Annotated in this window: 51 protein-coding genes (1 of these 51 only partly in view); 18 read left to right on the top strand and 33 right to left on the bottom strand. The window is 69.9% G+C overall.

The window, feature by feature from the left end; genetic code table 11:
• Positions 1-934: the 5' portion of an alpha/beta fold hydrolase gene (locus UA74_RS07910; RefSeq protein ID WP_198042962.1), read on the bottom strand. 776 nt of this gene lie to the left of the window's left edge; only the first 934 of its 1,710 coding nucleotides appear in the window; the start codon lies at positions 932-934; its stop codon lies beyond the left edge, outside the window.
• Between the two features lie 162 nt (positions 935-1,096).
• On the opposite strand from UA74_RS07910, the gene UA74_RS07905 reads away from it, so the two are divergent.
• The 7 genes from UA74_RS07905 to UA74_RS07875 all read left to right on the top strand — a co-directional run bounded on the left by UA74_RS07905 (position 1,097) and on the right by UA74_RS07875 (position 10,382).
• Complete coding sequence (locus UA74_RS07905; RefSeq protein ID WP_075739689.1) at positions 1,097-1,765, top strand: response regulator transcription factor; 669 nt, start codon at positions 1,097-1,099, stop codon at positions 1,763-1,765.
• Positions 1,759-2,961, top strand: coding sequence for a sensor histidine kinase (locus UA74_RS07900; RefSeq protein ID WP_075739688.1), 1,203 nt, complete (start codon positions 1,759-1,761; stop codon positions 2,959-2,961). The genes UA74_RS07905 and UA74_RS07900 overlap by 7 nt, the downstream gene beginning before the upstream one ends.
• A 587-nt stretch (positions 2,962-3,548) precedes the next feature.
• A complete protein-coding gene (locus UA74_RS07895; protein WP_157434054.1) occupies positions 3,549-3,755 on the top strand; it encodes a hypothetical protein in 207 nt (68 codons plus the stop codon).
• Positions 3,755-5,404, top strand: coding sequence for a DNA-3-methyladenine glycosylase 2 family protein (locus UA74_RS07890; protein WP_318533294.1), 1,650 nt, complete (start codon positions 3,755-3,757; stop codon positions 5,402-5,404). Before UA74_RS07895 ends, UA74_RS07890 begins: the two co-directional genes overlap by 1 nt.
• A gap of 88 nt (positions 5,405-5,492) precedes the next feature.
• On the top strand, positions 5,493-9,035 hold the full coding sequence (locus UA74_RS07885) for a DUF4132 domain-containing protein (protein ID WP_075739686.1): 3,543 nt from the start codon (positions 5,493-5,495) through the stop codon (positions 9,033-9,035).
• Between the two features lie 301 nt (positions 9,036-9,336).
• The gene (locus UA74_RS07880) at positions 9,337-9,777 is read left to right on the top strand and encodes a hypothetical protein (protein WP_075739685.1); all 441 of its coding nucleotides are present in this window, start codon (positions 9,337-9,339) and stop codon (positions 9,775-9,777) included.
• The gene (locus tag UA74_RS07875; protein WP_075739684.1) at positions 9,774-10,382 is read left to right on the top strand and encodes a flavodoxin family protein; all 609 of its coding nucleotides are present in this window, start codon (positions 9,774-9,776) and stop codon (positions 10,380-10,382) included. The genes UA74_RS07880 and UA74_RS07875 overlap by 4 nt, the downstream gene beginning before the upstream one ends.
• An 89-nt stretch (positions 10,383-10,471) precedes the next feature.
• Here the strand turns inward: UA74_RS07875 and UA74_RS07870 are convergent, their stop codons facing one another.
• Positions 10,472-11,332, bottom strand: a complete 861-nt coding sequence (locus tag UA74_RS07870) for an SDR family oxidoreductase (protein ID WP_075764139.1) — start codon at positions 11,330-11,332, stop codon at positions 10,472-10,474.
• Positions 11,333-11,712: 380 nt separating this feature from the next.
• Here UA74_RS07870 and UA74_RS07865 point away from each other — a divergent pair, with 380 nt between their 5' ends.
• The 3 genes from UA74_RS07865 to UA74_RS07855 are packed head-to-tail and all read left to right on the top strand — an operon-like array spanning position 11,713 to position 14,845.
• A complete protein-coding gene (locus UA74_RS07865; protein WP_232237669.1) occupies positions 11,713-12,762 on the top strand; it encodes an acyl-CoA dehydrogenase family protein in 1,050 nt (349 codons plus the stop codon).
• Positions 12,759-14,051 carry a bifunctional PIG-L family deacetylase/class I SAM-dependent methyltransferase gene (locus UA74_RS07860; RefSeq protein WP_075764137.1) on the top strand — a complete coding sequence of 431 codons (1,293 nt, stop codon included), beginning with the start codon at positions 12,759-12,761 and terminating at the stop codon, positions 14,049-14,051. The genes UA74_RS07865 and UA74_RS07860 overlap by 4 nt, the downstream gene beginning before the upstream one ends.
• A complete protein-coding gene (locus UA74_RS07855; RefSeq protein ID WP_075764135.1) occupies positions 14,048-14,845 on the top strand; it encodes a glycosyltransferase in 798 nt (265 codons plus the stop codon). The genes UA74_RS07860 and UA74_RS07855 overlap by 4 nt, the downstream gene beginning before the upstream one ends.
• Here UA74_RS07855 and UA74_RS07850 read toward each other — a convergent pair.
• Positions 14,778-15,242, bottom strand: a complete 465-nt coding sequence (locus tag UA74_RS07850) for an SRPBCC family protein (protein WP_075766039.1) — start codon at positions 15,240-15,242, stop codon at positions 14,778-14,780. The two genes, UA74_RS07855 and UA74_RS07850, sit on opposite strands and share 68 nt — an antisense overlap.
• A gap of 249 nt (positions 15,243-15,491) precedes the next feature.
• Here UA74_RS07850 and UA74_RS07845 point away from each other — a divergent pair, with 249 nt between their 5' ends.
• On the top strand, positions 15,492-16,286 hold the full coding sequence (locus UA74_RS07845; RefSeq protein ID WP_075766037.1) for a hypothetical protein: 795 nt from the start codon (positions 15,492-15,494) through the stop codon (positions 16,284-16,286).
• 62 nt (positions 16,287-16,348) lie between these two features.
• On the opposite strand, the gene UA74_RS07840 is transcribed toward UA74_RS07845, so the two are convergent.
• Positions 16,349-17,122, bottom strand: a complete 774-nt coding sequence (locus tag UA74_RS07840; RefSeq protein ID WP_232237668.1) for an AfsR/SARP family transcriptional regulator — start codon at positions 17,120-17,122, stop codon at positions 16,349-16,351.
• A 592-nt stretch (positions 17,123-17,714) separates the two neighbouring features.
• On the opposite strand from UA74_RS07840, the gene UA74_RS07830 reads away from it, so the two are divergent.
• Positions 17,715-18,737: an LLM class flavin-dependent oxidoreductase gene (locus UA74_RS07830; RefSeq protein ID WP_075739678.1), complete on the top strand. Its 1,023-nt coding sequence runs from the start codon at positions 17,715-17,717 to the stop codon at positions 18,735-18,737.
• 522 nt (positions 18,738-19,259) lie between these two features.
• On the opposite strand, the gene UA74_RS07820 is transcribed toward UA74_RS07830, so the two are convergent.
• From UA74_RS07820 to UA74_RS07760, 12 genes are all read right to left on the bottom strand, one after another.
• Positions 19,260-20,165 carry an ABC transporter permease gene (locus tag UA74_RS07820; RefSeq protein WP_083683011.1) on the bottom strand — a complete coding sequence of 302 codons (906 nt, stop codon included), beginning with the start codon at positions 20,163-20,165 and terminating at the stop codon, positions 19,260-19,262.
• Positions 20,166-20,187: 22 nt separating this feature from the next.
• Positions 20,188-21,141 (bottom strand): ATP-binding cassette domain-containing protein, encoded by a 954-nt coding sequence (locus UA74_RS07815; protein WP_318533293.1) that lies wholly within the window; start codon positions 21,139-21,141, stop codon positions 20,188-20,190.
• On the bottom strand, positions 21,138-21,680 hold the full coding sequence (locus UA74_RS07810; protein WP_075739676.1) for a MauE/DoxX family redox-associated membrane protein: 543 nt from the start codon (positions 21,678-21,680) through the stop codon (positions 21,138-21,140). The genes UA74_RS07815 and UA74_RS07810 overlap by 4 nt, the downstream gene beginning before the upstream one ends.
• Positions 21,681-21,734: 54 nt before the next feature.
• Positions 21,735-22,148 carry a lasso peptide biosynthesis B2 protein gene (locus UA74_RS07805; protein WP_075739675.1) on the bottom strand — a complete coding sequence of 138 codons (414 nt, stop codon included), beginning with the start codon at positions 22,146-22,148 and terminating at the stop codon, positions 21,735-21,737.
• Positions 22,145-22,402, bottom strand: a complete 258-nt coding sequence (locus UA74_RS07800; RefSeq protein WP_075739674.1) for a lasso peptide biosynthesis PqqD family chaperone — start codon at positions 22,400-22,402, stop codon at positions 22,145-22,147. The genes UA74_RS07805 and UA74_RS07800 overlap by 4 nt, the downstream gene beginning before the upstream one ends.
• Entirely contained in the window at positions 22,399-24,225 is a 1,827-nt protein-coding gene (locus UA74_RS07795) for an asparagine synthase-related protein (RefSeq protein ID WP_075764129.1), read from the bottom strand. Before UA74_RS07795 ends, UA74_RS07800 begins: the two co-directional genes overlap by 4 nt.
• 320 nt (positions 24,226-24,545) lie before the next feature.
• Positions 24,546-24,689 (bottom strand): lasso RiPP family leader peptide-containing protein, encoded by a 144-nt coding sequence (locus UA74_RS07790; protein WP_157434053.1) that lies wholly within the window; start codon positions 24,687-24,689, stop codon positions 24,546-24,548.
• Between the two features lie 87 nt (positions 24,690-24,776).
• Positions 24,777-25,637, bottom strand: coding sequence for an AfsR/SARP family transcriptional regulator (locus UA74_RS07785; protein ID WP_075739671.1), 861 nt, complete (start codon positions 25,635-25,637; stop codon positions 24,777-24,779).
• 448 nt (positions 25,638-26,085) lie between these two features.
• Positions 26,086-27,021, bottom strand: coding sequence for an alpha/beta fold hydrolase (locus UA74_RS07780; protein WP_083683010.1), 936 nt, complete (start codon positions 27,019-27,021; stop codon positions 26,086-26,088).
• A 777-nt stretch (positions 27,022-27,798) separates the two neighbouring features.
• A complete protein-coding gene (locus tag UA74_RS07770) occupies positions 27,799-29,013 on the bottom strand; it encodes an NAD(P)/FAD-dependent oxidoreductase (protein ID WP_075739669.1) in 1,215 nt (404 codons plus the stop codon).
• Positions 29,014-29,104: 91 nt separating this feature from the next.
• On the bottom strand, positions 29,105-29,896 hold the full coding sequence (locus UA74_RS07765) for an ABC transporter permease (protein ID WP_075739668.1): 792 nt from the start codon (positions 29,894-29,896) through the stop codon (positions 29,105-29,107).
• The gene (locus UA74_RS07760; protein WP_083683009.1) at positions 29,893-30,870 is read right to left on the bottom strand and encodes an ABC transporter ATP-binding protein; all 978 of its coding nucleotides are present in this window, start codon (positions 30,868-30,870) and stop codon (positions 29,893-29,895) included. Before UA74_RS07760 ends, UA74_RS07765 begins: the two co-directional genes overlap by 4 nt.
• A gap of 113 nt (positions 30,871-30,983) precedes the next feature.
• Between UA74_RS07760 and UA74_RS07755 the strand changes: the two genes are divergently transcribed.
• Together UA74_RS07755 and UA74_RS07750 are read left to right on the top strand one after the other, a co-directional pair.
• On the top strand, positions 30,984-31,388 hold the full coding sequence (locus UA74_RS07755; protein WP_075739667.1) for a GntR family transcriptional regulator: 405 nt from the start codon (positions 30,984-30,986) through the stop codon (positions 31,386-31,388).
• A complete protein-coding gene (locus UA74_RS07750) occupies positions 31,385-32,533 on the top strand; it encodes a DUF1648 domain-containing protein (protein WP_075739666.1) in 1,149 nt (382 codons plus the stop codon). Before UA74_RS07755 ends, UA74_RS07750 begins: the two co-directional genes overlap by 4 nt.
• A 65-nt stretch (positions 32,534-32,598) precedes the next feature.
• Here the strand turns inward: UA74_RS07750 and UA74_RS07745 are convergent, their stop codons facing one another.
• Complete coding sequence (locus UA74_RS07745; RefSeq protein WP_404799965.1) at positions 32,599-33,627, bottom strand: LysR family transcriptional regulator; 1,029 nt, start codon at positions 33,625-33,627, stop codon at positions 32,599-32,601.
• Positions 33,628-34,267: 640 nt separating this feature from the next.
• On the opposite strand from UA74_RS07745, the gene UA74_RS07740 reads away from it, so the two are divergent.
• Positions 34,268-34,750 carry a hypothetical protein gene (locus UA74_RS07740; protein ID WP_075739664.1) on the top strand — a complete coding sequence of 161 codons (483 nt, stop codon included), beginning with the start codon at positions 34,268-34,270 and terminating at the stop codon, positions 34,748-34,750.
• Positions 34,751-35,015: 265 nt separating this feature from the next.
• Entirely contained in the window at positions 35,016-36,464 is a 1,449-nt protein-coding gene (locus UA74_RS34120) for a protein phosphatase 2C domain-containing protein (RefSeq protein WP_075739663.1), read from the top strand.
• Between the two features lie 68 nt (positions 36,465-36,532).
• Here UA74_RS34120 and UA74_RS07730 read toward each other — a convergent pair whose 3' ends face one another.
• From UA74_RS07730 to UA74_RS07660, 16 genes are all read right to left on the bottom strand, one after another.
• Positions 36,533-36,931, bottom strand: coding sequence for a nucleotide pyrophosphohydrolase (locus UA74_RS07730; protein WP_083683008.1), 399 nt, complete (start codon positions 36,929-36,931; stop codon positions 36,533-36,535).
• Positions 36,932-37,020: 89 nt separating this feature from the next.
• Entirely contained in the window at positions 37,021-38,637 is a 1,617-nt protein-coding gene (locus tag UA74_RS07725; RefSeq protein WP_318533292.1) for a carboxylesterase/lipase family protein, read from the bottom strand.
• A 2-nt stretch (positions 38,638-38,639) separates the two neighbouring features.
• Positions 38,640-39,254 carry a TetR/AcrR family transcriptional regulator gene (locus UA74_RS07720; protein WP_075739661.1) on the bottom strand — a complete coding sequence of 205 codons (615 nt, stop codon included), beginning with the start codon at positions 39,252-39,254 and terminating at the stop codon, positions 38,640-38,642.
• Positions 39,255-39,549: 295 nt separating this feature from the next.
• Positions 39,550-40,764, bottom strand: coding sequence for an IS701 family transposase (locus tag UA74_RS07715; protein WP_075739660.1), 1,215 nt, complete (start codon positions 40,762-40,764; stop codon positions 39,550-39,552).
• Between the two features lie 834 nt (positions 40,765-41,598).
• Positions 41,599-41,922, bottom strand: coding sequence for an STAS domain-containing protein (locus tag UA74_RS07710; protein ID WP_075739659.1), 324 nt, complete (start codon positions 41,920-41,922; stop codon positions 41,599-41,601).
• Complete coding sequence (locus UA74_RS07705) at positions 41,919-44,189, bottom strand: glycogen debranching protein (protein WP_198042960.1); 2,271 nt, start codon at positions 44,187-44,189, stop codon at positions 41,919-41,921. Before UA74_RS07705 ends, UA74_RS07710 begins: the two co-directional genes overlap by 4 nt.
• On the bottom strand, positions 44,186-46,015 hold the full coding sequence (locus tag UA74_RS07700) for an AGE family epimerase/isomerase (RefSeq protein WP_075764125.1): 1,830 nt from the start codon (positions 46,013-46,015) through the stop codon (positions 44,186-44,188). The genes UA74_RS07705 and UA74_RS07700 overlap by 4 nt, the downstream gene beginning before the upstream one ends.
• A 97-nt stretch (positions 46,016-46,112) precedes the next feature.
• Positions 46,113-46,715, bottom strand: coding sequence for a DJ-1/PfpI family protein (locus UA74_RS07695; protein ID WP_075766027.1), 603 nt, complete (start codon positions 46,713-46,715; stop codon positions 46,113-46,115).
• Between the two features lie 272 nt (positions 46,716-46,987).
• Positions 46,988-47,452, bottom strand: coding sequence for a hypothetical protein (locus UA74_RS07690; RefSeq protein WP_075739657.1), 465 nt, complete (start codon positions 47,450-47,452; stop codon positions 46,988-46,990).
• Between the two features lie 52 nt (positions 47,453-47,504).
• Positions 47,505-49,133: a thiamine pyrophosphate-binding protein gene (locus tag UA74_RS07685; RefSeq protein ID WP_232237667.1), complete on the bottom strand. Its 1,629-nt coding sequence runs from the start codon at positions 49,131-49,133 to the stop codon at positions 47,505-47,507.
• A 14-nt stretch (positions 49,134-49,147) separates the two neighbouring features.
• Positions 49,148-49,975 carry a type 1 glutamine amidotransferase domain-containing protein gene (locus UA74_RS07680; RefSeq protein ID WP_075764123.1) on the bottom strand — a complete coding sequence of 276 codons (828 nt, stop codon included), beginning with the start codon at positions 49,973-49,975 and terminating at the stop codon, positions 49,148-49,150.
• 633 nt (positions 49,976-50,608) lie between these two features.
• Positions 50,609-51,304, bottom strand: a complete 696-nt coding sequence (locus UA74_RS07675) for an EthD domain-containing protein (protein ID WP_075739655.1) — start codon at positions 51,302-51,304, stop codon at positions 50,609-50,611.
• Positions 51,301-51,627, bottom strand: a complete 327-nt coding sequence (locus UA74_RS07670; protein WP_075739654.1) for a muconolactone Delta-isomerase family protein — start codon at positions 51,625-51,627, stop codon at positions 51,301-51,303. Before UA74_RS07670 ends, UA74_RS07675 begins: the two co-directional genes overlap by 4 nt.
• Positions 51,628-51,775: 148 nt before the next feature.
• A complete protein-coding gene (locus tag UA74_RS07665; RefSeq protein WP_157434052.1) occupies positions 51,776-52,840 on the bottom strand; it encodes an ankyrin repeat domain-containing protein in 1,065 nt (354 codons plus the stop codon).
• Positions 52,837-53,295 (bottom strand): nuclear transport factor 2 family protein, encoded by a 459-nt coding sequence (locus UA74_RS31615; protein ID WP_157434051.1) that lies wholly within the window; start codon positions 53,293-53,295, stop codon positions 52,837-52,839. Before UA74_RS31615 ends, UA74_RS07665 begins: the two co-directional genes overlap by 4 nt.
• Before the next feature lie 459 nt (positions 53,296-53,754).
• Positions 53,755-54,681, bottom strand: a complete 927-nt coding sequence (locus tag UA74_RS07660) for a LysR family transcriptional regulator (protein ID WP_075739653.1) — start codon at positions 54,679-54,681, stop codon at positions 53,755-53,757.
• 118 nt (positions 54,682-54,799) lie between these two features.
• Here UA74_RS07660 and UA74_RS07655 point away from each other — a divergent pair, with 118 nt between their 5' ends.
• On the top strand, positions 54,800-55,672 hold the full coding sequence (locus UA74_RS07655) for an SDR family NAD(P)-dependent oxidoreductase (protein WP_075764121.1): 873 nt from the start codon (positions 54,800-54,802) through the stop codon (positions 55,670-55,672).
• Positions 55,673-55,742: 70 nt separating this feature from the next.
• On the top strand, positions 55,743-57,221 hold the full coding sequence (locus UA74_RS07650; RefSeq protein WP_083683007.1) for an MFS transporter: 1,479 nt from the start codon (positions 55,743-55,745) through the stop codon (positions 57,219-57,221).
• The last annotated feature ends 5 nt before the right edge of the window (positions 57,222-57,226 follow it).

Here is a 57,226-nt window from a genome sequence, read left to right as displayed (position 1 = left end):
GGGCGGTGAGTTCCTCGGTGGCGGCAAGCACCTCCTCCTGGGTCGTACCCAGGTGGTAGGTGTCATCGCGTTCGGCGACCCAGCCTGCCCACTGCTCGACGTTGAACCGGACACCCACCGACTGCTGTCTGGTCTGCTCGTGCCAGATCCAGTCCGGGTGGATCGAGGAGTCGAGCACGCTGCGGTTCAGCTGTGCGGGAAAGAGACTGCCGTAGACCGCGCCCAGGTACGTACCGTAGGAGAACCCGAGGTAGTTGATCTTCTCCTCGCCGAGGGCGGCTCGGATGACGTCCATGTCCCGCGCGGTGTTCGCCGTGTTGATGTACGGCCGGATGTCGCCGCCCGCCCGCTCGCAGGCCGCCTCCTTCGCCTGGGCGTGTTCGGTGAACTCGGCGAACTGTTCATCGGTCGGGCGGGTGTGTCGCGGCCGGTGGGGGACCCGGTCGCAGTAGAGCCGGGAGGCCCGGCCCACTCCCCTGGGCTCGAAGCCGATCAGGTCGAAGTGTGCGGCGATCTCCGTGTCACGAACTCCCAACGGCATGGCCAGTCCGCCGCCGCCGGGGCCGCCCGGATTGAACAACAGCACGCCCTGCCTGCGGTCCGCGTCGCCCGCCGTGATCCTGCTGACCTCGATGTCGAGGGTGCCGTCAGCGGGCTCGCCATAGTTCACCGGGACGGTCACCATGGCGCACTCCATGAACTTCCACTGACCCTGCCAGGGGTCGACGATGATGCCGTCATCGGGTTGTTCCGAGGGATCCGGCGGTGGCGGGTCCGCACACTGCTGCCAGTCGAGCTGCTGTCCGTAGAAGTCTTCGAGGCCGTCCGGCGTGGCGCTGCTCGGGGTCACCACGGTCCCGAGTCCGACCGTGACTCCCACTGCGAGTACGACGCTCGCGAGGGCGCTGCGTCGTCCTCTCCCTGCTCTGCTCACTATTCGCCTTCCTCCATGCCGACGACGAGTACGAAAGACGGTATGGACAGCGGTGTTTCACGGGCATTTCGCCGCCTGCCGATCCGAAAAGTCGTTATGTCGCTCAAACAAGCACGGCGTTACCGTCCGGATCGATAATCACCCCCGTGAGCGGAGATGACGATGCGCGTACTGGTCGCGGAGGACGAGAAGGCCCTCGCCGGGTACATCGCAGAAGGACTGCGGGACGAGTCGATGTCGGTCGATCTCGCCTATGACGGCACCACCGCGCTCGAGAAACTGTCCGCCGACTGTTATGACGTCGTGGTGCTGGACCGGGACCTTCCCGGCACCCACGGCGACGAGGTCTGCAGGCAGCTCGTCGAGTACGGCGGTCTCACCCGGGTGCTGATGCTCACCGCATTGGCCGACGTCCCCGACCGGATCGCGGGGCTGCGACTGGGCGCCGACGACTACCTCGGCAAGCCGTTCGACTTCGACGAACTCGTCGCCAGGCTCCACGCTCTCGGTCGCCGGTCTCGACCTGCCGTGCCCCCGGTGCTCCGCAGGCATGGCATCGCCCTCGACTCGGCCCGGCGTTCGGTCTCCCGTGACGACCGGCCCGTCGCGTTGTCCAACAAGGAGTTCGGCGTGCTGGCCGTGCTCATGGCGGCGGACGGCACGATCGTCAGCGCCGAGGAGTTGTTGCGCGTCGTGTGGGACGAGCACGCTGATCCCTTCACCAACGCCGTGCGGGTGACCATGTGCAGGCTGCGAGCCAAGCTCGGTTCACCCGGCGTCATCGAGACGCTGCCCGGTGTCGGCTACCGGCTGGGCGGTCCGAGGTGCTGAGCCGTCTCACGCTGCGGTGGCGCCTCACCCTGCTGCACACCGCCATGTTCCTGATCGTCACCGCCGTGGTGGTCGCGATGGTCTACCTCCAGAACCGCGTCGTCATCATGAGGATCAGCGCCGACGCCACACCCGTGGACCTGATGCCGTCGACCTCGGACCAGCCGGTGTCGGGAGAGACGGCACGGGGCTCGGCCGACCCGTCCATGGAGGTGGCGGACGGGATCGCCATCCAGCAGAACGAGGCGTTGGCGAGCCTGCTCGCCCAGTGGATCGTGGCGTTGACCGCCATGACCGTGCTCGCCGGGCTGCTGGCGTGGTGGGTCACCGGACGGGTGCTGAAGCGGGTACACCAGATGACGTCTCAGGCCCGCCGCATCTCCACCGAGAACCTGCACGAACGACTGGCGCTTCAGGGGCGCGATGACGAGATCAAGGAGCTCTCCGACACCTTCGACGCCGTGCTGGCCCGGCTGGAGAACGCGTTCAACGCACAGGCGCGGTTCATCGCCAACGCCTCGCACGAGCTGCGCACGCCGCTCGCCGTGGCGCGCACGACGCTCCAGGTCGGGCTCGCCACCACGGACCCGGCCCGGGTCCGTCGCGTGCGCGAGGAGTTGCTGCGCAACAACGACCGCTGCACGGCACTGATCAACGGCCTGCTCACCCTGGCCAGGGGGGAGCAGGACCCGCACCGGCTGGAGCCCGTGGACCTGGTCGACGTGGTGCACGACGTCGCCGGTGAACTGACTGCCACCGGGCCCGCCGACCGGCCGCGCCTGCGGATCGACGCGCCCATGCGGTGCATGGTGCTCGGCGATCCCGTCCTGCTCGCGCAGCTGGTGCACAACCTCCTCGGCAACGCCCTGCGCTACAACGTTCCCGGCGGCGAGGTGCTCGTGGAACTCGACACGAGAGGGAGTTTGACGATCGGCAACACCGGCGCGGAGATCAGTCACGACGAGGCGGATCGCCTGTTCGAGCCGTTCTACCGGGGCGCGGTGCGGACCGGTCGGGCCGACGGGGCCGGGCTCGGCCTGTCCATCGTGCGCGCCATCGCCCGGTCCTGCGGCGGCGGGGTCACCGCGCGACCACGGCACGGTGGCGGCCTCGTCGTCGAGGTGGGCATTCCGGCCACGCCGTCGGATTCCGGCGCTCCCGTCGAACGGCTGCCCGGCATGGTGATCGCGGGCTGATCGCGTCGGCCGCCGCCGGACACGGGGTAGGGGAGGATCCGCCGGGATTCCCGCCGCGCGAGGAACGTATCCGAGTGCGTTTCCCGAAAATCATCGGCGAGACGCGCGCTGTGCCGGTCGAGATTCGACGATCGGGTCGCAGGGAGGAACCATAGTCCGTCATCGGGCTCCGCAGAGAATGCGAGTTCACCACGCTGGTCGCCGCCGATCAGGTGCAGAAGGCGGTGTGCACGGCGTCCGGCGCACCTCGGTGACCGGCGAACTGCGGCGACGACCTGTGGGCGGGTCACTCGGCGACTGCGCCGACATCGCAGCGCGGGGCCGCTCACCACCCTGGTGACCGTGACGACGCCGTCCGTTCCCGAGCCGAACCTGGCCGGGTAGGCAGGCGCCGCGTCCCGCACAGGCCAAGACTGTCAACAGCACCGCGATGACGGGTGCCGTCACCCACCAGATCCACTTCGGCATGGCGGGGAAGGAACTCCCGGCCGCCGCTCGATCCCCCCGCAGCAGCCCTGCCTACCGGCCTCAGGCCAATGTCCGAAATCCGCTAGACCAGGCCGCGTCGGAGCGGTGGAATGGACGCCGTGAACACCACACTCGCCGCCGAGGACCGTCGCCGGGACGGCCTGCACGAGTCCTCGCGGCCACTCGCCACCGCCCACCCCCGGGCCGGGACGGACACCCCGCGCAGGGGAACCGCAGGCGCCCCGGCCGTCCAGACCGCGAGTGCCGGGGTCGACTGGTCACCGGACCGGCCTGCCGGCGTCCTGCCGACGGGCGACGGCCGCTGATGCCCGAGCGAACCGGGAAGGCGGCCATGCTCACCGACCAGGGTGCGCGGCGATCGAGTGTGCCGGACGGCGGAGGGCGCTGCGCGATGGGCGATCCGGCGTTCGCCGAGCGTTATCGGGCGATCGATGCCCGCGACACCCGCTTCGACGGCCAGTTCTTCACGGCCGTCTCCTCGACCGGCATCTACTGCAGGCCGTCATGCCCGGCACGCACCCCGAAGATGCAGAACGTCACGTTCTTCCTGACCTCGGCAGCCGCCCACGAGGCCGGCTATCGCGCGTGCCGACGCTGCCTGCCCGAGGCGGCGCCCGGCACCCCGGAATGGGACCTGCGTCGTGATCTGGCCGGCCGTGCCATGCGGCTGATCGTCGACGGCGTCGTGGACCGCGAAGGCGTGGAGAGCCTGGCCGCACGCCTGGGCTACAGCGGGCGGCATGTGCACCGCCTGCTGTCGGCGGAACTCGGTGCCGGACCACTCTCGCTGGCCAGGGCACGGCGGGCGCAGACGGCGCGCAGTCTGCTCGTCGGAACGGACCTCCGACTGGCCGATGTCGCGTTCGCCGCCGGCTTCGGCTCGGTGCGGCAGTTCAACGACACCATCCTGGAGGTGTTCGCCGCTCGGCCCGGCGAGCTGCGGGCCAGAGGCAGGCGTGGCGCCGTCGAGTCCGTCGCCGACGAGAGCGCGCCGGAGGGCGGAGCCCCGGTGCGGCTCAGCCTGGCGCTGCCAATGCGGCAGCCGTTCGACGCGCCGGGGCTGTTCCGGTTCCTGGCGGCGCGCGCGGTCGGTGGCGTCGAGGTCGCCGAGGTCGCCGACGAGGACAGGCTGCGGTACGCCCGCACGCTCGTCCTGCCGCACGGACCGGGCGCGGTGGAGATCGTGGCGACCGACGCAGGCGCAGGATGGCGAGTCCAGGCGACGCTGGAGCTGTCTTCCCTTGCCGACGTCGCCACCGCCGTGGCGCGCGTGCGACGAATGCTGGATCTGGACTCGGACCCGGTCGCCGTCGACACCGCGCTGTCCTCGGACCGGGTGCTGGCGCCGCTCGTCGCGGCCACGCCGGGAATCCGGCTGCCCGGCGCGGTGGACCCGCACGAACTCGTCATCCGCGCGATCGTCGGACAACAGATATCCGTGGCCGCAGCCCGTACTCACCTGACCCGTCTCACTGCGACGCTGGGCACGCCCTATACCTCCTCCATCACCGGGCTGAACCGACTCTTCCCCACGCCTGCCGACATCGCGGCCGGGGTGGCCGCGCCTGCGGTGGGCGAGCCGGGGGACCCCGACCGCCCCTTGCGGCTTCCCGGCCGGTCGGTGCGCACCGTCACCACCACGGCGCGCGCCCTGGCCGACGGCGAACTGTGCGTCGACGTCGGCGCCGATACCGAATCGCTTCGCGAGCAGCTCGTGAGTCGACCGGGGATCGGCCCGTGGACCGCGTCCTACCTCGCGATGCGCGTGCTCGGGGAACCCGATGCCTGGTTGCCGGGGGACGTCGCGCTGGTCGCGGGGGCCACTGCTCTCGGTCTGCTCGACCCGGACCTGTCGAAGCAGGCGGCGCACCGTGCCCTGGCCGACCACGCCACCAGATGGGCACCGTGGCGCGCCTATGCCGCGATGCACCTGTGGCAGGCCGCGTCGGCGTGAGACGACCCGACGCCGGACTCGCGCCACGCCGAAGAGTCGGCGTCGATCATTAGGGTTCCCAACCACCTCAGAGGACAGGGAGCATGGCGTGCGCAGGTGGGAACTCGTCGGTGACGGTTCGGACAGGTTCTGGGAGGTCGCCACCGACGGAGCCGAGGTGACCGTCCGATTCGGATGGAGCGGCGCCGCCGGGCAGACGAAGACGACCTCCTTCGGCTCCGAGGCCGCCGCGTCCGCTCAGGTCATGAGGCTGATCGCGGAGAAGGAGAAGAAGGGCTACCGAGCAGTGATCTGGCAGGCTGCTCCGGCACCGACACAGTCGTCGGACCCGGTCAGCCCCGCAGCCGAGGCAGCAGGCTCGCCGGGGCAGCCCGCTCAGCCCGTCGACCAGTCGCTGGAGAATCCCGTGTTCACCGTGCCCGCCAGGTGGTGGCCGCACGTCCACGAGCGGCGCGGCGGACGGGTGCGGTGGGACGCCGTTCCCGAGCCCGACGCGGTGGAGAAGGTACGGGCCACCGTGGCAGGCGCGAAGTCGGATCTGGAGGTCGTGTTCGACCATCCGGAGAGCGACGGACAGTTGGTCGACGTGGTCCGTGCCCATCTCGCCGGGGACGTGACGCCGACGGGCGCCGCAGCGGTGGCCGCGCTGGTGGCCGACGATGCGAGACTGAAGCCCGAGCTTCGGCTGCTGCCCGACGCGTGGGTGCTGGAGCACGGCCTGGCCTTCGCCGCCCGTGCGGCCATCGAGCTCTACCGGATCGAGGTACATCGGGAACGCATCAACCGGGGCCGGGCCGAAGTACTCCGGAAAGTGCAGGGGCGACCGCACAACAGCGGGATCAACAAGGCGATTGCGCGGCGAGTGCGCTCGCTTCTCGCCGCGACGTCGGAGGCCGCGTACGAGGCGGCGGTGTCCGCGCTGGCGCCCCACCGCGTCGACCTGCTCGCCAGGTGCGTCGCCGCATACCTCGTGCCGACGAGACAGGACTGGGTCGACGAGCTCTGCGACGAGATGGAGCGGACCGACACGCTCTCGGACACGTCGATGGTGTTGTGCTCCTTCACCTCGATCGCCCAGCTGATCCGGCTGAGTTCGAACCGGAAGATCCTGTGGGAGTTGGAGCGCCAGGAATTCCTGCACACCCTGGCCGACGGCATCGGCCCCGACCTCGCCCCGATGATCGCGCCGCGCCTCGACAAGAACCTCTACGGGGACGAGCGTGAGCTGATCTTGGATACGCTCGCCGCGTTCCCGACTGCGGAGGCCTTCGATCTGCTGCTGGTCCGGTTGGACAAGAAGCAGGTGCTGCCCACCGTGCTCGACATGGCCCGCAGGTACCCGCTGCTGGCGCTCCGGCGGTTCGCCTCGGCTCGGGAGCCTGCGGTTCGTTCGCTGTTGGCGGATCAGCTGCGGCGTTACCCCGAGCTTGCCGATCGAATCGAGGAGACCGAGGAGACACGCGCGATCGTCGGGCAGCTGCGCACGGCGGCCGCGAGCGTCCAGGAGGCGCCGGTCGAGGCGCTGCCCGCCGTCCTGGTCACGCCCCCGTGGACCGTGCGGCGGAAGGCTGTCACACCGGTGGTGGTCAAGGACCTCGTGGTGCCGGCGTACCGGGCCGTGGCGTGGGCGCCGGGCGAGGAGGCCGAATGGGCGGCGGCCGCCTTCTCCTACCATCACCGGGAGACGGACTGGCGAGCAGCGATCGAGGACTTCCGGGCCGGGAGGCTCGACCACCACCGGCAGGTCGTGATGTTCGAGACGGGACCGGTCGAGGAACTCCGTCCGCTGGTGTCCGAGTGGCGTCCGACGGGACCGTTCCACCACGTCAGGCTGTCCAAGGTGCTGCTGGCTCGGTTCGGGGTCGATGCGTTTCCGACCGTTCTGCACCTCATCGCGGGCGAGAAGCCGGACAAGCTGGTCCTGCCCATGGTCTGCGTCGAGGTGGCAGAGCTCCTCGCGGACCGGCTGGTGCGGTACAAGTCGTCGCGTGAGCTGGTCATGACGTGGCTGCGTCGCCACGCCGTTCACGCGGGTCGGTTCCTGGTGCCCGTCGCTCTCGGTCCCGCAGGTGCCCGGCGCAGGGCAGCGGAGGCGATGGTGCGACTGATTCCGCAGCAGGCGCGGGAGGCGGCGCGGGAGCACGGCCCCGAGGCGGAGAAGGCGATCGACGCCTTCCTCGGCGTCGACCCGTTGTCTCTGCTGCCTGCCAGGATTCCGGTCCCCGGTGAGTGGGCGGCACCGCAGATGTTCCCGAGGGTGCTCCTGCGCGGAACGGACCAGGCGCTGCCGCTCGAGGCCACCGGCCTGCTGCTCACCATCCTGGCGTTGAGCACCCCCGACGACGTGTACGCCGGTGTGGAGATCGTCCGCGAGGCGTGCGAGCCCACGTCGCTGGCTCGTTTTTCGTGGGAGGTGTTCCTGCTGTGGCAGGCGAACGGGATGCCATCGAAAGACCGCTGGGTGATGACGGCGCTCGGCCTGCTGGGTGACGACGACGTGGTGGCGAGGCTGACTCCGCTGATTCGAACGTGGCCCGGCGAGGGACAGCACGCCAGGGCGGTGTCGGGGCTCGACGTGTTGACGGCGATCGGCACCGACGCGGCCCTGATCGCCCTGAACACCATCGCGCGGCGGGCGAAGTTCGGCGGGCTCAGGCAACGCGCCGAGAACAAGATCCGAGAGGTGGCGGCCGAGCTCGGCTTGACCGGCGAGCAGCTGTCCGACCGGCTGGTGCCGGACTTCGGCCTGGACGCCGCAGGCAGATTGGTGATCGATTACGGGCCGCGGAGCTTCACCATCGGTTTCGACGAGCAGCTCACGCCGTACGTGCTGGACGGGAAAGGTGCGCGGCGCAAGGCCCTGCCCAAGCCGGGCGCCAAAGACGATCCGGAACTCGCCCCAGCCGAGCACAAGCGGTTCGGGCAGCTGAAGAAGGAGGTGCGGGCGATCGCCTCCGATCAGATTCGCAGGCTGGAAGACGCGATGGTGGTGATGCGCCAGTGGTCCGCCGCCGAGTTCCACCGGCTGCTCGTCGGGCACCCGCTGCTGCAGCACCTCGTGCGGCGCCTCGTGTGGATCGCCGAGGACGGGCCGTCGTTCCGGGTCGCCGAGGACGGCACTCTGGCCGACGTGCACGACGACGTGTTCGAGTTGCCTGCGGATGCCCAGGTGCTGGTGGCGCACCCGCTGTCGCTGGCCGACGACGTGGCGACGTGGTCGGGGGTGTTCGCCGATTACGAGCTCCTCCAACCGTTCCCACAGTTGGGCCGACCGGTGTACCGGCTCGACGAGAGCGAACAGGCAGGTTCGAGGCTGGAGCGGTTCACGAACGCCGAGGTGGAGCTCGGCGGCCTGCTGAGCCTGACCAGACGCGGCTGGCAGCGAGGAGCGCCGATGGACGCCGGAATCGAGCACGAGATCACCAGACCGCTGCCCGGCGGCGGCGACATCGTGGTGACCATCTCGCCGGGCATCACGGTCGGCATGCCGGACATGTGGGGCGATCAACAGCTCGGCGACATCCGGATCGTGGGCGGGCGGAGCTTCGAAGAACTGCATCCCGTGACGGCCTCGGAGGTCCTGCGCGAGCTGACCGGGCTGAAGCCGAGGCACCGCACCGTCGCGGTGTAGGGCCGCGTCCGGACCCCGGGAGCGCGGCCGCCCCACCGCCTCCCTGGGTCCGGCCACGCCGGTTGCGGACGCGTCCACCGTCGGACGTCCGTCAGCCGCCACGCGAGGCGAATCGACTGGAACCCCGGACACCATCGGTCACTACCGCGACTTCGAGCGGTCGGGCGCCACACGAGTCCCTGCTGCCCCGTCGGTGGGCGATCACACCACCGACGTCCTGCCCTGCTCGCATCGCGCGGGGCCGGGTCAGCAACCCAGGAGCCGAGGTGTCCGGCGGCACGGCACGGGGTAGTCGAGCGGCATGAATCCCGACGCGTTCGGGTCGACGGCGGCTCCGTGCCTGCTGCGGTTCGCCTTCGACCCTCGGTTTCGACTGCTGCTCGCCGCGATCGGTGTGCGGCCCACCACCAGCGGCGTGGTCGTGGGCGCCGACGGACTCGACGTCCGCTTCGGTCCGTGGCGGGTACGCACACCGCTCGCGAACCTGCTGCCTGCCGAGGTGACCGGGCCCTATCGCGCGGCCAGGTCGGTGGGTCCCCGGCTCTCGTTGGCGGATCGCGGACTGACCTTCGGCACCGGTGCAGGCCGAGGCGCCTGCGTCCGATTCCACGAGCCCGTCACCGGCATCGAGCCGTTCGGGACGGTCCGCCATCCGGCGCTGACCATGACGCTCGCCGAACCAGAGCTGTTCGTGCACTGCCTGACCCGATTCCACGAGGACGGCGACAGGAGCAGATCATGACCGCCCTTCGCGCACTGGCACTCGTCTGCAGTCTCAAACCCTCTCCCGCCCGATCCAGCAGCAGTCTGCTCGCCCAGCAGGTGTTGGATCAGCTCGCCGAGCACGACGTGACCGGCGAGCTGATCCGGGTCGCCGATCACGACGTCCGGGCAGGTGTGGAGACGGACATGGGCGGCGGCGATGCCTGGCCGGAGATCCGCCGCAGGATCGCGGACGCCGACATCCTGTTGATCTCGACGCCGACGTGGCTCGGTCACCCGTCCAGCATCGCGCAACGGGTGCTGGAACGACTCGACGCCGCACTCTCCGACACCGATGACGAAGGCCGCCCCGCGATGTTCGGCAAGGTCGCGATCGCCGCCGTCGTCGGTAATGAGGACGGCGCGCACAAGATCATCGCAGACCTGTTCCAGGGCCTGAACGACGTGGGATTCAGCATTCCCGCGCAGGGTTCGACCTACTGGAACGGGGAGGCCATGAAGCCGGTCGACTACCAGGATCTCGACGAGACGCCCTCGGCAGTCGCCGCCACGAACAAGACCGCGGCCCGCAATGCGGCCCATCTCGCCCGGCTCCTGCGCGCGCAGCGGTATCCCGCCGAATAGGGCGCGAATCTCCGCGCCTGCCGGACGAGGCATCCCGTTGCACAGGCTCGACGTCGGCCGCCGGGGCGACCCCGGTCACCGCGCCGAGGTCAGCCCGGCGTGGTCTCCCCGCCGAGTGCGGCGATCACCTCGCCGCTGTAATAGCCGGAGAGCCGATTCGAGGCGAGGAACACGTAGGACGGCGCGAGGTCGTCGGGGTGCGCCGCCTCGTCGAACGGAACCTGGCTCCCGAACTCCTTCACCTTCTCCGCCGGGAAGGTGGCCGGGATGAGCGGCGTCCACACCGGCCCCGGCGCCACACAGTTCACCCGGATTCGCCGATCGGCCAGGGCCTGCGCCATCGCGTAGGTCCAGGCGTGGATCGCGCCCTTGGTGGCCGAGTAGTCGATGAGGGACTTGTTGCCGCGCAGGCCGTTCACCGAGCCGGTGTTGATGATGACGCTCCCGTCACCCAGGTGCGGCAGCGCCGCCGACGTCACCCGGAAGTAGCTGTGGATGTTCACGTCGAAGGTGTGCAGCCACTGCTCGTCGGTGATCTCCTCCGGCGAGTCGACCGGCCGCTGCGTCGCGAGATTGTTGACCAGGATGTCCAGCCCGCCGAGTTGCCGCACGGTCTGATCGACGACCTCACGACACTGTGCGACATCCGCGAGGTCGCCGGGGAGCAGCACACAGCGACGGCCCTCGGCGCGCACCAGTGCGGCGGTCCGTTCCGCGTCGTCGTGCTCCGTCAGGTAGGCGACGGCCACGTCGGCGCCCTCCTTGGCGAAGGCGGCCGCGACGGCACGGCCGATCCCCGAGTCGCCACCGGTGATCAACGCCCGTCTGCCCGAGAACAGTCCTCGACCCTCGTAGTCGGCCATGGCGTCACGCGGCCGGGGCTCCATGTCCGCCGTGACACCCGGGGGCTTCTGCTGCTGACGCGGCTGCTTGGCGTTCGATTCCGGCATGACTCCTCCTGATTCGGGTCCGTCGTGCGGGCATTCCGTCGTGCGGGCGGTCGGCAAGGCCCGGGATCTGGTCAGCCGCCGGACCGGCTCCCGGCTCCGCTTCGGCCGCAGGCGACGGCGAGACGGCTCGCCGCCTGCCCGGGAGGCTCGTCGAAACCGTGGCGATACCCCGGGACGACCGCAGGGCAGCGCCTGCGTCGCGACACTCGACGACCGAATACCCGTGTCGCAGGCCGGTGAAACGGATCATCGCGCCGCCCAGACATCGGCAGCACGGCAACGGCATCGCCCGCCCGCTCACCCACACGGGCATCGCGTGTCTCCCCAGGCACAAAGCCGCGCACCGCTTAATCAACACGCTGCGGGGTAGTTGAGAGGGCATGCCGACTCCGAAGGCCGCCCCGATGCCCCCGCTGCTCGAGTCAGCACCACCGAAGCCGCTGCCCGGTTCGAGGACGACCTCGTCGGTGGCCGCCGAACTGCGTGCCATCGCTGCGGCGGGCGAACTGGAACTGCCTCGGCCCGGTGCCGGTGACACCGTCGGGCGGTGGGCGGCGCTGGCCGCCCTGGGCAGGAGAGACCTGGTGCTGGCGAGGCTGGCGGAGGGACACACCGACGCGCTGGCGATCCTTGCCGAAGCGGGCCGAACACCGGTCCCGGATGCGCTGTACGGCGTCTGGGCCGCCCGCTCCTCGGGCACCGGTGCCCAGCTGACCGACGGCGGCCTCTCGGGCACGGTGCGCTTCTGCTCCGGCGCCACCGTCCTGGACCGAGCTCTGGTGGTGGCGGGCGACCGGCTCGTCGAGGTCGACCTGTCTGCCGAGGGCGTCCGCGCCCGGCCGGACAGCTGGCAGGCCGTCGGCATGGACGCCTCCGACAGCGCCGACGTCGAGTTCGACCAAGTCCAGGTACAGGCGGACGCCCTCGTCGGACCACCCGGCTGGTATGTCACCCGGCCGGGTTTCGCCTTCGGCGGCGGCGGCGTCGCGGCGGTCTGGCTCGGCGGCGCGGCCGGGATCGTCGACTCCGTGCGGACCTGGCTGGTCGAGCGCGAGCACGTCGACGAACACCAGTGCGCTCATCTCGGCGCACTGCACACCACCGTGCGGGCGACCGAGGCACTCCTGGCACGAGCAGCCGAACTGATCGATCAACCGACCCGAGACTCCGCAGGCTCCGCCGGTCGGGACCACCTCGACCGGCCCGACCAGCTGGAGACACTCATCCAGACCTGTCGTGCCGCCGCCGAGCGCACCGCCTGCGAGGTGCTGGACCGGGCTCCGAAGGTCGCCGGCCCGACGCCGATGTGTCGAGATCGACGGTTCGCGCAACGGCTGGCCGACCTGCTCGTCTACGTTCGTCAGCATCACGCGGAACGTGATCTCGCAACGCTCGGGCGCCGGGTGCTGGCCGGGGAGCACGACCGATGAGCAGCCCGGTCGTCGAGGACGAGTGGCAGGCAGCCCTAGCCGCCCGAGACCTCCGCGCCTTCCGCCTCCAGGACTTCTCCCGTGCGCTGGTGGTCGCCGCGCATCCCGACGACGAGACGCTGGGCGTCGGCGGTCTGCTGCACCGCCTACACGACGACGGCATCGAGGTGACGTTGGTCCTGGCCACCGACGGGGAGGGCGCGTTCCCCGACTCGACACCGGCCGAGAAGTCGCAACTGGCCGAGACCCGCCGCCGCGAACTGAACGAGTCGCTCGATGCACAGGGCCTCGACGCGGTGCGGCCGGTCTGGTTGGGTCTCCCGGACTCCGGCCTGTCCCGCCACCGCCGAGAGCTGACCGAGAGACTCGCCGAACTCGCGAAGGGCCGTGATCTCTGTCTTGCCCCGTGGCCGGATGATCCGCACCCCGACCATCAGGCGGCAGGCCTCGCGATGCTGGCGGCCGCCCCGGTCGGCGCCCACTGCTGGTCCTATCCGATCTGGCTGTGGCACCGGCTCCATCCCGACGATGCATCGATCCCCTGGGATCGTGCCTGCCGGCTCCGACTCTCCGAGACCGACCGACAGCGCAAGAGCGCGGGCATCGCCGCCTTCGCTTCGCAGCTCACACCGGGCCCGCGCGGGGAGGAGCCGATCCTGCCGCCGGCAGTGCTCGCCCATTTCGAGCGGGACACCGAGATCGTCTTCCGCGAGCCGCCGCGCACGTCGGCACCGGAACACCGATTCGCCGAACTCTATGCACGCGACGCCGACCCCTGGCGGGTCTCGACAGACTGGTACGAGATTCGCCGACGGGCGATCGTGTCGGCCGCCCTGCCTGCTCGGCGGTACGGCTGCGCCGTCGAGCCTGCCTGCGGCATCGGCGCACTCACCCTGGTGCTTGCGCAGCGCTGCGACCGGCTGCTGGCCTTCGACCCGATCGCCTCGGCGGTGGAGCGGACGCGCTTCGCGTGCAGCGGTCGGTCGTCCGTCGACGTCAGAGTGGGATCGCTGCCCGCCGATCTGCCGCCGGGTCCGCAGGATCTCCTGGTGTACAGCGAGATCCTGTACTACCTCGACGACCGAGACCTGACCGCGACGATCGAGGCGTCCGTCGCCTGCCTACGCCCCGGCGGCCACCTGCTTGCCGTGCACTGGCGGTCCTGGCCGCCCGAGGCGCCGCGCGACGGCGAGGATGTCCACCGCAGGCTGCTCGCGCATCCGGCGCTGACTCCACTGATCGAGCACGTGGAGGACGAGTTCCTCCTTCACGTGCTGGAGCGCCGATGATCACGGCCGTCGGTGTCGTGATCCCGGCTCGTGACGAGGGCTGCCTGCTCGGGGCGTGTCTCCAGGCGCTGCGCCGCGCGCTCCTGGAGCTTCCTCCACGCCTCGGACGGGCCGTCTGCGTCGTCGCCGACCGCTGTACCGACGACACGGCAGCCGTCGCCAGGGCCGCGTTCGGTGGCTGGCGGGCCGGGCTGGTGGAGTCGAACGGCCGAGAACTCCCCATCGGACTCCTCCGGGATCACGGCGTTCGTGCCCTGCGCCCGCTGCTGCGCGGGCATTCCCCGTCGCGCACCCTCCTGCTGAACACCGACGCCGATTCGACGGTCGATTCAGGATGGGCGCGAGAGCACGTGGCCCGCGCGGCCGAGGGCAGCCACGCGATCGCGGGGATGGCCGACCTCGACCTGCTGTCGCTGTCGCCGCACGCCCGTGCCCGCTACCAGCGGGTCATCGACGGCGTCCGGCGCCGAGAGGGGCACGGGAACGTCTACTGCGCCAACCTGGCGGTCCGCGCCGACGCCTACGCGTCGGTCGGCGGCTTCGGGCCGGTCCCGACCGGTGAGGATCATGATCTGTGGCGAAGGCTGGAGCAGGCGGGCTATCTGCTGCGTTTCGACTCCGGTGCCCGCGTGACCACCAGCCCTCGACTCACCGGCCGGGCCCGACATGGTCTCGCCGATCTGCTGCGCTCCCTGCACGACGCGCCTGCCGATCGAGCGCCTGAGGTCATCGCCCTGGCGGACTCACGTCCCCTCGCCAGCTCCCAGTCGGCCGACCATCCCGGTTCTCGATGAACTGCTTGAACCGTGCCAGGTCGCCCTTCACCCGGTTGTCGACGATACCCAGCTTGTCGCCTGCCTTCTCGACGAATCCCTGCGGATCGATGTCGAACTGCGCGGTGACCCTCGTCTTGGCATCGGCCAGGCGATGGAAGGTCACCACGCCTGCGTGGGTCGGTCCGTGGTCGGACTTCCAGGCGACCCGTTCGTCCGGGTGCTGCTCGATGATCGTCGCGTCGAATTCACGATGGGCGCCGCCGAATCCGACCCGCCAATGGGTGTGCGTGTCGTCGATCTGACGAATCTCCTCGACCCCCTCCATGAAGCGCGGAAAGGACTCGAACTGCGTCCACTGGTCGTAGGCGGCGGACACGTCCACGTCGACGTCGATCGACTCGGTGATAGTGGTCAAGGCTGCCTCCTTCATAGGATCGTGATTCGGCTTCCACTTGCCCGTGTACCCCGCTCCCCCGGCTCGCGAAACGAGGCGCAGGCAGGCGCGGCGACGACCGGCACGGCGGAGCAGGCTGAAGGCCGAGGAGCGCGAGCCGGGCGACCACCGCCGAACAGCGGGCGGGCGCGCGGTGATAGTTCGAATATAGCGACCGCTCTTATCGTGCTGCCCAGCATTCAGGCCGCAGGAGAGAACGGAGAGTCGACGATGGCTCAGCACCTCGATCGGCGACGTCTGCTGACGATGTCCCTCGCCTCGGTGGGAGCGGGAATCCTCACCGGGATGACGATCCGGCCGGGGGCGGCCTCGGCCGCCGACGAATTCGACCAGGATCTGCCACCGGTGCCGGGCATGAGTGGCGACCGACAGGCCAACGAGATGTGGTATCAGTTCGACGACATCACGCTGTATCACCGGATTCCGGAGGTCGAGCAGGCCTTCGTCGAGATGCATGCGGTGTTCGGCGACGGCTTCGTCAAGCTGATCTATGACACCTGGCTCGAGCTGAGTGCGTCACCGGGATACTCGGCCGAGTTCGCCGAGTTCGTCGCCCCGATTCGGGCACCTCTGCAGGCCCTCTCCCGAGTTCAGCTCGGCGTGTTCGACGCCTTCTACCACCCGCAGTCCCCTCGGCTCATCGACGCCTTCTCCTTCTTCGGTCAGGGGCTGCTCTTCGACCCTCGTCGCGCCGAGTTCGAGTTGGAGGTGCACATGATGGAGGGTGATCCGACGCTGAGCTATCACCTGTGGCACGGGTTCCTGCGCGCGATGATGGTCCTGGACATCGATCGCGCACGATGGGCCCGAATCGACCCGCTGATCGGCCTCGCCTGGGCGCTCCAGTCGATCGCCGAGCCCGAGGCGAGGGAGATCAACCCGCCGCTGCCTCGGGAGACGGTGGGCAGGCTGCGTCGGATCTGGCTGCCCCGCACCAGCAGGCAGACCGACGAGGCCTTCCGGGCGTGGCCTTACCCGGCGGAACACGACTCCGTGCGGGCCTGATCCTGATGCGCACCGCCAGGGACCGCGACACGGCGGGCCCGGCCGGTGCGTCGCCGAGGCCGCTAGTGGTCGGCGGCCGAGGCACCGTCGACTCGGACCACCCGACGGTAGGCGTCGCGCAGTACCGTGCCGGGACCGATGCCGAGTTCCCGATCCAGGATCAGCCGCCCCTGTCCGTACACGCCCAGCGCGTCTGCGCGACGGTTGCTGCGCTGCAAGGCGGTCATGAGCTGGGCACGCAGGCGCTCCCGCAGCGGACAGCGGGCGACCAGCTCGACCAGCTCCGGCACGACATGCGAGTGCTCACCGAGGGCCAGGCGTGCCTCGATCCGATCCTCCAGCGCGGCCAGCCGCATCTCCTCCAGCCTGGGCGTCTCGAGATCCCGCAGCGCCTCGGTGACGTCGGCCAACGCCGGACCTCTCCAGAGGCCCAATGCCGCATGCAGCCAGCCCACCGCCGAGGAGGGTCGCCCCTCGGCCAGTTCGCTTTGCCCGAGGCGACTCAGCCGAGCGAAGTCCTCGGCGTCGGAGCGCCGGTCGCCGATGTCCAGCAGGTAGCCTGCGCCGCATCGGACCAGCCTCGCCTCGGGTGCCAAGGCCGCGCGGAGGCGGGAGGCGTAGGTGTGCAGCTGGGCCCGCACCGTCGCAGGCGGACGCCCGCCCCACAGCACCTCGATCAGCAGGTCGTCGGTCATGATCCGGCCGTCGGCCAGGAGCAGCGCCGCCAGCATGGTGCGCGGCTTCTCGCCGCCGAGGACCACCGCCCTGCCGTCGGCGGTGGACACGGTGAACGGGCCGAGAACACGGAATCGCATCCCGCTTCGGCGCTCACCCATCGGCGGGCGACATCGAGGACAGCGGGCCGGGCGAGCGCGCGAGATCGTCAGGGCGGGCGAGGCGCGGAGACCACCACTCCCGACGTGCTCCGGAGGTCACGAGTCGCCGAGGGTCGCTCGCCTTCCGCGCGATCAGCGGGCATCCGATCGGTCGAGACCGGTTTCGGCTGCGGAGTCGCTCCCGCAGGACCGCCTGCCGGAATCCGGTCGGCCGCTCGACTGTCGTCTTCGCCGCCGTCTTCGGGAACTCCGCGATCATGACGGGCGCCTTCCTGGTCAGGTGTCCGGTCGGCAGACTTCGATATACGTCACTCGACGATAAGCGGTGCGGGTTGCGCGGCCCTTGTCTCGGGCTTGCCTGTCGACGAGGCTCTGCCGCCATCGCGCGTCTGAGGATCGGCGGCGTCGTGTCCTCACGGCGGCTGCCGGTGCGGCAGGAGGTTCTCCCCGGACGACGGCGGATCGGGACCGAACGGAACACGACGGCACGCGGGGGAGGCAAGCCGGGAGCAAGAAGCAGGCAGGCGAGATGTCATAGCGTCCCGGGAACTCTCCGGTCTCCGCGTTCGATCATCCGGGTGAAAGGGAAGTCATGACATCGGCGCCAGTCCCCCTCTCCGTACTCGATCTCGCCCCGGTCGGCGCGGATTCCTCCCCCGCCGAGGCGCTGCGCGACAGCGTCCGGCTGGCCCGCGAGGTCGAGGCACTCGGCTATCACCGGTATTGGTTCGCCGAGCACCACAACGTCGCGAGCGTCGCCAGCTGCTCGCCTGCGGTGCTGATCGCCGCCGTGGCGGGAGTCACGACCACGCTCCGAGTCGGCTCCGGCGGCGTGATGCTGCCCAATCACCCGCCGTTGGTGGTCGCGGAGCAGTTCGGAACGCTGGAGGCGCTGCATCCCGGTCGGATCGACCTTGGCATCGGTCGAGCCCCCGCCGCAGACCCTGCAACGGGGGCGGCGCTGCGCCGACCCGAGGTCGAGGACTTCCCCGCACAGCTCGGCGAGCTGCTCCGGAACTTCGGCGATCGACGAGGCGGCGACGGCGAGCGGGTGGTCTCGGCCGTCCCCGCCCGCGACAGCAGGCCGCAACCGTGGCTGCTTGGCGTCAGCAGGCGCAGCGCTGCGCTGGCGGGCATGCTCGGGCTCCCGTTCGCCTACGCCCACCACATCAATCCGCAGCACGCCCGACCGTCGTTGGAGGTCTACCGGTCGGCGTTCCGGTCGACCGGCCTGCTCCCGGCGCCGCGCACCGTGATCTCGGTGGGAGCGGTGTGTGCCGAGACGGACGAGGCGGCCCGCCGCCTTGCCGCGCCTGCCTCGCTGCTCTACGTGCGCCTGCGCAACGGCGACCGCGACCGGCCGCTGCCCTCCCCGCAGGAGGCCGCCGACTACCCTTACACGGCAGATGACCTGGCCCTGGTCGCGCAGCAGAGCGCGGCCCGCTTCGTCGGCTCGCCGGAGACGGTTCGGGCCGGGCTCGACCAGCTGATCGCCACGTCGGGCGCCGACGAACTGATGGTCACCACCCAGGTCGCGGGGCACGAAGATCGCCTCCGGTCCTACGGCCTGCTGGCCGAGGCCTTTGCGCTCGACCGGGCCGCCGTCACGGTCTGAGAGCCTGTCTGTGATCCCCCTGGAGTCGTGAGCGGGGATCAGCGTGGATGAGCTGCCAGGCGGAGGAAAGAGACATAACGGAGTGATGTTGACTGACGACAACGCCGCAGATCGCCGCCGCCTGCCTCGCGCAACAGGAAACTGGGGATTGAAGACAGGCTCTGAGGCTCGGTCGGCGTCGGGCCTCGCCGACGGGATGGCGGCTCGACGCGCCGGATCGGCACCGAGTCGTCGTCTCGGCCCCTCGCCGCCCTGATCGCCAGAGTCCGTCCACGGAGGACGAACCTCCGCGCGATGGTGCCTGCCCGGCGTGGAGATTCTCAGGTTCCGTGCCGTCGGCCTGCGCAGAGGACAGGGCGCCACGCGGCGGGGCGCCGACCGCAGGCGAGCAGCACGCCCGGTCGACGCTCGCGGCCCCGTCCAACGGCGACACACGCGCCGACCGCTCGATGCAGCGAAGGCACTGCCGGAGTCCACCCCGATCACGGGCGTCTGATCACGGGGGGCCGATCGGGGCCCTGTTCACAGGGGACGCCGGAAGCCCCGAACGGCGATCACGCCCGCCAGGACGCCGACCACGACGCTGATGACGATCGCCGTGATCGCACCGCTGCCGACCGGACGGTCGAGGACCAGGGCACGGGCCGCGTCGATGCCGTAGGACATCGGATTGATCTCGGCGGCGGTGCGCAGCCAGCCCGGCAGACCCTCGGACGGGATGAAGGCGTTCGAGCAGAACATCAGGGGGAAGGTGAGCAGGGTGGCCGTGCCCTGCATGAGTTCGACGTCGCGCACCCGGCAGGCGACGGCGATGAAGATCCAGCCGAGTCCGGTGCCCACCGCCAGCGCGAGTCCCCAGGCCGCGATCGTGCCCGGTATCCCGCCGGGCGGCCGAAATCCCAGCAGTGCGGCGGCCAGGATCAGGATCAGCAACAGCTGCACCGCGCTGCGGACCAGATCGGCGAGACTCCTCGCCAGCAGGATGGAACCCGGCCAGACCGGCAGCGAACGGAATCGCGAGACGATGCCGGAGGTCATGTCGTCGGCCAGGCCGAAGGCGCTGCTGATCGCCGCCTGCAGCGTCGCGTTGATCAGGATCGCGGGCACCAGGAAGTCGACGTAGTTCGTGTCGGCCGGGAAGCTCGGCGTCTGCGCCACACTGCCGAAGATCTGGCTGAACACCACCAGCATCAGCAGCGGTGCCAGCAGATTGGCCAGGATCAGTCGTGGATCGCGCAGCACCGCACGCAGCGACCGGCCTGCCAGGATGAGGACCTGACCACGGATCGACGTCCCCCGCAGCGCAGGGCCCGCCGCGCCGCCCGTCCGACCGATGGTGTCCGAGGGGCGCACGCTCACCGTGCGCGGCGGACCGGTCGGGTTTCCTGCACTCGGCGAGTCCACCTCGCCTGTCGAGTCGACCGGCATCGCCGGACCTCCCCTGATCGAGTCAACTGGAATGCGCGACGCCGTTGTTCATGACGAAGAGGTAGACCTCGTCCAGCCCCGGCTCGGTCAGCCCCAGCTCCTCCGCCTCGATGCCCGCCGCGTCGAGGGCACGCACCACGGCAGTGATCTCACGGGCGGCCTCGACCGCGACCGTGAGTCCGGTGCCGGGCTCCTCCCCTCGGACCGGGTGCAGGCCGGCGACCCGCAGCGCGGCCACGGCCCTGGTCATCTCGGGTGCGGGCAGCCGTACGGTGACGGCGCGCCTGCCCACCCGAGCCTTCAGCTCCGCAGGCGTGCCGGTGGCCACGACCCGACCGCCGGAGAGGACGGTGATCACGTCGGCGAGCCGGTCGGCCTCGTCCAGATGCTGGGTGGTCAACAGCACCGTGCTGCCGTTGCGGGCCATCTCCTGCACGGTCTGCCAGAGACCGAGCCTGCTCGTCGGGTCCATGCCGCTGGTCGGCTCGTCGAGCACGATGACCTCAGGACGTCCCACCAGCCCGAGTGCCAGGTCGAGGCGACGACGCATCCCGCCCGAGTAGGTCCGGGCCAGCCTCGTCCCGACCGCCGTGAGGTCGAACAACTCCACCAGCTCGTCGGCTCGGCGTCGGGCCTCTCGGCGGCCTGCGCCCAGCAGGCGTCCGATCATGACGAGGTTGTCCAGCCCGGAGATCTTCTCGTCCAGCGCGGCGAACTGGCCGGTCAGTCCGATCAGGCTGCGGACCTTGGCGGCCTGATCGACCACGTCGAGCCCGGCGATCCGCGCGGACCCGGAGCTGGGATGGGCCAGGGTGCCGAAGATGTTGACCAGCGTCGTCTTCCCCGCGCCGTTGTGCCCCAGCAGGCCGAGCACCGATCCGCGCGGCACGGCGAGGTTCACCTCGGCCAGGGCGGTCACGGCGCCGAACCGCTTTCCGAGGTCGACGGCCTCGATCATCGTCTCGGGCACGGTCACGCCTCGACCTGCGGCGCCATCCGCCCGAGCACCACTCGTACCAGCGCGTCGTAATAGCGAATGAAGAACACCGCGACCGCCACTCCCGCCGCGACGGCGATGACGAGGAGTCCGAGATCGGCGGCCTGCCCGCCGGGAGCCAGCGCGATGCCGGTGACGGCCGCAGCCATGAGCAGCACGTTCCGGAGGATCATCGCGCCGCTCATCACCGAGCCGCGCCCGAAGCAGCGGCACTCCGCGAGGACGCCGACCTGGATCGCCCGGAACACCACCGCGATGAACACGGCGAGCAGACCGGCGGCCATGGCGAAGCCGAGCCGGACGGTGCCGGGCAGCGCCACCAGGATCATCGCCGTGGCCTCCCCCGCCACGACCAGCACGGCGATGCTCGTCGTGACGGGCTGCCGGAACTTCGTGAGCGTCCGGATCGTGCCCGCGAACTGCTGGAACGCCGCCACACCGCGCACCTTGCTGAAAAACGCGACGCCGAAGACAACGGCGATCAGACACCGGTCCGCGATCAGCAGATAGTTCGTCATGGAGCGCGTCCTCTCCTTCGTTCGGGTCCACTCGGCGAGCGGCCCGCCGCCGGGTCACCGCAGTGGAACGGACATCACCGTGCGATAGGCCTTGATGTCGTTGCGTTCGCCGATCGGCGTGCCGTCCACCTCCACCCACGCATGGGCGCGGAACGGCTCGATGCACACTCCCGTGCACCAGTCGGCCCACCGGCCGCCCAGGCGGGCCAGCAGCACCACCGCGACGGACCGTTGCAGACAGCCCTGCCCCGCGCAGCGCACGCTGACCGAGACAACGGCGTCTCGCGCCGCCAGGACCTGCTCGGCGGTGGACGGGCGGGCACCGCGTCGGAGCACGCGGAGCACCGATCGGAGGCGACGCGGGGACAGCCGGATCAAGGGCCACGCCGCCGCGACGGCGAACCTGGCGACCAGTCGGCGGCGCCAGGAGACGCGCACCGAGGGCTCGAGCATCACGGGCATGGTCATCGGACGACCACCTTCGCGGCACACAGCGAGTCGATGATCCCGCTGACGTCGGCGGCGACTCGGCCCGCAGCGCCGGGGTGCTGCGCGCACAGTTCGGCGACCACCTCGTCCACGGCGACGCCCGCCAGGATTCTGCGCAACACGACCGCGCCGGTCTCGTTGAGCTGGAAGTATCGGCCGCCCCGTTCGTCCAGCAGCACCATGCCGTTGCCGACGTCGGTCATGGAGACGTCCGGGGTGAGGGTGAAGGTCATCGGGTTCCTCCGGTCAGAGTCGTGGCCTGCGCGCCGGCGGACAACGATCGCAGCCACGTCTCGCAGGCCAGCGTCGCGACGACGAGGCTGAGCCCGGCCGACAGGGTGTGCATACCGAGCAGGGCCGAGCGGAAAGCGTCGACGTCGACCAGCCCGCGCCGGGCGAGGATCATGTCGTCGCAGAGGTCGATCAGGTCGTTCCGGCACGCCCGGAGACCGGTGTAGGCGTCGGCGCTGTACTCGGACTTCGTGCCCCGGCCCAGCAGTTCGGCGGGGACCACACCCCGCATCGCGGCGGCGAGCACCGGCTTGTAGCGGTAGGGGGTGGCCGACTCGGCGAGCCGAACCGCGAGCGAGGCCTCGACGACGTGATCGTCGACGAACGGCGCCTGCCAGCTCACCCCGGACCGGGAGGTGAGGCGGTCGACCCGGCGGATGGACTCGCCGCACTTCCGGACGTCCTGCATCGTCGCGTGCTGGGGGCGCAGCGGACAGATCGGCTCCGGGTCTTCTGCCGCGGTCGTCCGAAGCAGCCCGCGCACGGCGTCCACGCCCGCGGGCGAAATCCACGGCGGGGTCAGGAACCGGCTGGCCCAACCGAAGTCCGGGTCACGCTGCATCTGTTGGATGGGCTTGGTGAGGGTGGCACCGGCGGCCGCCAGCCATCGGGCGAAGCTGGGGTTGCGGGCGATGCCGGTCACCATGGACCGCACGGGCCAGCGGTACATCGACCGATAGCCCCGCAGGTATCGCATCGAGGTCAACGGCTCGCTGCGCAGGAGCGCGTGCAGGTGCGGCGGGGTGGGGAAGAACAGTTCGTCGCCGCCGTGTCCGGTCAGATGCATGGTCGAGCCGAGCGCGGCCAGCCGTCGAGCCTGGTGTTCCAGCCTGCTCCTGGTGCGGATCCAGGCGAACGGCGCCTCGGCGTCGGCATCGAACCTTGCGAGCCCGGCAAAGTTCATCGGGGTCTCGGCCCTGCCGAGCAGGACGTGGTTCGCCTGGGGAATCGAGGCGGCGGCCCGGGCCGCCCAGGACTGGTCCTCGTCGTCCGGGTTCGCCGCCTCCCACCGGGTCGTCACGAAGTGGTCGACCCGCCGGGCGGCGAGGAAGGAGACACTGGTCGAGTCCATCCCGCCGGAGAGATCGGTGCTGAGCGACCGCTTCGTCCCGGTGCGTGCAGCCACCGCGTCGTGGAGTGCCGCGCCCACCCGTTCTGCGGCCTCGGCAAGCGAGACGTCCGGTGGTGGCGATGTCCACCAGCGCACGGTCCGCCCGACACCACGATTGTCCAGTTCAAGTCGGCAGCCCACGGCCAGTGCCTCGACATCGCGCCAGAGACAGCGGTCGTTCAACGGCCATGGTGCGAAGGGCGAGACGAGCTGGAGGGCTAGCAGCTCGTCGACGACGTCGGCGCCCGTCAACGCGGCCAGTCTCTGCGGTCGGTCGGCCGCCACGACGACCCCCCGGACCCTGGTGTGGAAGATCTGCCGGGCCGAGGACAGTGTGCCCTGTGCCTGCACCCGTCCGTCGATCGATGCGACCAGGTGGAAGCTGCCTGCCGACGCGCGGCGGAGCCGGTCGAGATCGACGCCGCCGGGCCGGTCCAGCCTCGCGGCGAGGTCCGGTGTGGTCGCCGAGGAGACACCGAGGATCGCGACGCGGCGAGACCCGGCCGAGGCCCAGCAGACCTCATCGTCCGCCCACGCGCCGACGATCCAGGGCCGGCCGGACGAATGCGGAATCAGCCTGCGGCCCGGTCCCACCGCGACCGTCTCGGCGACGGCAGCCCCTTGCGGGCAGTCCGGAAAGATCAGGAACTCCATGCCGTTCTCCCCGTTCCGGTCGTCGTCGGACCGCCGCTGCTGGGACTGCGTCTGCTACCTCGGCCGTCCGACGTCGGCCGAGGTGAGAGGTTTCGCGGGTGCAGGCAATGTGATTCCGGTAGCCCGCCGGGGCCGTCCTGCCGGATGTCCGGACTGCCGGACTCGACGGCCGCCGCATCGTGAAGCGTCCTGCCGATCTCGGCCTGCGTCGCCTCGAACCGGTCCGCCGGTCTCGACCCGGGCACAGCACGGGCCGCGCCGACGCGCCTGCGCCCGTCGGCACGGCCGCACTCGACCGTGTTCGCCTCGTACCGGATTGATCAGCAGACCATGACGCAAGACCAGTCGGCCTCGAATCCCCACGACGGACGGCCCAGCGTCACCTCGTCGAAGATGCCGACCTCCTCCAACGCAGGCGGCTCGTACGATCCGAGCGACTCCGTCACCATCGGTTCACGGTTCATGAGGTTCTCCTCCTTCAGACCGGATCGGTAACCCTTCAACCCAGAAGACATTCGGCTGCACCACGTCGCTTCCGGGCTGCGGTCAATCTAAGTGCGACGGCTTGCGAAGTTCTTGTCTGCACCTTGCATCGGCCGACAGCCGTCCTGATCTACTGCCGTACCCCAATATCGACCGCCGATCACAAACCTGTCTTCCTGCAGCACTGGATCGTTTCGCAGAATCGCAGTCTCCAGCCAGGAGAGCCGACCCGGCGGATCAAGTCCGAACTCCCGGTCCATTAATTCACGGACCCGCCGGAATACCTCCAACGCATCTGCGGTACGCCCGCCGCGATACAGCAGGATCATGAGCTGAGCGGCGAACCGCGGCCTGCCGGGAAATCTCGACGACAACGCCGTCAGCTCCGCGATCAGGCCCGACCAGGCACCCAGTTCGATCCTGAGGTCGATCTGGTCGGTGAGCACGTCGAGCCTGCGTTCCTCCAACGGCAGGCAGAGTTCCATCCGCGCCCGCTCGTTGGTGATGTCCGACAACGGCGGGCCGCGCCAGAGGTCGAGCGCCTGCCCGTACAACGCCAACGCCTCGGCGGCATCGGAGGACTGCGCACGGCTGACCATCGCCTCGAAGCGGTGGGCGTCGACGTGCTCGCCAGGCACGGTGATCAGGTAACCGGCGCCCACGGTCCGCAGGGCGACCCCGCAGGAGGCGGCGTGCCCCCGGTCCAGCCCGAGCGCCGCCCGCAGTCGCGACACGTGCGCCTGCAGGGATCCGGTGGCCGAACGCGGGAGCGGATCACCCCACAGGAGCTGGAAGATCCGCTCACGATGCACCGACTCATTGGCGTTGAGCAGCAGCACGGCGAGCAGCAGCCGACGCTGCTGCGGTCCGATTCTGACCTCCTGTCCACCCCGCCAGAACTGCGTCTCGCCTAACAGTTGAAAATACATGATCCCCCGATCACGAATTCCCGTTCCACGCTGGACCCGGCCGACAGCAGACACCAGGTCGCCGCTGCCGATATCCGCAACCCCATCTCCCCCAGGGCGCCGGACGTCCGACAGGACGACTGCTTACAATCTATGAATATTCATCATCTCGACGTTCCGGCAGTATTAACGGCAGATCACTTTCCCGGTGCCTGACCGCCATTGATTACCAGTGATCAAGATCGGCAACGCGAGGCCCAGGGTAGCACCACGACGCGCTACGAACGGGTGAAATCACTGGTTCACGCCTTCGTGCGGGTCGCCGGACATCGCCGCCGACGGATCAGGAGCATAATGTCGGGATTCCGGCATTTCCGACAGAGTTCACCGACGGAGTTCACCGAAGCGCCGAACCGCCGCCCGCCGGACCGCGACCATCGGTCGACGGCAGGCGGGCGACGAATCGGGGCTAGAGCGCGAGCCCGGCGAGCAGTGCCGCCACCTCCCGAGCCCGATACAGGAATCCGACGTGCGAGGTGTCCAACGTGTGCACGTCGTAGGGGTTGTCCGGGGTGAGGGCATCGGCCTCGGCGATCAGCCGATCCTGCATCGCGATCGGCAGCGACCGGTCACCGGTCAGTCGCAGGTAGCTGCGCGCAACGGTGCCCCAGGTCTCGGCCTTGACGGTCGCGTCCGCCGTCATCACCGCCAGGGACTCGTCGGGCTGGAGGATGTTGAGGAACGCGAGGAAGCTCGCGTCGTCCACATCGGCCAGCACGGCCGCCTTGAGCGCGGCCAGCAGCTCGGGATCGCCGCTGCGGTAGTTCGCCCGCCCCACCCCGAGCACACCGGGGTCGCCGACGTTGAGCGCGGCCAGCGGCGCCAGCAGGTTCTCGGCGAACTCCGGTTCCTGCATGTACTCGATGGGGTTGGCCCGCTGCACACAACTCCAGGCGGAGATGTAGACCAGCCTGCTGATCAGCTCGGGCGCGCGGTCCGCCACGCCGCTGATCGTCAGGCCGCCGAGGCTGGCGCCGACGAGCACCACCGGGCCGTGCCTGCCGACCGTCCTGGCGACGTCGAGAACCTCCGCCACGTTGTCGGCGAGGGTCACTCCCGCCAGGTTCGACGGCTCGGCCGCCCAGGCGTCGAGATCCTGCGGGGCCTGATAGGCGGCTGAGTAGTGCGCGTCGAAGCCGTGGCCCGGCAGGTCGACCGCGTGGCTGCGGTGTCCGAGCAGCGCCAGTTCACGTTGGATCGGAGCCCACATGAAGGAGTTCGACCCGGACCCGTGCACCAGCACGAAGGTCGGAGCACCGCCTGCCTGCGGAGTGGGAGGCACCGACGTCGGATCCTGCGGCGTCGCCGCAGACTCGGCCGTCGGGGGCTTGGAGTTCGGAGCCATGGTCAGTCCTGTCTCTCTCGGGATGCGTCGAACATCCCGGATAACCGACGCGCATTCGTCGGGAAGGCGATGGGAGAGGGTGCTGCGACGGACGAGAGTCGGCACGTCCGTACGCAGGGGTCGTTCGAGATGAGCGAGCACCAGTGGACGACGCGGTCGCGATCCGGCAGGCCGCCGCGAAGGCGGGCACCGCACGGACGACGGCCCGTCGGAGCACGGCAGAACCGCTCGGCACGAGCGGGTTCGGCGGTGTCAGGTGTCGTCGTGTCGACGACCAACAGGAGATCGGTTCACCGGGTCAGCCGCGCGAACGGCGGCGACCATCCGGACCGACCTCTCAGGCGGCGCGAAGCCGGCAGAATGCGTGAGCGGAGACCATGCGGGGGAGTCTACCTGCCGCACGCGGGGCCTCGACGGCGGTATCGGCCCTGGCGGTCTGCGCCAGCCCGGCGTCGAGCCGCGATCGCAGGCCCGACCGCCCGAGAGTCGACTCGCCCCCGGAGCGACCCGCTCGACGCCGCCGATGGACGGACTGCGGCGGAACGGCAGCGGACGACGCGGCGACGGACGGCGGCGACGGCGGGCAGACGCGCCGTCGAACGCCGCTGCTCGGCGACGAACTTCGGCGACGAACTGAAGAGACGATGCGGCGACGCTCGCTCAGCCCGCACCCCGCCTCGGCCGCCGGTCCCGCCCCCGATCGTCCCGCTGCGCATTGGGCCTGCCGTGCACCCGCCGCCGGCCGTCACCACCTCGGCGCATCAGCCGCGCCGCGCCTCAGCCTGCGGAGAGCGCGTCGTGCCAGTCGATGTCGGCGTCCAGGGTGGACCGCCAACGGCGCAGGGCGCGGAAGTCCCCGACGCCCAGCACCCCCGAGAGGCGGCTGCCTCGGCGGTAGAGCGCGATGAACCGGCGGTCGGGGAGCGAGCCCGCGACGATCCGCACCTCGTCGTGTCCGTGCAGCAGACCGTGCGACTGGATCTTGACGTCGTACTGGTCGGACCAGAAGTAGGGCACCGGGGAGAACGGCTGCGTCTCGGTCCCGACCACGGCGCCCGCGACGTAGCGCGCCTGTTCGGAGGCGTTGGTGCGGTGCTCGACCCGCATCTCGGTGCCGTAGCGCGGGTTGAACCAGCGGGCCACGTCACCCGCCGCGAAGACGCCGGGAGCCGCCGAGCAGGTCGCGTCGCAGTGCACGCCGTCCGCACAGCGCAGGCCGCTGGCGGAGAGCCAGTCGACGGCGGGCCGCGAGCCGATCGCCACGGCGACGACGTCGGCGGGTAGCACCTCCCCGTCGGCCGTGCGGACACCGGTCACGGCCCCGTCCTCGACGCGCAGGGAACGTACGGCGGCGGCGGGACCGGTGCGCAGGTCGACGCCCTGCTCACGGTGCAGTTCCGCGACGAAGCCGCCGATCTCGGTGCCGACGACGGCGGCCAACGGCGTCGGGGCGGGCTCCAACAGCCACACGCGGGCCCCCAGCCTGCGTGCGGCGGCCGCGATCTCGGTGCCGAGGAAGCCTGCTCCGACGACGACCAGGCGGGTGTCCGGTTGCAGAGCCGCCCGGAGGGCGACGGCGTCGTCGAGGGTGCGCAGGGTGTGCACACCCCGGACCCCGTCCGTCTCGGGCAGCCGCCTGGGCTGGACGCCCGTGGCGATGACCAGTCGGTCGTAGGCGGCCGCACCGCCGTCGGACAGGGCGACGCGACGCCGCTCCGGGTCGAGCCCGGTCGCGGTGACGCCGAGCCGGAGATCGAGGTCGAGCCCGTCCAGGTCCTCCCGCTGCCGCAGCCGGACACGCTCGGGCGCCCAGTCGCCCGCCAGGATCTGCTTGGACAGCGGCGGGCGGTCGTAGGGCAGGTGGACCTCGTCGCCGATCAGCGTCACCGCGCCGTCGAACCCGTGCCTGCGCACCGTGTCGACGACGGTCAGCCCCGCCACGGACGAGCCGACGACCACGATCCGGCGCGGGGCGGCCCCGTTCTCAGTCATGCCTCGACGGTAGTCCGGCCCTGCCCGGGTGGTGATCGTCTTCTCGTGATCACCACCACTGGACCGGGTCGGCGCGATCCTGTTCCCGCGTTCAGGCGACGTCGCGGCGCAGCGGCAGGGCAATCGCCGTCACCGTGGCGATGAGGAGATAGCCGAGTAACAGCAGTCCGGCGAGCTGGGCGGGGAGCATTCGCACGCCGGTCCCGGCGAGTTCGTCGGCTTGGTCGGCGAGCAGGGTGAATCCCAGCAGCGATGACGTCGCGCCGCCGGGCAGGTAGGGATAGGCCGCGCTCAGACCGGGAACGAACAGCAGCAGGTTCTCCACCGCGTAGAACCAGGCACCCACCACCACGAACGCCAGCAGCTGGTTGCCGACCAGCGCGCCGACGGCGACGCCTAACACGGTGAAGAGCGCCATCGCCAGGACGATCCGCAGCCCCGTCACCGTCAGGGCACCGACGGGGAGGCCCAGTTTCACGCCGTGCACCGCCGCCCCGGCGTAGAGCCCGAGCACGGCCGTCGCGACGACGACCAGCCCGTAGGCCAGGCCCGCCGTGGCGTAGACGAGGAGCTTCGCGACCAGCACCGTCCACCGGCGAGGTGCGAAGAGGAACGTCGCCGTGATCGTCTGGTGCCGGTGCTCCGCACCCATGGCCGTGGTGCCGAACAGAGCGGGGACGAACGTGGTGAGCCCGGCGAGGCCGAGCAGGAGCAGGACGCCGTCGGGGGTGTCGAGCCCCGGCAGGGGCGGGCTCGAGTTCTCCGGCCCGACGACGGCGATCAGGCCGGTCAGGCCGCCGCAGGCCACGGCGGCGAGCAGACCCCAGATCCACAGCCTCGTAGAGCCCAACCTGCGGAACTCCGCGCGAATCAGCGTGGTCATCGGTTCGGCTCCTCGTCGGCGGTCAGTCGCAGGAAGACTCGTTCGAGGTCCTCGGTCTGCCTGGTCAGTTCGTGGACGCGCAGGCCGCGCTCGGCGACGAGATCAGCGAGGTCGGCGGTGGTCATCCCCTCGACGCGCAGCTGGTCCGGACCCATCAGCGCCACGGCGGGCAGACCGGGACCGCCGGTCGGGCGGGCAAGGACGGCGCGGGCGAGATCCTCGGCGTCAGGGGATCGGACGAGGATCGCCTGCGTGGCGCCTGCGGTGAGCTCGGCCGTCGGCGCGTCGGCCACCAGCCTGCCCGACTTGATGACCACGACCCGATCGGCGAGCTGCGCCACCTCGGCGAGGACATGACTCGAGACGAGGATCGTGCGGCCGTCGTCGGCCAGCTCGCGGAGGAGTCCGCGTAACCAGGAGGCCCCGGCCGGGTCCAATCCGTTGCCCGGCTCGTCGAGCAGCAGGAAGTGCGGGTCGCCGAGCAGTGCGACGGCCAGGTTCAGCCGTTGTCGCATTCCGGTGGAGTAGCCGCGAGTCGGCCGGTCCGCCACCTCGGCGATACCCAGCAGATCGAGGACCTCGGACACGCGCGCACGGGGGTGCCCGCCCATCGTGCAGTAGAGGAGCAGGTGGTCACGGCCCGTCCTCGTCGGATGCAGGCCCGCCGAGTCCAGGACGGCGCCGACCGCTGCGGTCGGTCGAGGCAGGTCCGCGTATCGCCGCCCGCCGATGAGTGCCCGGCCTGCGTCGGGACGCACCAGGCCGAGCAGCATGCGCATGGTCGTGCTCTTCCCCGCGCCATTGGGGCCGAGGAAGCCGGTCACCATGCCGGGGCCCACGCGGAAGCTGAGGTCGGACACGGCGGTGACCGAGCCGAAGCGCTTGGTCAGGGCCGTGACCTCGATCGATCCTTCTCCGCTCGTCGAGTGCCTGCCAAGTGGGACAGGCGAGACGCCTGCCGGACAACGTGCCATGGGATCTCCTGCTCTGAAAGGACACGGGCGCCGTCGATCACCGCCGGACACCGCCCAGCTGGACGACACCGCGCTATCTGTTATAGATTATGTATAACAGATAGCATGACGGGGTGCAGCTCACCATCGACCTCGACAGCGAGGTGCCGATCTATCAGCAGATCCGGGATCGAGTCGTGGAGGCCGTTGCCGTGGGCAACCTGGTGGAAGGCGCCTCGCTGCCCTCCACCAGGCAGCTGGCCGCCGATCTGCTGATCAATTTCCACACGGTCAACAAGGCCTACGACCTGCTCCGACAGGAGGGGGTCATCCGGGTCAATCGCAAGAGCGGCGCCGTCGTCCGCCGCGACGGCCGCTCCGGCCCGCCGGAGGCCTCGGTCGCCGAGGAGTGGCAGCGACGCCTGCGGACCCTCCTCGCCGAGGGAGTGGTCCACGGCCTGACCTCAGCGGACGTGCTCGAACGGTCCACCGAGGTGCTCGCCGACTTCGACAACCGACGGGAGGACCCGACGACATGACCCTCTACACACTGCTGATCACGCTGCACGTCCTGCTGGTCACCGGCGTCTTCTGGTCGATCCCTGTCCTGGCCAGACCGACGCTGCCCTTCGGCATCCGAGTGCCGTCGGCGCGGGCCGCCGATCCCGCGATTCGCGGCACGCGCCGCCGCTACCAGCGCGGAGTACTGCTGGCGGGCGGGCTGGCCGTGCTCGGTCTGCTGCTGCCCACTCTGTGGGGCGTGACGCTGCCAGGCGAGATCCTCGCCGTCCTCGGCCTCGTCGATCTGGGGCTGTATCTGCTCGCCTCGGGAGAAGTCCGGCGGGCCAAAGGACGCGGGGCCTGGTACGCCGAGCTGCACCAGGGCGTCACCACGGACACCACGCTGCGCACCGAGCCCGTCTCGTTTCCCGTCGGCTGGCTCATCCCCGCTCTACTGCTCGTCGCGGGCACTGCGGCGCTGGGCTTCTGGCGCTACCCAGAGCTGCCCTCCACCCTGCCCGACCTGAGCTCCCTCGGCACCGACCCGGCTGTCAGGACGCCCGCGTCGGTGTCTACCGCCTTTCTGCCAGTGCTTCTCCAGACCGGCGTCACGCTGTTGGCGACCATCCTGACGATTTTGATCCTGCGGGCGCGGCCGGAACTCGACGCGGAGCGGCCCGCCGACTCCGCCCGGCGCTTCCGGGTGTACCTCGCCGGTGTGGGCAGGCTTCTGCTGTTCACCACGACGTGCCTGAACACAGCGCTGCTCGTCGCCGCGAGCATCGTGTGGGAACTGCTACCTGCCGGCCTGCCCGCGATCCTCCTGATCGCCGCCGTGGTCGTCCTCGCCGTCGGGGCGTGGGTGGTGTTCATGGTCCGAGTGGGGGAACTCGGCAGCAGGCTGCCACAGAGATCCGGCAGCAGGCTGCCCGAGGAGACCGACGCGCCGGAGGACGCCGGCCTTGTACAACGCGACGACGATCGGAACTGGTTCCTCGGCGGCATGGTCTACGTCAACCGACACGATCCCGCGCTCCTGGTGCATCGGCGGGTCGGCGTCTACTGGACGCTCAACCTCGGTCATCCGGCGGCGTGGACGATCCTGTCCGTGCTCGCCCTGACGCTCGGGGCGCTCTGGTGGCTGAACGCCACGGGCATGATCTCGCTGACCGTCCGGGGGTGACTCGCGACGTCCCGCTCCATTCGTCCGCCCGCGCGTCGAGGAGGGCGCGGGTGCGCGAGCGCCGGTCAGCCGTCCTGCTCGTCGACGCCGACGGTGCGCGACTGCTTCCACCGTGCGTCCTGCTGCGCGAACGCCTCCCACAGCAGGTTGAGCGGATGATCCACCGGGTGTGCGGCGCGCTCGCCCCGACGGGCGAACAACCCGGCGAGGACCTGTAAGCCCGGGGCGATGTCGTCGATCAGCTCGATGGTCCGCAGCCCCTGGCCCTCCGGCAGTCGCCCCTGCTCGGCGGCCTCCCCGATCCCCTTGGTGACCAGCAGTGCGCCTCGACTCAGCTCGGAACGCAGCAGCTCGAATCCGTAGTGCACCGTGTCGATCTCGGCCGAGATGTCGAGCGTCGCTCGATAGTCCGCGCCGAACCAGCCGCGCAGGAAGTCCGTGATCAGCCCGCCGACCGGCGTCACCAGCGGGAGCGTGGGCAGCTCACTGGTCCGCATCGTCGGGCCCGGCAACAACGCGGGCGGCAGGTTCGTCACCAGCGACAATCCGCTGCGGCGCCACTCCATGACGTCATAGTCGGCCAGCTCGTCGACGTCGTCGGTCCTGGTCACCACGCTGCCGCACACCAGGTCGACCTGTTTGGCTCGCAGCCTGCCGAAGAGGTCCCCGGAGCGGACGTGCACGACCTTCAGCTCGACGCCGCGTCGATCGAACTCCTCCGAGACGTACTGCCCGGCGTCGGCGAGATACCGGAGGGTGAACCGCGTGGTGGCCACCGTCAGAGTCCCGCCGAGTCTGCGCCTGCACTCGTGGATCTCGTCGAGCCAGCCGCCGAGGGTGCGCCGGGCCATCTCCACGAGGGTCTCGCCGGTGTCGGTGAACAACACGTCCTTGCCACGCCCCTGCTTGAGCACCAGCGGCTCACCGCACAGGTTGCTGAAGTTGCGGTTCAGGGTGTCGAGCTGCTTCTGCACGCTGGACTGCTCCCGACCGAGCGTCCTGGCGGCGCCGAGCGCCGTGCCTGCCTCGCGGACGGCGAGCAACGTGCGGAGCTGGTCCATCGTGGTGTCGAGCAGCGGAAGGGGCGACTGCAACAGTCGACTTCTGCCGCTCGCCGAGGAGATTCTGAGTGGGCTGTGCGTGGACATGCTTCCTTCCCGTCCTCCAGGCCGTCCTGCCGACGATCAACGAATCGTAGTGCAGGGAACTGATCTCGACTACGGACTAAATTTTCTCCAGATCAGGTCGACCATCCGGTGAATTCCACGCAGCCTCGTGTGTAACATCTGATCCGCTCCGCAGGCCGGTTCGCCACGACGCCGGCCCCCGAGTAGTCAGACCGAAATCGAGCCGGAATCGCACCCTGAATCCGGTGTCATTCCCGCCAGAGAGGATATACCGAGCCCCGATCTGACCGCCCACGCGAACGCGGGTAGAACCGTCGGCGAACCTTTCGGCGACCGACGGGAGCCGATAGCACGATCCTTTCCGCCGACGTGGTCGACACGCTCCGATACGCGTCACACCTCACGCGTCCGCGACACCCGAGCACCGCAGGCAGGCGACCACGTCGTCGTGGTCGAGCCCGACAGCTCGAATGGCAGGGAGACCCGTTCCGATGAACCGACCCCAGACTGCCCCTGGTCCGCAGCCGGCGGTACCGACGACGCCTGCTCGCAAGCCGGGGACCCTGACCGGCCTGCTGGTGACGATCCTGATCGCCGTGGTGACGCGGTGACCGGCGCCGTGCTCGGCTGTTCCGGCGGCGAGACCCTGGCCGCAGACGACATCGTGCCGGTCATCGACGAGTCGCCGGAGATCCTGCCGGAAGCAGCCGGAATGTCGGTGACCGAAATACCGGAACGGGTCGGTCCCGCCGAGGGGGACCGGCTGATCGGGGCACGACGGGAGACCTTGATTTCGCACGCCTTGATCGCCGTGTTCGGTGCCGCGATGCTGCTGTTCCGCGGACTCTCGGCACGCCGGGGGACCACCTCGGCCCGCGTCTTAATCACTATTTTCGCAGTGCTCTCCGCATTTCCGTATCTGCTGTTCTTCGGCGGCCATCCGCCGCCCATGGTCGGAATTCTGAGTATTCTCGCGGTGGTCGCTGCGGCAATCGCGATCGTGTTCTGGCTGCTGCCTGCGAACAACAGGTATGCGAAAGCAGACAAAGCCGCTCATATCGGCGGCAGGCGCCGAGAAGGCGCCGACTGAACTCGGCACCCGCCGCCTGCGCGAGGGGTCAGGCGACGGGTGCCGCTCCCATGTCGACCAGGGGGCGACATAGGGGAGGCGGGTTCCCTCGCTCGGTGCAGCAGGCGTCGCCCCGGTGTCGGCACCGGGGCCGCACCGTGGCACTGAGCGAGGGAACAGTCTTGGCTCTGCGTTAACCTGCTGTGGTCGGGGGTGGTGACGACCCTCTCCGCAAACTGATCGGACGTCTCCTCCACAGAGGTAGGACGGGTGAAGGAGCTGCCCCATGACCCTCGCTCTGCGTTACACGGCCCGCAGTGACCGGGGGCTGGTCCGCTCGAACAACGAGGACTCCGTGTACGCGGGCCCTCGGCTGCTCGCGGTGGCCGACGGCATGGGCGGCCATGTGGGCGGCGAGATCGCGAGCCGGGTCGTCATCGCCTCGGTGACGCCGCTCGACGACGCAGACCCGGCCGAGGACCTGCTCGGCGCGCTGCGCGACGCGGCGGTCGACGGCAACAGCGCCATCGCCGCCACCGTCGAGGAGGAGCCCGAGCTCGCCGGGATGGGGACCACGCTCACCGCGCTGCTCTTCGCGGACGACCGGGTGGGGCTGCTCAACGTCGGCGACTCGCGCGCGTATCTGATGCGGGACGACGAACTCGTCCAGATCACCCACGACGACACGTTCGTTCAATCGCTCGTCGACGCGGGCCGCATCACCATCGCCGAGGCCGAGGTGCACCCGAAACGCTCGCTGGTGCTGCGTGCATTGACCGGCGAAGAGGTCGTGGAGACCACCACCGAGCTGCGCGAGGTGCGCGCCGGTGACCGTTATCTGCTGTGCTCCGACGGACTCACCGACGTCCTGAACCACGCGGCGCTGAGCGTCGAACTGCGCATCGGCGACCACGAGGTCTGTGCCGACCGACTCATCGAGGCGGCGCTGGCCGGTGGCGGGCCGGACAACGTCACGGTGATCGTCGCGGACGTCACCGAGGTCTCGGAGGGCGCGGGAGACGCCGAGGCCGCAGCGGTCGCGGGCGGCTCAGCCGGGTCGAGCGAGCCTGCTGCCGTCGCGGCGACCGTCGCCCCGGCAGGCGCTGCTGCGGCGGACGCCCCGGACGCGGACTCCGCAGCGCCGGACTCCACCGCGCCGGACGGCATCGGCCACGGCGCGGAGACCCCGGCGGCGGACCCGACCGAGCCCGCCGGTCTCGACCGGGCGACCGCAGGGCAGGACCACGCCGAGGCACCGGTCGCGCCCACCGTGTCGGCGTGGTTCACCGAAGCCGACCGGTCGAGCCAGGCGGACGAGGCGCAGGCAGCGGGCTCTCGGGACGTCGAGCGTTCCGGTGCTGCGGGGGCGCAGGCTGATCCGGGGTGGGCGGAGACGAGCCGCCCAGCGGACTCGGCGACCGCGAGCGACTCGGCCGTCTCCGGGCACGCCCCCGTGACCCCCACCAACGACGCCGACCCCGCCGTCAGCACCGAGCAGGCGACCGCCACGACACCCGAGGACGCCGGAGCCGACGGCGGCGCGGCTGTCACCGAGCAGGCTGCGGCAGGCCGGGACGAGTCGAGCGACCGTCGGGAGGACGCCTCGACGACCGACTGGTCTGCTGCCGAGCACCGGCGACAGCCGCGCTCGGCACGATCGCTGCTCGTCGGCGCGGCGGTGCTCGGCGTCGGTGCCGTCGCGACGATCGCCGTGCGGCGCAGGCTCGGCCGCTAGGCGATCGCCGCTCCGCTCCCCCGGGCACGACGCGACCCTCCGGTGCGCATCCCGGGGGCAGGCCGCTCTCACCTCGACTCGGCCCCGTCCGGCTGCGTGGTCGACGCCGGATCACTTCGGGGGTCGACCCGGACGATCGAACCGCGTTGCAGTTCGACGGGAAAGCGCTGTTCGTTGCGGTCGATCTTGGCGTTCGCGGCGGCGAGGAGATCGATGCCGCAGGAGTCGGCGAAGCGCAGCAGATAGAGCAGGACGTCGGCAGCCTCGTCCGCGATCCTGCCCCGTAGCGGCCCCTCGGCCAGGGCCGCCGGGATCTCCTCCGCCGCAAGCCACTGGACCTCCGATACCAGCTCCCCGACCTCGCCGGTCAACGCCAGCGCGAGGTTCTTCGGGGTGTGGAACTCCTGCCACCCTCGCGCCTCGACGAAGGCCCTCTGCCGCGCACGCAGCGCACTGAACTCGTCCATGTCCGCAGACCGTAGGCGTACGGCCGGGACCGCCGACGACGCGGGCGACGCACCGTCACGCCGCCCGCATCGTCGCGCCCGGCTCAGCCTCAGGCGATGTCGCGCCAGAAGTCGAGCCGATGTTCGGCGACGTAGTCGACCGGCGCGATCCCGGCGTCGCCGGGGGCCAGCGACAAGACGTTGTCCGCCTCGTCGAACGGCGCCCAGTCGGGCAGGCCTACGCCATTGGGGTCACCGGACCGGGCGAAGTTCGTCCAGTAGGAGATCATCTGGTCGGAGAGCACGAGCTGCGCCGGGGTGAGCAGCTCCACGAAATCCGCGGAGCGAAACAGGTAGCTCGTCTCGGCGCTGTGGAACGCCCCCGATGGCAGGTCCGCCGGGAAGGGGATCTCGCTGGGAGCGTCGGAGTCGGCGAACTCGTAGGCATAGGTCGGCACCTTCGCCGCGAACATGCCGTTGTGCCGGAAGGTCGAGAGGGCCCACATCCGGTCGGTCAGCACCGTCGCGAACGCCAGACTCGGCGATGCGTAGTCGGACAGCGGGTACTCGGCCGCCACGAGTGCCGCGTCGGTACCGAAGGCCTCCACCAGCAGGTCCGGGTACTGCTCCGCCGTCACCGGCTGCCCGATCAGGTCACGGAAGGTGCCGACGAAGGTGCGGTGTTCGTCGCGGGTCGCGCCGGAGAGCACCGGCACCGCCGCGAAGTCGCCTGCGGCCAGCAGATCGCCCGGTACGCCGGGCAGGACGTCGTTGTCATAGGCCATCTGCTGGAACATGTTCATCACCTGGGGATAGTCGAGCAGTGTCTCGACCGGCAACGCCCGCAGACACTCCAGCGCAGCCGCCGGGTCGGCACAGCCCAGTTCCCCAGCCAGCATCGAGCCGAGCGCCTCGGCCTGTTCGGAGCTGGTCCAGCCGAACCAGGGCAAGGCGGGCACGCCGGGGAAGACCGAGCCGGCAGGCGCGTCCATCAGCGGGAAGCCGCTCTGCAGGATCGCACGATGGAACAGGCCCTGCGAGTCCGGGGAAACCAGGTGAGCGCTGGTGGCGGTGGCGCCGTAGGAGACCCCGAAGAGGGTGACGTTGTCGGGGTCGCCGCCGAAGGCCGCCGCGTTGCGCTGCACCCATTCCAGGGCCGCGCGCTGGTCCTGGAGACCGAAGGTGCCGGAGTCCGCCAGGCCGGGCAGCCCGAAGCCGCCGAAGAGGCCGAGCCGGTAGTTCACCGTCACGACCACGACGTCGCCGTCCACGGCGAGCCGAGTGCCGTCAAACAGGTCTCCGGAGCCGACCGCGCCGTCACCGTGCAGCCACACCATGACCGGCCGGGGCTCGGCGTCGCCCATCGGCGTGGTCACGTTGAGGACCAGACAGTCCTCGTCGGTGCTCCCGGTGTCGGCGTAGGAGGCGCCGATCTGCGGGCACGGCGAGCCCGGTTCGGTGGCGTCACGCACCTCCGACCAGGACGGCGCGGGCCGCGGCGGCGCCCATCGATTCTCGCCCGTGGGCGCGGCGGCATACGGGATGCCCTGGAAGCGTCGGTGGTCATCGGCCACCACGCCTCGGATCGGGCCGGTGTCGACGGTGACCAGGTCATCGCTCATCGGTGTCTCCTGACTCGCGTCGACGGCGGTGTGGTTCGCGCATCCGGTGAGCAGCAGGGCACCTGCTGCCGCCGCTGCCCAGCGGATCGGTCGCGGGTGCGTCATGGTCACCTCCTGGTGGCGAGATCGATCATGGTCGCGAGCTCCTGTCTGATGACGTCGAGTTCGGCGGGCGCCGCGTCGTGCAGCCGCGACAGCACCCCGTCGCGCAGCGCGAAGACGAAGAGCGCCATCGCATCGGGGTCGAAGTCGCGGAATTCCCCGCGCCGGATGCCCTGGCGCAGCAGCTCGGCGAGGGCGGCGTGGTCGGACTCGACCAGCTCGGCGAACGTCCGAGTCTGCGAGTCGGTGATCTCGGTGTCGGCCTGGATACGCCGCAGCGCCAGCATCGAGGCGCGGTTGCCACGGGAGAAGTCGATCTGCGCGGTGAGGAACGCCCGCAGCTGCTCGGGCGCGGTCTCGTGCTCGTCGAGCCGCTCCACCACGAAGGCACCGAACCGGGCGAGCACGTCGCGAACGACCTCCGTGACCAGCTCCGCGCGGTTGGCGAAGTGGTAGGAGATCAGGCCGGTACTGCTCAGCCCCGCCCGCGCCGCGATCTGCCGATAGGTGGCGCGCGAGTACCCCAGCTCTGCGACGGTCTCGATCGCGGCGGCGATGATCTGGGTCCGCCGGGCGCGTTCGGTCACGGTCAGCTCGCCCGAATCAGACTTTGCTTGCATGAGCAGAAGTTAGCACAGTTGAGCAAAAGCAGTCGCTGCGACGCGCAGACATGCCGTTGACCAGGGACGACGGCGGAGCCGCGCCGAATGGCGAGACGGAGGCGACCGGGACCCGCAGGGCGCCGCGATCAGAAAGGGGGCGTCCGCCGGGACGCCGGTGGCGAAGTCGTCGATCGGGCAACGCCCGTCCGACGACCTCGCCACGGCAGGCAAGGCGGTCGCCCACCGAGCGTCGCCGTCGACATTCGGTGACCGACCAGTGGTCAGCGGTGGTGCGAGACGTCAGCAGAAGACGTCAGGAGGACTGCCGAACGTGCAGGTCCGCGCCCTTGGCGAAACGGGAGTGCGCGAACGCGGCGGAGACGAGCGTGACGTGATGGTGCCAGCCCCGATACGAGCGGCCCTCGAAGTCACGCAGCCCGAACTCGTCCTGCAGGGTGTGCAGGTCCGCCCGGGCCCGATGCTGAAGCCTGGTCAGCGACATCACCTCGGACGTCCGCTGTTCGGTCAGATTGGTCAGCCAAACGCTGCCCTGACTCATGCCGTCCGTCGGCCGGACACCCACCAGACGCAGGGCCGATCTCTCGACGACGCTCGGCGACCGCCCCGCCCCCAGCGAGGGCAGTCGTACCGGCACGGAGGTGAGTCGCGCTCGACGCGGTCGGCCCGGCTCTCCGCCCCACCAGTCGATCACCTGGCGATGGCGGGAGTCCATGGTCCGCAGGTACTCCTGCGCTGTCACACGTCGTTCCTGGCGCGGCACGTCAGTGGGCCGCACGGCGGCCAGATGGGGCCCGCCGATCACTTCTTGGGTGGCGCTGACTCGCACCACGAAATTGACACCACGTTCCCCGAGGCCCGCGATGAGTCGGCCCGGATCTCCCATTCCCCGGAGATCGGCCAGTACCGGTGCCGCAGCGGACTCCCAGTCCAACCCGACCTCGTCGATCATGTCGAGCACATACTCCCACTCGTCCTTCGAGTGTACCGATTCGGGAATATAAGCTCGATTCCTTCTGGTAGCGTCCTCGGTCCATCTCGGCGACAGCACGATACGCCAGTCAACCGGGACGCTGGCATACTCGGAGGCCAGGAACAAGCCCATCCCGACCTGACAATTGACCGCCTTTCCCTCACTGGGAACGAATCTGCGTTCCACGCCGACAGAATGCGTGCCACGCTTGGGTATCACCGTGTTCTCGATCACCCAGGCACGTGGCGAGAGTTGCGCGGCGGCCTCCTTGGCCAGCCATCGACGGACTGCCGTCCAGTCCCACGGACTCTGGTTGATGAACTGCTGAAGCGACTGCGCAGCAGGCATCGCGAGCACTTCCTCAGCCATCCGCTTGACGGACTTCCTACCCTTTCCCAGCAGCAGCCCACGCAGGTACACTTCAGCCCAACGTCGCTGGTCAGCCCGCGGGAGCGAACTGAAGGCCTGCGCAGCGAATCGCGAGACGTCGTCACTTCTGGCCAGCGAAAGAGAAGACTTCAAACTGTATCCGGTCATCCTCACCCCAGTCTTACAAGCACGAGCAGCTCGGTTTAATACTCCGTAAGAGTAAGCACTACGGCAAGCTACACCTCACGAAGTCGCCTTGATCTGTCCGGGCCGCTTCCTAGCCCGGAAGTTGAAAGACTCCGCCGAGCGGCGGAATCTATTATCACTCTCCGTAATATAGCCTGTTGAGTCGTCACCCTGGTGTCGCAATCATGCATGGGCAGAGCGATTTGCCGTCGACATCAACATGGTTTCATAAGCCCCAGACGATCACGATCCGCACACGTCAGGGCGCCGTTCACCGCCCGATCAAGCCCGCACGAGGAGGAGTGCGGCCCCCGATCGTCGTAGTGGTTCGCATACTCTCCGCACACGGCAATTGTTGCCTGTGCAACCAACTGTCTCGGGTGCCCGCCACAGGGAAGCACCCGCTGTGGGCCACATCTCAGCCGGCTCCCGATTGCTACCGACGGGTAAGCGGGCCAAACGGCCAAGGACCACCACGACAGGCGAACCGGTGAATGCGACCCGGCGATCAGCCGACAAATCGCCGGCCAAGAAAGAAGAACAGCCAATGAGAAATAGTTCATCGAACCCGGCCCGCACCACGAGCGACGCGGCGGGGCCGAATTGATTCAGCCCCGCCGCGTATGGACGGACAGTGATCGATGGTCAACAGTCTGCGGCCGGCGGGCCGGCGGTCCGGGCGCCCCGACATCGGCCCCGACAGGGCTGGTGCTCACGAATGCCTCGACATAGGTCGACAGCCTCCGACGGCGCCCATTCGGCCGTCGGCCGAATGGGCCATGCTCCCCCGGAGGAAATCAACTCGCGCGGGCAGGTTCAGGCGCTGCTACCTGCCGTCGCGATCGTGATGGAGTGATCGAATCCAGCCAATCGGATCGTCTCCCGCACCTCCGCACGGGCACCGACGAGAATGATCTCCACGCGCGGTCCCATCATCTGGTGCGCCCATACCAGGGCACGGACGCCTGCCGAGGAGATCGACCGCAACGCGCTCATCTGCAGCACCAGGCGCTCTAATGGTCGAGTGCCCGCCTGGTCCACCAGCGACCGGAAGACCGGTGTCGAACTCTCGCCCAGCTCGCCCGCGAGGTGGATCGTGGCCGTCCCCTCGGTGAATCCGAGATACGCCTCGAAGCTCATGTGTCCTCACTTCCGTCGGGTCGTGCCACCAGCACGACCGCCGATCTCGCCGTCAACGTCAGCTCCGGCCCTGCCCAGGCGGGTTCCTCCCCCGCCTCGGCGGCGGCCTGAGCTCGGCCGGTGTCGGCGAAGAGATGCCAGCCGGTTCCCGCAGGCGCGGCCGGGGGCGTGACGATCCGCTGCTCCGCATGGGCGTTGGCCGCCACGAACACGGTGTCGGTGCGCCCGTCGTCTGCCTTCTCGTGCAGCATCATCGCCACCAGACTCGATCCCGGTGACCAGTCCGGCTCCCACGGCCTGGCGCCGTGCCAGCTCACCTCCGGGTACTGCCATCCCGGCGGGGTCTGCCCCTGCGGATGCGCGGCACGCCGCAGCACCGGGTGCGCCAGCCGGAAGTCGATGCAGCGCCGGACGAAGCGGATCAGGTCGGTGTGACCGGCCGCCGCGGCCCAGTCCACCCAGGTGATCTCGTTGTCCTGGCCATAGGCGTTGTTGTTGCCCTGCTGAGTCCGGCCGAACTCGTCGCCTGCGAGCAGCATGGGCACGCCGTTGCTCATCAGCAGCAGAAGCAGCGCATTGCGGGTCTGCCTGCCCCGGAGCGCGCGGATCTCCGGATCGTCGGTCGGGCCCTCGTGTCCGTGGTTCCAGCTCGCGTCGTCCTCGCCGCCGTCGCGGCCGTCCTCGCCGTTGGCCTCGTTGTGCTTGTGGTCGTAGGAGACCCAGTCCGCGAGGGTGAAGCCGTCGTGGCAGGTGACGAAGTTGACCGAGGCCCCAGTGCCCCGCCCCGCGTAGAGATCGGGCGAGCCGACCAGCCGGGCGGCCAGTTCGCCCGCGCTGTCCGGTCTGCCCACCAGGAAGCGCCGCAGCGTGTCCCGATAGCGGCCGTTCCACTCCATCCAACGCCCGTAGGCGGGGAAGCTGCCGACCTGATAGAGGCCTGCCGCGTCCCAGGCCTCGGCGATGAGCCTGCAGTCGGCCAGCACCGGATCATGGGCCAGCTCCTCCAGCAACGGCGGATTCTCCATCGGCGACCCGTCGGTGCCCCGCGACAGGATCGAGGCGAGGTCGAAGCGGAAGCCGTCGATGTGGTACTCCACCGCCCAGTACCGCAGGCAGTCGGCGATGAAGCTCCGCACGACCGGATGGTTGCAGTTCAGGGTGTTCCCGGTGCCGCTGTAGTTCTGGTAGTAGCCCTCCGGGGTCAACAGATAGTACGTGGCGTTGTCGATGCCTCGGAAGGACAGCGTCGGACCCCGATGATCGCCCTCGCCGGTGTGGTTGAACACGACGTCGAGGATCACCTCGAGCCCGGCGGCATGCAGCGCCTTGACCAGTTCCTTCAGCTCCCTGGCCGCGCCGTCCTCGGCCGGGTCGGCGGCATAGCCGGTCTTCGGCGAGAAGAAGCCGATCGGGCTGTAACCCCAGCTGTTGAGCAGGGGCGCGCCGGTGGTCGGGTCCCGGTGGGTGTTCTCGGTCTCGTCGAACTCGAACACCGGCAGCAGCTCGACGCAGTTCACGCCGAGTTCCCGCAGATAGGGGATCTTCTCCCGCAGTCCGGCATAGGTTCCCGGTGCGTCGACTCCGGCGGAGTCGTCTCGGGTGAAGCCTCGGACGTGCAGTTCGTAGATCACCAGGTCGGCGGCGGGCAACCGGGGCCTGCGGTCCTCGCCCCAGTCGAAGTCCGATCCGGCGGCGCCGAGGACCTTGCCTCGGTACCGGGGCCGCTCGCCCCATCGCTCGCCGCCTGCCAGCAGCCGGGCATGGGGATCGAGCAGCAGTGCGTCGGGATCGAATCGGGCGCCCGGCGCATGGGCCGGACCGTCGACCCGCAGTGCGTAGTGCACCAGGTCCGGGTCGAGACCGAGCACCGTCATGGCGAAGACGTCGCCCACCCGATAGTCGTCGGGAAACGGGATCTCGCCCAGTACGGAGCCGCGTTCCGGGTCGAGCAGCACCAGGATCATCCTGGTCGCGGTCGCCGAGGCGACCGCGAAGTTGATGCCCGTCGCCGTCGCCGTCGCGCCGAGGGGCAGCGGTCTGCCTCGGACGATGCGGAAGCCGTCGACCCAGCGGACGGCGGAGATCTCGGGCCGCCCGTCGGCTCCAGCGGCGAGCCGCTCATCCGCTCCAGCGGCAGGCCGCCCGCCCGAGGCGACGGCGGGCACGTCGGAGCCGACGACCAGGGCGCCGCCCCTGCCCGCCTGCTGTGTCCGGGAGGCGGCAGCTCCCGAGCCCGCGCCGACGGCGGAGGTCGTCGTCCTGGTCACCGTTCCTCCACTGGGCGCAGCCGGGCCTGGACGGTGAGCGGACTCGCGCTGCGCGGCAGCCGGACGGCCATCGCGTCGGGGTCGAAGTCGGTGAACGGCTCGCCGTCCACCAGCACCCGGTCCAGCACGGTCCGGCCGGGCGGCAGCACGTCCGGTGCCACCCGCAGCAGTCCGTCGGGGAAGTCCGCGTCGGGGCCCGGCCGGAACCACAGGTCCAGCGGCTCGCGACGCACCAGGAGTCTGCTGTAGACGGTGGCCAGGTAACACAGCTCGGCCGCGTGGTACATGCTCATCGAGTGGCTGCCCTTCAGCCGCTCGGTGCCGAGCAGGTAGGGCAGGCCCTCGGCGAGCACCGTGAAGTAGACGCCGCCCTCGTCGTGGTCGAGGAAGAAGGCGTTGTAGAACGCCTCGGCCTCGCGAGCGTGCCGCAGGTGATCGGCGTCGCCGGTGTGGCCTGCGAGGACCAGGTAGGCCAGGATCGCCTGTTCCTGCTGCCACCAGGCCTTCCGGTCGTGCCAGACGAAGTCGTGGCGGCCGTCGCGCGGCTGCCGTTCCAGGACGTCGTACCAGCCGCCGCGCTGCGGGTCCCGGCCGATGGCGGGCATCGTCTCTGCGAGGCGCCTGGCGAGCTGCTGGTACTCGAACTTGGGCACCGCGGCGTTCATCCTGGTCAGGTTCCAGGCGATCTTGAGGTTGTGCCCGACCACCGCGCGATCCTGCTGCCAGCCCCACTCCCGGTCGGGCGACCAGTCCTCGTGGAATCGCTCCTGCACGAAGGGGCTGCCGCCGGGACCTCGGTCCGGGAAGTGCGAGACGATCATGTCGAAGGTGTGCTCGAGCATGTCCCGGTAGGTCGGATCGCCGGTCGCCAGGTACAGGTTGAACAGGTAGGCGGGGGCGTGATCACCGACCGAGTTCCAGTTCTTCCTGGACCGGTTGCGGCCGAGCGACTCCTCGTGCGGGCTCAGGCGCACGGGGTCGATGTGCGAGAAGTACCCGCCCCGTCTGGGGTCGGCGAAGAAGCGACGGAAGAGCCGGATCGTGCCCTCGATGTCGCGTCGGATGGCGGGATCGCCGGTGACCCGGTACGTCTGCACCAGGCCGACGAGGGCATAGATCTGCTCGTACGCCGGGATCGCGTGGTAGTCGTCGTCGAACTCCGAGGTGAAGAGCTTGCGCTCGTGCATCCCGTCGACGTCGATGCCGTGGTACCAGTAGGTGACGTCCTGCTCGGTGTCGACGAAGCGCATGTGCTCCCGCAGATACCCCGAACCCCGGTCGGCCACGGTGAGGAAGTCCTCCTCGCCGGTGAGCAGATAGGCCGAGGACATCCCGTAGACCAGCCGCGAGATCGTGTCGGTCTCCTGGACGTGTCGGCCGTTCTTGTCGCCGCCCAGCCGCAACTCGGTGCGGTAGTCGGCGAAGTCGACCTCCCCGGCGCCGAACTGTGCCCGGCGGTAGAACCCGGCCAGTGCGCGCAGCTGGTCGGTCCACCACTCGGGGGTCTCGAAGACGAAGTCGTCGCCGGAGTTCCCTGACTCGACGAACAGCAGGCTGCTCACCTGGTAGCGCAGGCCGTCGGCCTCGGGGTACACCGGGCCGTAGGCGAAGAGCAGTCTGCCCGGCCGCAGGTGATCGGCGAGGCTGCCGGTGACGTCCACCGGCGGCCCGCCGAGATTGCGCAGCAGCTGCCCGGAACTGCTCTCGGTCAGCTGCAGGGCGATGCGCCTGCCGTCGAGGGTGCGTAACCGGATGCGACCGTCCTGGTAGTCCTCCAGGTAGCCGGCAGTGGTGTCAGAGAAGGTGTAGGCCCGTTCAGCGGCCACCTGATGCCTCCAGTCTCATCAGATATCGGCTCGGCGGCGTCGGCGAGAAGACTGGTCGCCCACGCGCGCCGAGAGGGGACGGTCGTCCCGTCGAGCCTCAGCGCTGCTGGCCTGCGAGCATCTCGATGATCGTCCTGGCCAGCAGGTGGCACTGGTCGACGGTCCGCGAGGTGACCAGGTCTCGATCGACGACCACGTCCTGACCCGAGTAGACGGCGCCCATGTTCCTGACGTCGCCGACGAGGTTGTTGTGGCAGGTGACCGAGCGCCCGCGCACCAGGTCGGGTGCGGTCGAGAGCAGCAGCAGGCCGTGGCAGGAGAAGCCCTTGATCAGGTTGGGCAGTCGGAAGGCCCGGCGCATGACCTCGACGGCGGGCGCGGCCTGGTCGACGTTCTCGGTGTAGCGCAGCCGGTCGGCGACCATGCCCGAGGGCACGATCAGCGCGGACAACGACGACAGGGCGTCGTAGTCGAGCTGTTCCAGGTCGCCGTCGACCTCGATCGGCGCGCGCTGCTCGTGGCCGGTGAAGGTCAGGGAGCTGTTGCCCCACAGCCTGGTCAGCAGGCTGACCTCGGCGCCCTCCTCGGCGAAGCGCATCCGGTAGTAGGCGATCTCGTTCTCGACGTAGTCGCTCTCCATCAGGATTCCGATGCGCCTGCCTGCGAGCCTGCCGGGTACGAACGGCGTCTGTACGTCCATGGTGCCTCGATCCGTTCTCGCGACGCGCCGTCGGGCGGCGCCGCGTCTGGTGGTGTGGATGTCGCCCTGCCGGGCCTGCGGCGATTCGGGCCTGCCTCGATGCCGGGCAGACAGTGACTCGGGGCAGGCGGCGGCCGGGTTCGGATGTGGCGGGCGGCAGGCATCGGTCCCCGCGATGCCTGCCGCCCGTCCGCCCACCGGGCCGGCCCGGTGGGGGGCCCGACGTGCCTGACGTCGGGCCCTTCGGCCGGGAGGGCCTGCGCGGTGCGACGTCAGTCGTCTGCCCGCAGCGAGGCCGATCCCGGCATGGGGGTGAAGTCGCGCACGGTGTAGGTGCGGATTCGTGGCATTCCGTCCTGGAGCACCACCGACCAGTGCTCCAGGGAGTCGAAGCCGAGCCAGGTGCTCGACGCCTTCGGCGACCGCCAGACCCTGGACTGCCAGTTGACCCGGATCGACACCTCGGCGTGCAGGGGCGAGGTGAGCTGGACGCCGATGTCGGCGATCTCGTGCACCTCGTCGAAGTAGGTGCTCAGGATCTCGTCCTCGTACCAGCTTCGGACGTCGTCGTGGCTGCGGAGGGTGTGCTGCGGGAAGTGCAGCACCAGGCCCGCGCCCGTCAGCAGTCTCAGCAGGTTGTCGACGTGGTCGTGGCGATCGCGCGCCTCGAACCAGTCGTGCACCAGTCGTCGGACCGCAGTGTCGGTGAGCACCGTGTCGACGCTTGCCACCGTCATGGTCGGTCGACCTCCGTTCTCGTCAGCGATGCGAACTCAGGCGTGCTCGACGTCATTCGATGACCAGATCCACCAGGAACGGGCCGTCGTGCGCGAGCATGGCCTCGATCGCACCGTCCACTTCGTACAGTCGCGTGACCCGTCTGCCGGGGACGCCGAGGGCGCCTGCCAGCTCGGTGAAGCCGATGTCCGGCGAGGACAGGTCGAAGGCATCCGGGTACTGGTGCCGGGGAATGTCCAGCTCGGACCAGTACTGATCGATGTTCTGATCCAGGAGTCGGTAGCGCCGGTTGTTGCAGATGACGAACTTGGCGCCGATCCCGTAGCGGGCGGCGGTCCACAACGCCTGGATGGTGTACATGCTTCCGCCGTCACCGGTGAAGGCGACGACCGGCAGCTCCGGCCTGGCCAGCTTGATGCCCAGCGCGCCGGGGATGCCGACGCCGAGGGAGCCGCCCCTGGTCTGGAAGAACCGGCCGGGATGCCTCGGCGGCAGATGCCGGGCCAGCGGCGGCGAGGCGGTCAGCGCCTCGTCGAACAGGACCAGATCCTCCGGGGCGCGCTCCCCCAGCCGCCGGACGAAGCGCTCCAGCACCGAGTCGTCGATGTCGGAGCTCGGGGGCTCGGCGACGGCAGGGGCGGCGGTCACCGCGCCCGCCGGGGCGGGCACCGCGGGGAGCCGCCGCTGGAGTTCCTTGGCGATGGCGCCGAGGGTGAGCTTGGGGTCGGCGACGATGCCCAGGTCGACGGGGAAGTTCTTCGCGATCTCGTAGGAGTCGAGGTCGATGTGGACGAGCTGCGCACCCGGCTTGAACGGGCTCGCCAGGCTCGGGAAGACCTCGGGGAAGACGTAGGTGCCCACGATCAGCACCGAGTCCGCCTCCTGGACCACCCGCGCGCTCGCCGCGCCGAACATGTGCCCGAGTCCGCCGCCGTAGAGCGGATGCGTGGTGTCGAAGTTGACCTCGGAGGAGTTGACCCCCCAGACCTCGGCGCCCAGCGCCTCGGCCACCGAGGTCAGCTCCCGCTGCGCACCGCTGAGGGCGACCCCATCGCCCATCAGGATCAGTCGGCGCGGGCCTGCGAGCAGCCGCGTGGCCGCGGCGGCCACCAGGGAGGGCTCGGGAAGCACCCGAGTGGACGGGATCGAGCTCGGCACCACCGGTTCGGCGGTCAGCTCGTCGAGGACGTCGGCGGGCAGCCCGACGAACACCGGGCCCCTCGGCGGCGTCATGGCGATCTTCACCGCCCGACGGAGCACCCGCAGCACCGACCCCGGGTCGACGACGCGGGTGGCGAACTTCGTCACCGGCTCCGCCATCGCCACCAGGTCGACCGCCATCTGGGCGTCCATCGCGTCGTAACGGATGCCCGCGTCCCCGGCGATCACGACGAGCGGAGATCCGCCGCGCAGCGCCTGGTAGAGCATCCCGATCCCGTTCCCGAGCCCGACCCCGGTGTGGAGCTGGACCAGGGCCGGTCGCTGCGTGGCCCGCGCATAGCCGTCGGCCATGCCGACCGCGACGCTCTCCTGCAGGGCGAGGATGTAGTCGAGATCGAATTCTCGACCGGCGTCCAACAGCCCCTGTTCCACGGTGCCCGGATTGCCGAACATGTATTTCATTCCGTCGGCCGCGAACTGCTCGAAGACAGCGACCTTTCCTGGTCTACTTTCCATCATTTCCTCCTTGTCGATTACCAGCCGTGGCGGCGCAGGCCGTTTTCCAGAACCTGCACGAGCAGCTCACCCGAGGGCACCGAGTCGGGGGTCGACCGGGCGGTGACGAACGGGTAGTCGACGATGACCGAGGTCTCCTGGCCGACGTTTCCGTGGAATCGACCGCCGGGGCCGGTCGCATCCCGCAGGATGTACTCCAGCGGGTACGGGGGCGGGCCCATGTTGAAGTCGACCCCGAAGAAGCCGGTGCCGTCCTTGTAGTCGTACTCCTTGGGGTGACCGGTCACGTGCCTGCCCGCGATGATGCTCTGCCGCGTCTCGAGATCCCTGGCGAAGGCCAGCACCGCGACGCCGTAGCACTCGGCGAGGATCGGCTTGTCCACGCCGACGAAGCCCAGGACCAGCTCGTGCAGGCGCTCGTTGTTCGCGAGGTCGACGATGGGACCGCTGCCGCCGACGATGACCAGGGCGTCGAAGCTGGTGACCAGGTCGGCCACGGCCGAGGCGTTCCTGCGGTTGTACTCCTCCAGGTCCCGCAGGTGGTTGATGGCGCTGTAGTACGGCCGCTCGGGGAGCAGGTCGGCGAGGCTGAGCGGGTTGTCCAGCCGGGGCGACTCGTCGAGCTCGCGGACTCGACGCGCCATGTCGGACGTGGTGACCGACCGGCCGAGCGGCGGGTCGATGTAGTCGGGGTCGACGCTCGGCGGGAGGGCGTGGGGACGCTGACCCGTCGGCGTGAGGAAGGTGGTGCGATAACCCGCCGCGTCGAATGCCTCGACCGGTCCGACCAACTCCTCTCCCCAGTATCCGTACTCGGAGAGCACGACCAACATGCGCCTGGTCATGGTTGTCCTTTCGTCACGGTGTGAAACAAGGAATGTCCCGACCTGAGTCGGTGCCCGGCGGCCGCTGCTCCCGGTGAGTAATTCCGTGATTTCTCGGGAGGTCGACCCGGCTGCGTCGTCGGGGACAACCAGAATTAAACGCGGTGGCGGAATCACCGGCAAGGGAATCGCATTTCGCGGCGACGATAGAACGGACTTGACCAGATGGTCTCGACGGCGTCCCGCCCTCGGTGACCGAGGTGGAACCGACTTCTCGGTGCAGGCTGCCGGTTCCGCAGGCGACGGCCCGAGCCCGGACCTCCCCGGCCGAGCAAGTCGAGGGGCGCCGGACGGCACGACGAAGACCGGCTGTCGATCCGCCGGGAGGCAGCGGATCGACAGCCGGTCTGGGGGGTGGCGTGGTCGCCGGACGAGACCGGCTGTCGAGTCGACGAGGCGTCGTCGGCGGCCGGACCCGCTCCTGTCAGCCGCAGAGCAACAGGTGGGCGGATGAACTCGGGGACGGCCCACGCCGACCGTCGCCGAGAGGTGCGTGCGGGCGAACCCGCAGGCTGATGCACCCGCGGGCCGAGCCCGCAGGATTCACCCAGACGAGCCCGCCACCGGGTGACCCGGACCGAGCTCGCGACAGCGTCACCCGGCCTGCGGCCCGATGATCCAGTTCTCCCGTACCGCGAGGGTGTGCACGTAACGGGGCTCGGTGAAGGTGTGCAGGTCGGCCATCGCGCGGCGGTACTCCTCGGTCGCCGTGGCCCGGCGCAGCTCCTCCGCGTCGTCGAACCAGAGCTGATAGGCGCAGTCCAGCACCGCCTCGCCGACGCCGTAGGCGCCGTCGCGGGTGAAGTTCTGGTAATAACGCCGCAGTCCGGGGATCTTGGCGACCAACGACGCGTGCGCGTCCCGGCTGTACTGACGGAACTCCTCCAGCGGCATTCCCTCCTTCCGCTTGACCAGGATGAACTGCTTGGTCCCCGGCCGATCGGCCCGCTGCTCGTCGCCGGGGATCACCACGTGGGCGTCGGTGTCGAGCACCAGGCTCCGCCAGAAGGCGGCCCAGCGAGGCTCGTCGAGCCGCGCGCCGTTGAGGAACTCCGGGGTCTGGAGGGAGGCGAGCTGCTCCTCCTCGTTCTCCAGCCAGATCTCGGCGACGCCGCTCCACAGCGGATCGGACTGCTCGCCGGGCACCGTGACCCTCGTGTCGACGCTGTACTGCTTGACCTGCGGGATCTTGCTCGCGTAGCGGACCGCGTGCTCCTCGACCCAGTAGCGGTGGAACTCCTCCTCGGTCATGCCGGGACGGGGGTAGGCGAAGATCAGCTGGTGGATCACGGGGTCTTCTCCTGTCCGACGGGGCGGTAGCGGTTCTCGACGTCTCCGGCGAAGCTCACGTAGTCGCGCAACGGCCAGATGGCCTCGAACTCCAGGTACTCGCGCATCGGTAGCTGGAACACCGAGCGGTCCAGATCGTCGGCCGACTCGGCGTCGACGACCGCCAGGACGCGCTTCTGGCCCGCGACCTTCCAGATTCCGACGCAGTAGCCGGAGTCCACGGTCTCCTGGGCGTGCCGGGTCTCCTCCTCTTCGATCTCCCACAGTTCGTCGAGGCTGATCCGCCCCTCGTGATTCCAGCGCATCTGGCAGAAGAACAGCATGGGTGGCTCCTTCCTGGTTGGTGCATGTGTTCTCGGATTCGGGCCGGTCGACGGCGTTGCGAGCGGCAGGCCCGCTGGTCTCGGTCAGCGCGATGTCGACAGGAGGCGCCCCGAGGAGCAGGCCGTCCGTCGCGGGCTCGGCGAGCCCTCAGCCCCGAGAGGTCGCCGTTGACGGCCGGGCGGCCGCGCGGATCGTCCTGGCGAGGTCGTGGTCCGGGCCGAAGACCTCTGCGGCCAGCTCGTACGGGGTCTTGCCGTCATGGCCGAGCAGGTCGAGCCGGGCACCGGCGTCGAGCACGATGCGGGCACAGTCCTCGAAGCCGTGCCACAGCGCGTCGTGCAGCGGGGTGTAGCCGTTGGTGGAGCCCTGGAAGTCGATGTCGACGCCGGGGGTCTCGACCAGGATGCGGGTGATCTCGGCATGTCCGTTGTAGACGGCCTTGTGCACGGGGACCGCGCCGAAGGTCGGCTCGACGGCGTTCACGTCGGCACCCGCCGCCAACAGGAGGCGGACGATCTCGGTGTGTCCGTCGCGGGCGGCGACCAGCAGCGGGGTGTGCACGTCGTTGAAGCCGTTGAGCACGGGATGCCGGGCGTCGACCTCGGCGCCTGCGGCCAGCAGCCTGCGGACCTCGTCGACGTCGCCCGCGACGACCGCGGCCATCAGCGGTTGGTCGGCGACGGCCCGCTGGTCGGCGTCGAGCCGCCTGCGCAGCAGGGCGTCGGCGGCGACCAGCTTCTCCCGGCCCACCGGGTTGACGTTCATCGCGTACTGGAAGTGGTCGCGCATCGAGAAGCCGTAATGCGTGGCGATGTCGGTCCCGGCACCACGATCCAGCAGGTAGCCGACGATGTCCGGCCACTTGTACCAGAACGCGTCCAGCAGCGGCGTGTGTCCGGTGGTGATGCAGACGGCGTCGATGAAGGCGCCCGCCTCCACCAGCATTCGGACCGTCGCCAGGTCGCCGCGTTGCACCGCCTTGTGCAGCGCGGTGCCGCCCGCCCCGGTGTCGGTGGTGTAGACGTCGGCGCCCGCTCCGATCAGCACCCCGACGGTCTCGGCGTCGCCGTTGCCCGCCGCGATCATCAGCGCGGTCAGCCCCGAGGCGTCCCGAGTGCCGGGGTTCGCGCCGTCGCGGAGCAGGTCGCGAACCTCTTCGGTGCCGCGCCTGCGGACGGCGTTGAGCAGCAGGGTGTCCAGGGTGGGAGTCATGCCGAGACCTCGCGTTCCAGGACCGGCCCACGCAGCGCGCGCAGGATCTCCGACGGGTCGGTGTAGGACTTCCAGTAGACGATCTTGCCGTCCTGCACGGTGAGCCACTGGACGAATTCGATCTCGAACTTCAGGCCGGTCTCCCGAACCGTCGATATCTCGCGAATCACCCCGGCCGCAGAATTGCGGTCGACGGCGATGCGGATGAGCTCCGCATAATCGACGGCCACCACCCGGCCGAATTCCTCAAAGGATCGGCGTACGGCGTCCCGGCCGAGATGAGTGCCGATCCAGGGCATGTCGGTGTTGTATCCCGGCACCGGCGTGTAGTTGACGAACTCGATGTCGTCGGCGGCCAGCTCCAGGGCCGCGTCGATGTCACCGCTGCTCAGCGCATTGAACCAACGGAGCGCGACCTCGGCGGTCGTCGCACCGTCGGCGGTGTTGTTCGGCACGTCGAATTCTCCCTCGCTGTTCGAATTCCGTCCTGCACAAGACACGTCGGCCCGCCGTCGCCGAGGGACGACGAGCGAGCGGGCCGTCTCACGACGTCAGTACGAGTAAACTGTCGAATCGAAAGCGCCAGCTAACTGGCTTGAACTGCCCGATCCACCGGCAACGGCGCTCGATTAGGATTCAACAGCGATCGACGGGACAGGACAAGCATTTCGCGGCGCGCGACGACTACTGCTTGAAGTCGACGACGTCGGAGACCGCGAAGGAAGTCGTGGCCAAGCGGGCCGGGAGTCGCCGGGTGCGGCTCGATCGGTCGTCGGCGGGGCGAGGGCGAGGGCGCGGTCGGTCAGCCCGGCAGGCCGGGGCGGCGACCGACGCCCGGGCGCCGCAGGCCGCGTCGCCCTCGGACCGGTCGAAGGCTCGCAGCAGGCAGACGTGCGCTCACCAGGCGGCCGCCGTCACGCCGACTCCGCGCCGCCGACGGGCCCGTCGTCCGTCGCCGAACCGACCAGCAGCCGGACCACCTCGACGAAGCCCGCCACCAGCGGACTCATCGGCCCCGGCGTGGTGCCGAGGCCGATCCGCAGCGGCGGCACGTCTCGGATCGGCCGCCACACCAGGTCGGGTCGGGCGTAGTAGGCGGCCATCGACTCCGAGCCGATGGAGATGGCGGCCTCGGCGGCGACGTGCTCCAGCATCTCCTCGACGTTGTCGTTCTCCGGCCCCCACAGCGGTTCGGTGCCGTCCGGACGCGGATTGACGGCCCACCAGTCCACCCAAGGCCGAGGCGCGCGTCTGGTCCAGCCGAGCGGTTCGGGGTTCAGGTCGAGGATCGAGACGTCGGGCTGCGCGGCCAGTCGATGGTCTCGGGCCAGGGCGACCATCCGCCGCTCCTCCGCGATGACCTCGACGCGCAGCCCCGTCGTGTCGGCGGGCAGCCACAGGAAGGCGACGTCGACCAGCCCGTCTCGCAACGCGGCCACCTCGCCGCCCCAGTCGAACCGTTTGGGCTCGACGGTGACCTCGGGATGCCTGCCTGCGAACAGGGTCCTGGCCCTGGTGGTCAGCGGCCCGGCACCGGTGGCGACGAAGCCGATCCGCAGCACCTGGGAGGCGGCCGCGGCCACCGTCCTGGCGGCCCGCTGCGCGGTCTGCCAGTCGGTGATGAGTCGGCGGGCGGCGGGCAGCAGTTCCTCCCCCGCCGGGGTGAGGCGCACCTCGCGGCTCGTGCGTTCGAGCAACGGCGTGCGCAGTTCCGTCTCCAGCTGCCTGATCTGCCTGCTCAGCGCCGGTTGCGAGATGAAGAGCTGTTCGGCGGCCCTGGTGAAGTTGAGGTGCTCGGCCACCGCCACGAAATACCGCAGGACGCGAGTGTCGACGTCCATGTCCACCTTCCCCTCGGTGATCTATGTCCAAAGGTTATGGCCACGAGTCTTGGACGCCGCCGGGGGCGGCGCGGTCTCCTGGATCACGCAGAGCAACGGGTCTAGTCCTGGAGGACCAATGACCGCCAACGCCATATCTCGACCGGGCGAGCCTCGCCCGTCTCGGGTGTGGTTCATCACCGGCGCGGCGTCCGGCTTCGGCCTGGCGCTGGCCGAGGCCGCCGTGGCCGCCGGTGACTTCGTCGTGGCGACCGCCCGTCGCCCCGAGTCCCTCGCGGGTCTCGTCGCCGGGGCCGCCGAGCGGGTCACGGCGCTGCCGCTGGACGTCACCGATCCCGAGCAGGTGGACGACGCCGTCAGTGCCGCGCTCGCCCGGTTCGGCCGGATCGACGTCCTGGTGAACAACGCGGGTTTCGGCCACGTCGGCGCCGCCGAGGAGACCACCGACGCGGAGCTGCGCGACCTGTTGGACGTGCACCTGCACGGCCCGGCCGCGCTCGTGCGCGCCGTCCTGCCCTCGATGCGCATCGCAGGCGGTGGCGCGATCGTGCAGATGTCGAGCTTCGTCGGACAGCTCGGCTACTCCGGATTCTCGGCCTACTGTGCCGCGAAGTTCGCCCTGGAGGGCTACTCCGAGGCGCTCGCGGCCGAGGTCGCGCCCTTCGGCATCCGAGTGATCATCGTCGAGCCGGGTGCCTTCCGCACCGCCTTCGCGGGCGCCGCCCTGCGCGAGAGCCGCCCGCTGCCCGCCTACACCGACATCACCGGTCCGGCGCGCACCCTGCTCAAGAACTTCCACGGCGCCCAACCGGGTGATCCGGTGAAGGCGGCCGCCGTGATCCGCACCGCGCTCGACGCCGAGCGCCCGCCGCTGCGGCTGGCCCTCGGCGGCGATGCCGTCGACCTCCTCGCGCCGCGCCATCGTCGGCTCCTCGCCGAACTCGACGAGTGGGGCCCGCTGGCCAGGACGACCGCGATAGACGCCGCGTGAGCACCCCTTCCACACCGATCCGAGCAGCAGCGCACCGCGCGCCGGATCGCCCGAGTCTTCAGGAGTCATCATGACCGTCTCCATCGATCCCGATCGTCGCGCCGGGCCAGAGCCGGAACCCGGTGCCGACGCCACGCCGATCTCCGACCGCCGTCGGTGGCTCGCCGTCGTCGTGCTCGCCGCCGCCCTCGCCCTGGACTCGGGCGGCGTCGCCGTGGTCAACGCGGCGCTGCCCGCCATCGGCGCGGATCTGTCCATCACCGACACGACTCTCCAGTGGATGATGACGTCGTATGCGCTGACCTTCGCGGGCTTCCTGCTGTTCGGCGGCCGAGCGGCCGACGTGCTCGGCAGGCGGTACGTGTTCGCACTCGGCGTCGCGATCTTCTGCATCGCCGCCGTCGGAGCGGCGCTCGCCCCGAACGCGGAACTGCTCATGGTGGCCCGAGGCCTCCAGGGCATCGGAGCCGCGCTGTCAGGACCCGCCTCGTTGGCGCTGGTCACCCAGCTCTTCCCCGCCGGGCCGGAGCGCTACAAGGCGCTCGCCGTCTACACCTCCGTCGGCGCGTCGAGCTTCAGCGCGGGCGTCGTCATCGGCGGCGTGCTGACCGACGTCTTCAACTGGCGCTCGGTGTTCGTCTTCAACCTGCTGATCGGCGTCGCGGTCCTCGCCGCGGTGCGGTCGGTGCTGCCGAAGGGCACCCGGCGGCGGCTCTCCCTCGACGTGCCCGGTGCGGCGGCCGTGACGCTCGGCCTGCTGTTCGCCGTCTTCGGTCTGACCAGGGCGAGCGAGGAGGGTTGGGACGGGCTCACCCTCGGCGCACTCGCGGCCGCTGCGGTGATGCTGGTCGGCTTCGTGATCTGGGAACGGCGGATCGCCCAGCCGCTGCTGCCGATGGACCTGCTGCGCGTGCCCGCGGTGCGGGCCGCGACGGTGACCGCCGTCGTGTTCTTCACCGCCGTCCTCGGCGTGCTGTTCTTCGCCCCGCTCTATCTCCAGGGCCTGCTCGGCTACACGCCGATGCAGTCCGGTCTGGCGATCCTGCCGATGGGCATCCTGGTGATCATCTCCACCAACATCTCCGGCCGGTTGATGGTCCGGGTCGGCCAACGGAACCTGATGATCACCGGCCTGCTGCTGTTGGCCGTCGGCATGGTCCTGTGGGCACGCACGCCGCTGGACGGCGGCTACTGGCTCGACGTGTTCCCGGCGGTCGCCGTGATGAGCATCGGCCAGGGCACCGCCTTCGCCGCCCTGACGGCGGGTTCGCTGACCGGCGTGCCCCAGCACCAGCACGGCGTCGCGGGCGGCTTCAACGTCACCGCCCAGCAACTCGGCGGCAGCATCGGCGTCGCGTTGCTGGTCACCGCCGCCTCCGTGCTGAGTCCCGGCACCGATCCCGAATCCGTGCTCGGCGGCTACCACGTCGGCTATCTGGTCGCCATGGGCCTGCTGGTGTTCGGCGCCGTGCTGGTCGCCGTCCTGCTTCGCGGTGAGCGCTCCGGCTCCCGCGCCACCCGATCGGGAGAGGAGACCACCACGAACTGACTACT

The organism is Actinoalloteichus fjordicus (assembly GCF_001941625.1).
Lineage (GTDB): Bacteria > Actinomycetota > Actinomycetes > Mycobacteriales > Pseudonocardiaceae > Actinoalloteichus_A > Actinoalloteichus_A fjordicus.
This window is presented reverse-complemented; position numbering and strand designations above follow the sequence as displayed.

What these genes read in the sequence shown, in the direction of transcription:
- UA74_RS07905 (WP_075739689.1), top strand. Translation starts at nt 1,097, where the DNA reads ATGCGCGTACTGGTCGCGGAGGACGAGAAGGCCCTCGCCGGGTACATC.
- UA74_RS07890 (WP_318533294.1), top strand. Translation starts at nt 3,755, where the DNA reads ATGCCCGAGCGAACCGGGAAGGCGGCCATGCTCACCGACCAGGGTGCG.
- UA74_RS07880 (WP_075739685.1), top strand. Translation starts at nt 9,337, where the DNA reads ATGAATCCCGACGCGTTCGGGTCGACGGCGGCTCCGTGCCTGCTGCGG.
- UA74_RS07875 (WP_075739684.1), top strand. Translation starts at nt 9,774, where the DNA reads ATGACCGCCCTTCGCGCACTGGCACTCGTCTGCAGTCTCAAACCCTCT.
- UA74_RS07870 (WP_075764139.1), bottom strand. Translation starts at nt 11,332, where the DNA reads ATGCCGGAATCGAACGCCAAGCAGCCGCGTCAGCAGCAGAAGCCCCCG.
- UA74_RS07865 (WP_232237669.1), top strand. Translation starts at nt 11,713, where the DNA reads ATGCCGACTCCGAAGGCCGCCCCGATGCCCCCGCTGCTCGAGTCAGCA.
- UA74_RS07860 (WP_075764137.1), top strand. Translation starts at nt 12,759, where the DNA reads ATGAGCAGCCCGGTCGTCGAGGACGAGTGGCAGGCAGCCCTAGCCGCC.
- UA74_RS07855 (WP_075764135.1), top strand. Translation starts at nt 14,048, where the DNA reads ATGATCACGGCCGTCGGTGTCGTGATCCCGGCTCGTGACGAGGGCTGC.
- UA74_RS07845 (WP_075766037.1), top strand. Translation starts at nt 15,492, where the DNA reads ATGGCTCAGCACCTCGATCGGCGACGTCTGCTGACGATGTCCCTCGCC.
- UA74_RS07840 (WP_232237668.1), bottom strand. Translation starts at nt 17,122, where the DNA reads ATGGGTGAGCGCCGAAGCGGGATGCGATTCCGTGTTCTCGGCCCGTTC.
- UA74_RS07830 (WP_075739678.1), top strand. Translation starts at nt 17,715, where the DNA reads ATGACATCGGCGCCAGTCCCCCTCTCCGTACTCGATCTCGCCCCGGTC.
- UA74_RS07820 (WP_083683011.1), bottom strand. Translation starts at nt 20,165, where the DNA reads ATGCCGGTCGACTCGACAGGCGAGGTGGACTCGCCGAGTGCAGGAAAC.
- UA74_RS07810 (WP_075739676.1), bottom strand. Translation starts at nt 21,680, where the DNA reads ATGACGAACTATCTGCTGATCGCGGACCGGTGTCTGATCGCCGTTGTC.
- UA74_RS07805 (WP_075739675.1), bottom strand. Translation starts at nt 22,148, where the DNA reads ATGACCATGCCCGTGATGCTCGAGCCCTCGGTGCGCGTCTCCTGGCGC.
- UA74_RS07800 (WP_075739674.1), bottom strand. Translation starts at nt 22,402, where the DNA reads ATGACCTTCACCCTCACCCCGGACGTCTCCATGACCGACGTCGGCAAC.
- UA74_RS07795 (WP_075764129.1), bottom strand. Translation starts at nt 24,225, where the DNA reads ATGGAGTTCCTGATCTTTCCGGACTGCCCGCAAGGGGCTGCCGTCGCC.
- UA74_RS07790 (WP_157434053.1), bottom strand. Translation starts at nt 24,689, where the DNA reads ATGAACCGTGAACCGATGGTGACGGAGTCGCTCGGATCGTACGAGCCG.
- UA74_RS07785 (WP_075739671.1), bottom strand. Translation starts at nt 25,637, where the DNA reads ATGTATTTTCAACTGTTAGGCGAGACGCAGTTCTGGCGGGGTGGACAG.
- UA74_RS07780 (WP_083683010.1), bottom strand. Translation starts at nt 27,021, where the DNA reads ATGGCTCCGAACTCCAAGCCCCCGACGGCCGAGTCTGCGGCGACGCCG.
- UA74_RS07770 (WP_075739669.1), bottom strand. Translation starts at nt 29,013, where the DNA reads ATGACTGAGAACGGGGCCGCCCCGCGCCGGATCGTGGTCGTCGGCTCG.
- UA74_RS07765 (WP_075739668.1), bottom strand. Translation starts at nt 29,896, where the DNA reads ATGACCACGCTGATTCGCGCGGAGTTCCGCAGGTTGGGCTCTACGAGG.
- UA74_RS07760 (WP_083683009.1), bottom strand. Translation starts at nt 30,870, where the DNA reads ATGGCACGTTGTCCGGCAGGCGTCTCGCCTGTCCCACTTGGCAGGCAC.
- UA74_RS07750 (WP_075739666.1), top strand. Translation starts at nt 31,385, where the DNA reads ATGACCCTCTACACACTGCTGATCACGCTGCACGTCCTGCTGGTCACC.
- UA74_RS34120 (WP_075739663.1), top strand. Translation starts at nt 35,016, where the DNA reads ATGACCCTCGCTCTGCGTTACACGGCCCGCAGTGACCGGGGGCTGGTC.
- UA74_RS07730 (WP_083683008.1), bottom strand. Translation starts at nt 36,931, where the DNA reads ATGGACGAGTTCAGTGCGCTGCGTGCGCGGCAGAGGGCCTTCGTCGAG.
- UA74_RS07725 (WP_318533292.1), bottom strand. Translation starts at nt 38,637, where the DNA reads ATGACGCACCCGCGACCGATCCGCTGGGCAGCGGCGGCAGCAGGTGCC.
- UA74_RS07720 (WP_075739661.1), bottom strand. Translation starts at nt 39,254, where the DNA reads ATGCAAGCAAAGTCTGATTCGGGCGAGCTGACCGTGACCGAACGCGCC.
- UA74_RS07715 (WP_075739660.1), bottom strand. Translation starts at nt 40,764, where the DNA reads ATGACCGGATACAGTTTGAAGTCTTCTCTTTCGCTGGCCAGAAGTGAC.
- UA74_RS07710 (WP_075739659.1), bottom strand. Translation starts at nt 41,922, where the DNA reads ATGAGCTTCGAGGCGTATCTCGGATTCACCGAGGGGACGGCCACGATC.
- UA74_RS07695 (WP_075766027.1), bottom strand. Translation starts at nt 46,715, where the DNA reads ATGGACGTACAGACGCCGTTCGTACCCGGCAGGCTCGCAGGCAGGCGC.
- UA74_RS07690 (WP_075739657.1), bottom strand. Translation starts at nt 47,452, where the DNA reads ATGACGGTGGCAAGCGTCGACACGGTGCTCACCGACACTGCGGTCCGA.
- UA74_RS07685 (WP_232237667.1), bottom strand. Translation starts at nt 49,133, where the DNA reads ATGATGGAAAGTAGACCAGGAAAGGTCGCTGTCTTCGAGCAGTTCGCG.
- UA74_RS07680 (WP_075764123.1), bottom strand. Translation starts at nt 49,975, where the DNA reads ATGACCAGGCGCATGTTGGTCGTGCTCTCCGAGTACGGATACTGGGGA.
- UA74_RS07670 (WP_075739654.1), bottom strand. Translation starts at nt 51,627, where the DNA reads ATGCTGTTCTTCTGCCAGATGCGCTGGAATCACGAGGGGCGGATCAGC.
- UA74_RS07665 (WP_157434052.1), bottom strand. Translation starts at nt 52,840, where the DNA reads ATGACTCCCACCCTGGACACCCTGCTGCTCAACGCCGTCCGCAGGCGC.
- UA74_RS07660 (WP_075739653.1), bottom strand. Translation starts at nt 54,681, where the DNA reads ATGGACGTCGACACTCGCGTCCTGCGGTATTTCGTGGCGGTGGCCGAG.
- UA74_RS07655 (WP_075764121.1), top strand. Translation starts at nt 54,800, where the DNA reads ATGACCGCCAACGCCATATCTCGACCGGGCGAGCCTCGCCCGTCTCGG.
- UA74_RS07650 (WP_083683007.1), top strand. Translation starts at nt 55,743, where the DNA reads ATGACCGTCTCCATCGATCCCGATCGTCGCGCCGGGCCAGAGCCGGAA.